Raw genomic sequence first — 54365 nt, forward strand, 5'->3', positions numbered from 1 at the left:
GATGGTGATGGTATCTCTGATGACGCCGAAGTGGCTAACGGCAGCGACCCAGCCAACGCATGCGACCCAATGCAAGCCCCAGGCTATACCGGTTATGATGCAAGCAATACCACATGGGCAGCCGCAGACTGCGATGGTGATGGCACGCCCAACGGCGATGAAGTCACCAATGGTAGCGATCCTTACCTTGTTGAAGACAGCGATGGTGATGGCATCCCAGACTACATTGAAAATGCAGCAACCAATATTGGTGATGGTAATAACGATGGTACGCCTGACTATTTACAAAGCAATGTCGCGTCAATGCACGATGCCACAGGCAGCTCGTATGTCACTGTTGAAATCACTGGCGAATGTTCACAGCTAAATACCGTGAAAGTGGTCACTGATACCGACATTGGACAAACGGACGGAAATAAAACCTATCCCTATGGGTCGGTTGCGATTACCTTAAACTGTCTAACCCCAGGCGAAAGTGCTGGCATGCGAGTATACTGGCATGGATTACAGGATCCATCGGACTATGTCTTTAGAAAATTTGCTCCTACGGCACCTGGCCTAATGGATCATCAATACCTAGACTATCCGCATACAGCGACTGTTGAGATGATTGATGGAAACAATGTCGCCCGATATGACTACACACTCACTGACGGTGCATTTGGTGACCACACAATTGTTGATTCAGTTATCATTGACCCCGCAGGCCCTAGCATAGAGGCAAATAATGTTGGTAATGCACCTTTTAACATACCCAGCACTAACATTTGGGCATTGCTAGTCCTTGGCTTAGCCTTCATGTGGCAAGTCAGTAGACATCCTCAACTTAAAAAAATAAAAATAAAATAGTATAATTGAGTGGGACTTTACGGGTTATCGACGACAGTTTAATGTCGCGGTAACCCGCTTTTTTTAAGTCATTCCTTAGGCACTGGCGAAGCACAAATCAAAACCATCAATTGCTAGATAACAACCTACCCTTATCTATTCGATAAATCATTTACTATTACCGTCCGATTTTGTTATAATTTCACAAAGCAAGGCTACGTAATTCAATACCCCGCTGCTTTTAGTTTGTTATTTAACCATCAACATGCTGTGGGAGCTCCAACCATGAAAATCATCGAAGACGCATTAACATTTGACGATATTTTATTAGTCCCCAAATATTCTGAAGTTTTACCCAAAGACGTTAATTTAAAAACTCAGCTCACTGAGCGTATTGCGCTCAACATCCCTGTACTATCAGCCGCTATGGATACGGTCACTGAAGCACGCCTTGCCATCACGTTGGCTCAGCTAGGTGGCCTAGGAATTATCCATAAAAACATGTCCCCCAAAGCGCAAGCTGCAGAAGTTGCCAAAGTCAAAAAATTTGAATCAGGTATTGTTAAAAATCCAATGACAGTCACTCCAGACACATCAATCGCCGAGCTCAACTATAAATCAAAAGACATGGGATATTCAGGGTTTCCCGTGATGGATAACGGCGAACTCGTCGGTATCGTCACACGCCGCGATGTGCGATTTGAAAAAAACCTCAATCTAACCGTCAACGATGTCATGACACCCAAAGACAAACTCGTCACCGTCAATCAATCAGCCGACAAAGCCACGGTACAAGCACTACTGCACAAACACAAACTAGAAAAAATCCTCGTTATCGATAATGACGGTAAATTACAAGGCCTTATTACGGTCAAGGATATCCGCAGTGCGCGCGACTATCCACTTGCTTGCAAAGATGATAATGAAAGCCTACGGGTTGGTGCGGCCATCGGTCCAGGTGAGGATGGGCTATTACGCCTAGAACAGCTCGCTGCCGCCAATGTCGATATCATTACCGTTGATACGGCGCATGGACATTCAAAAGGCGTTATTGATATGGTCAAAACGGTTAAACAGCGTTACCCGCATATCGCGGTCATTGCTGGCAATATCGCCACAGCCGATGCCGCCCTAGCACTCGCCAAAGCAGGCGCTGATGCCGTCAAAGTCGGGATTGGTCCTGGCTCTATTTGCACCACTCGCGTTGTTGCGGGCGTGGGCGTACCACAAATCACCGCCATCAGTAACATTGCCAGCGCGCTGAAAAACACGCCCGTTAAAATCATTGCCGATGGCGGCATTCGTTTTTCAGGCGATATTGCCAAAGCCATCGCCGCAGGTGCGGATGTCGTGATGGTTGGTGGCTTGCTCGCAGGCACCGAAGAATCCCCAGGCGAAGTCGAGTTATACCAAGGGCGCTCTTACAAAGCTTATCGTGGCATGGGCTCTATCGGTGCGATGTCAGGCAGAAACGGTTCTAGTGACCGCTACTTCCAATCGGACAAACCCGCCGACAAATTGGTTCCTGAGGGCATTGAAGGCCGTGTTCCTTACAAGGGTCACCTGTCTCCTGTCATTGAGCAATTAGTTGGCGGGCTTTGCGCTAGCATGGGCTACTGTGGCTGCGCGACCATAGCCGATATGCAGCAACAGGCACAATTCGTCCGCATCACCAATGCAGGGGTGACTGAGTCGCATGTTCACGATGTACAAATCACCAAAGAGGCACCCAATTATCGTGTGGGATAAGCCGCGTTGCAGGTCGAATTGCAAAAACGAATTGCAAAAACGAATTGCAAAAACGAATTGCAAAGCGAGTTCAAATCACATTGCAAGGCGAACTCAAATGGCAACGACCAATTGAACCCTCGATTGCTTAACCAATGTAAACGTCAATTAAAAAACTTTTAAACGAGAAAAAACCTTTAAACGAGAGGCCGCTAAAGCGATGCACCCAACAGACATGCTCCCAACAGACATACACCATCACAAAATACTCATTTTAGATTTTGGTTCGCAATATACCCAATTAATCGCCAGACGAATCCGTGAGATTGGTATCTATAGTGAGATTATGCCTTATGATGTCGATGAAAGCGCCATCAAGGACTTTAAGCCCAACGGCATCATTTTATCAGGCGGCCCTGAAAGCACAACACACCAAGATGCCCCTAAATCACCTGAGGTTATTTACACCCTCAATGTACCCATTCTTGGGATTTGTTATGGCATGCAGACGCTTGCCATGCACTATGAGGGCAAAGTTGCCACCAGCGACCACCAAGAATTTGGGCATGCACGCCTAAGTTTGCTAAACCAAGCCAATCCCTTGTTTGAGGGCGTTGGGCACTCCGCATATTTGGATGTGTGGATGAGTCACGGCGATAAAGTCACCCAGTTACCCGCGGATTTTTCCATCCTTGCCGAAACACCCACCTGCCCGATTGCGGTCATTGCTCACCAGTCACTACCCATTTGGGGGATACAATTTCACCCCGAAGTCACACACACCGAGCAAGGTGAACAAATTTTACGCAATTTTGCTGTTGGCATTTGTGGCTGCGAAACCCATTGGACCACGGATAACATTGCCGAAGAAATTATCCACGATTTACGCCAACAAATTGGTGCCGACAAAGTCGTTTTAGGCCTGTCTGGCGGCGTGGATTCGTCCGTTGTCGGGACGCTATTGCACAAAGCCATTGGCGACCAACTCACAGCGGTGTTCGTTGACACAGGGCTACTCAGACTGCACGAAGGCGATCAAGTCATGGCGCTATTTGCCGAGCATTTCGGTATGAATGTTATTCGTATTGATGCCGAGACTCGATTTTTAGACGCCCTAGGCGAAGAATCCGACCCCGAAGCGAAGCGCAAAATCATTGGTCGTTTATTCGTTGAGATTTTTGAAGAAGAAGCCAACAAAATCAGCGGCGTTAAGTACCTCGCTCAAGGCACGATTTATCCCGATGTCATTGAATCCGCAGGCAGTAAAACGGGCAAAGCCCATGTCATCAAATCCCACCACAATGTTGGCGGCCTGCCTGAACACATGAAATTATCCCTCGTTGAACCCATTCGTGAATTATTCAAAGACGAAGTACGACGATTGGGCACAACACTTGGCATCCCGCATCACCTGCTCTATCGCCACCCCTTCCCAGGGCCTGGCTTAGGGGTGCGCATTTTGGGCGCCATAAAAAAAGAATACGCCGACACACTACGCCAAGCCGACGCTATTTTTCTCGAAGAACTAAACCGTAGTGGCTGGTACGACAAAACCAGCCAAGCATTTGCCGTGTTTTTACCCGTAAAATCCGTTGGCGTAACGGGTGATGGACGACGTTATGAGCATGTTATCGCACTACGCGCCGTGCAAACCATCGATTTTATGACTGCACATTGGGCGCACCTTCCCTACGAACTGCTCAGCACCATATCCAATCGAATCATCAACGAAGTACGCGGCGTCTCGCGGGTTGTTTATGATGTGTCGGGCAAACCCCCTGCCACGATTGAATGGGAGTAAGCAATCAGAGAAGTTAGACAACCATTATTTCATCGTATATTATTATCAATATGCATGCGTTTACTCAAATCTAAACAATAAAAGGTAATCATCATGAAAAGGTGTATTTGGGCAACTAAAAATAAACTTGAAGAAGCATACCATGATACAGAATGGGGGGTTCCAATTTATGATGATAGATTACTATTTGAATTTCTCATACTTGAGGGCGCCCAAGCTGGACTCAGCTGGTCAACTGTTTTAATGAAAAGGGAACATTATAGAAAAGTCTTTAACAATTTTGTTGCAGATGACATCATAAAATACGACCAACAAAAAATAGATGAGTTACTCAATGACACTGGAATTATAAGAAATAAGCTAAAAATCAACTCCGTTATCACTAACGCGAACGCATTTCTCGACATCCAAAAAGAATACGGGAGTTTCTCAGCCTTTATCTGGGGTTTTGTGGATGGCAAGCCAATTCAAAATGAATGGAAGCACGTTGAAGATGTTCCAACTAAAACTGAAGTATCAGATTTGATGTGCAAAACACTAAAGCAAAAAGGATTTAAGTTTGTTGGAAGCACTATTTGCTATGCTTTTATGCAGGCAGTCGGGATGGTAAATGATCATACAACAAATTGCTTTAGGCATAATGAAATTAAAGGTTTAGACAAATAAAAATTAAGCTCTACCTAATCTACCAAAAAACAAAATATCTTGATAAACCAATCTGTTCGTAGATAAGTCGAATGTTGCAATGAACGTAAGAAAGTCGAGATTAATTATTATTTGAAAAAACTACCGCGAAAGTGACTACAAATGACAACAACAGCAACGATCATCGGGGCAGGAATTAGCGGGTTGACAACTGCATTAACCCTCAAAAAAAACGGATTAAATGTAAATATTTACGAAGGATCATCTGAAATTAAACCTGTTGGCGCTGGGATAATTTTGGCAAATAATGCGATGCAGGTTTTTCAAAAAATGGGCATTCAAGATAAAATTGAAAAAACAGGGAATAAAATTTCCACTGTAAAAATCACAGATGCACAACTTAATCGCATTTCTGATATTGACTTGACTGAGTTCGAAAAACAATATGGCGTTTACAACGTTGCAATTCATAGAGGAAAATTGCAAAAGATATTAGCTAACGAAGTCGGTTATGAGAACATCAAGTTATCAAAACGTCTCTCTAAAATTGACAAAAACAGGATGTTTACGTTAACTTTTGAAGATAAAACGACTTTAGAAAGTAGCGTGGTTATCGGCGCGGATGGGTTAAATTCAACCGTCAGAAATCAACTGTTTGCAGCAAGCACCTTACGAAACGCAAAACAAACATGCTGGCGAGGCGTTTGTGATATTGAATTACCAGAGAAATATCACAATGAACTAAACGAAGCTTGGGGAAAAGGCAAACGATTTGGTTTTGTGAAAATTAGCGACAAAAAAGTCTATTGGTATGCATTAACTAATTTAAAAAAAGCTAGAGAAAATAGCGAAGATTTAACCGATATTTTTAGCGAATTTCACAACGATATTCTGCACATTATTTCCAAAACAGCAATCAATCAAATCATGGTTACTGATATTATAGATTTAAAACCAATGGATAAATGGCAAAGCGACAACATTTGTTTGGTTGGTGATGCCGCGCATGCCACAACACCAAACCTAGGACAAGGTGCCTGTCAAGCAATCGAAGATGCGTATATTATAGGACAATTACTTGACAGTGGGATGGCACTAAAAGATACCTTTATCGAATATGAAAAGATAAGACGAAAAAAAGCACACATGATTGTCAACACCAGCTGGTCCGTTGGTAAAATAGCACAAATAGAGAATCAATTTGGCATTTTGGCTCGTAATTTCATTATGAAAAATATACCAAAACCTATCAACAAAACAAAAATGTATGCTATCTTTAAACTGTAGTAATTCGGACTAAGTAATGCCTAACGAATCAACCGCAGATATAATAAAAACAGTGACAAACAAAGAGTCAAACTTAGTCATCAGACCATTTACGGCATCCGATACTGATGTCGTTATTTTAATTTGGGGCCAATGCGGATTAATTAAACCCTGGAACAACCCTCATTTGGATATTGTACGTAAATTATCCTTTCAACCAGACTGGTTCCTTGTTGGAGAACTATATGGAGAGGTCATTGCCACGGCAATGTTTGGCTGTGATGAACATAGAGGATGGTTAAATTACTTTGCTGTGACCCCCAAATTCCAAAAACTCGGTTACGGCAGCCAGCTCATGGCTTTTGGAGAAATGAAACTCATTGAAAAAGGGTGTCCAAAATTAAACTTACAAATCAGAGCAGATAATTCAACAGCAGCAATTTTTTACAAAACCGTAGGCTACACCCAAGATACCGTCATCAGTCTAGGAAAGCGATTGATTAAAGACGAGGCGCTCGACAAACCGATTGATAAAACGATTAATAAACCGATTAATAACGCACAGCAGAAAAACTAAACATGCTCACAGACCAAGTAAAAAATATGATTAACCGCAGTGTATTGTGTTGGTTAGCGACTAGCCATGACAATCAGCCGAATGTCTCACCCAAAGAAATCTTCACCTATCACGATGATCGATTGATTATTGCCAATATTGCTTCCCCACAAAGTGTCAACAACATCCAGCAAAACAACGCCGTTTGTGTCAGCTTTATCGACATACTTTCGCAAAAAGGCTACAAAGTCACAGGAACAGCACAGATTATCATGCCCAATGATAACGCGTTTACCCCCTTACACAGTGTATTTTCGCCTATGGTGCAGGATAAATTCACTATTTTATCGATGATTGATATCACGCCGACAGCGATTTATCCCATTCTCGCGCCTAGCTATACGTACTACCCTGACACCAGCGAGATAGCGATGATTGAACAGGCGAAAGCAGCCTATTTTAAGCACGACAACTAATCCAACAACTAACCCAACGCCTAACCCAGCCCGATGATAACCCATGCAACCGATTAAAAAGCTCCACTGGCAATGCCGCCGTGGTATGAAAGAATTAGATATTTTATTTGAGTACTACCTCTACAATCACTACGAAACAGCCACTGATGCCGAACAGACCGCATTTGAAACGCTAATCAATTGCCAAGATCCGATTATTCTTGATTATTTGTTTGGGCGCAGCCAACCAAATACCGCAACCATTTCCCCCACTGAAACACAACCCGATGAAACACAACCCGCTGAAGTCAAAAAAATCATCCAACTGATGCAAGCATTTCATCAGGATTTAATAAAAAAACAACTTCCTAAGGACAGCCGCGATTGATTGCCGAAGTCTTACTCCCTATTCCAGTCAATCAATCGTTTGACTATCGCCTGCCTGAAAGTCAAACAGCAGTCGTTGGCCAACGTGTTTTGGTCGCCTTAGGCACGGGTAAAGCAAACAACACCCCGCGCCAGATTACGGGCATTATTGTGGCCATTAAAGAAACCAGCCCCTATCCTGATGCCTCGTTAAAACCCATACTCGCCCTACTCGATTCGTTTGCCATTGTCGATCGGGCTTGGTTAGACTTTATTCAATTTACTGCGCGTTACTACGCTGCACCACTGGCTAAACTACTGATTAACGCATTGCCCAAACATATCCGCAGCGATAGCCCATTAACCTTACCCAAACTGCGTTATTATCAGCTTACCGAATCTGGTATTAGCGCCCATAAAACCGAGATACTTCCTACACGCGCAACCAAACAACGCGCCCTGCTGCGTTTTTTGCACGACCAAGATAAAATCCCCATCAATGAAGCGCTCGTGCGTGAACAGGGCTTTACCGCACACGACATAACGACCGCAGTAGACAAAGGCTATGCCACATACACGCTAACAAGCCCGTATCACAGCGAGGAAAATGTTTGTTCCCCAGACTATCAACTAACTGGCGAGCAACAGGCGCTGCTTGACGCCATCACGACTGCGCCTGACAACAAAACTCACCTTATTTATGGTGTCACTGGCTCGGGCAAAACTGAAATCTATTTACAACTCATTGAAAAAGCCATCAATACAGGTCAACAAGTCTTATTGCTAATCCCTGAAATTTCTCTGACACCACAGATGCTCGCACGGTTTCACGAACGCTTTGGCAATCGCGTGGCGGCGCTGCATTCGGGTTTGGGGGACAAGGTACGCGCTGATATTTGGTTGGCAGCCATGAATGGCGATTTGCCGATATTGATTGGCACGCGTTCGGCGATTTTCACGCCATTTCAACGACTGGGGCTCATTATCGTTGATGAAGAACACGATTTATCGTACAAACAACAAGAAGGCATTCCCTATCATGCACGAGATTTAGCGCGTTACCGCGCACACCAACACAATATTCCAATCGTGCTTGGCAGCGCGACCCCGAGCCTAGAGAGCCTCTACCAAGTCAAAAAAGGGCACTACCAACTACACCAACTGGTCACCAGAGCGACACAAGCCACCCAACCCACCATCCATCTGATTGACCGCCGTGGCGATAAGCAAGCCAGTCATGCTGGTAGCAGTGCGAATCTACCAATCGCAGAAATATTACTGCAAAAAATCCGCCAAACGCTACAACGCCAAGAACAGGCCTTGGTTTTTTTAAATCGCCGTGGTTTTTCGCCTGTTATGATGTGCCGCCATTGTGACTGGAAAAGCGAATGCCCAACGTGTGATGCCTACCAAACAGCGCATACACGCGCACGTCAACTGCATTGTCACCTATGCGGCTACATTTGCCCATTGCCCACTCAATGCCCACAATGCGGACAACGCGATTTGATTTTTGTCGGTCACGGCACGGAAAAACTAGAAACCCAATTACAGGCACAGTTTCCGCATCACCATGTCCTGCGCTTGGATCGAGACAAACAAACCACAACAAACCAATTACACGCCGCACTAGAACAAATCCACAACGGCGACGCGCACCTCATTGTCGGCACACAGCTTATTGTCAAAGGGCATCATTTCCCCAATGTTACGACGGTTTGTGTTGTCGATAGCGATCAAGCCTTATTTAGCAGTGATTTTCGCGCCGAGGAACGCTTGTTACAGCAGCTTACGCAAGTCGCAGGTCGCGCTGGTCGTGAATCGCAACAAAGCCATGTCTATATTCAGACCACTTTGCCCACGCATCCTGTATTCGCCGCACTGCAACAGCAAGACTACCTCACCTACGCCAATAACCTACTGGCAGAACGCGAAAAATACGAATTACCACCCCATCACGCCATAACCATTGTCAAAGCCAGCGCCCTTGACGCAGCGCCCTTGATGCAGTTTTTAAGGGATGTCAAAGCACTCATTGATGACAACAGCCAAGCGCTGACAACACTAGGCCCAGCCCCTAGCCCCATTGAGCGGCTAAAAAACCGCTTCCAAGCACAGTTATTTATCAGCGCACCCAGCAGGATGGCGCTTCAGCGTGAGTTACCGTTAATCGAAAAAGCCATCACGCATCTCGATAAAAGCCGCCGTTTTCGCGCCGTCATTGACGTCGATGCCATGGAAAATTAAGCAACCAGCCAGTACAACACACGGCTTATTACGCTCACCAACCTTATCATGCGAATACGCCTCGTTATCCAGTGTCGAGTGATTGGCTTGAATCAATCGAGTTTGACCCCGATTGCTACCCAATAGCAATTTGGATGCAATTGGGATAAGTAACGTCACTGATAAGATACAAAGGCTTGAAACAATAAGGCTGGTTAATAAGATTGCTCGGCTTAATGAAACATTATTCTTAAATAAATGAATAGTCATTTTATTATTTTGCCCCTAGTCGCACTGCAGCTTCAAAAATAGCTTTAAAATACTGTACTGCGCTGTGTTTATCTGTATATCCCGATAAAAAATATCATAGGCATCTTCGGAATTTTGCGACGCAAAAAAAAAGACCTTCCGTTTTTCAATAGGGTGGTAAAAATAATGTATGATACGATTTATTTCGACACTTTTTTGCTGGTGATTGTCATAAGCAGAAAAGGTCTCCCATTGATTATAACCGTGACCACGACATTGTATATAGCCGCTATTTAACCAAATGTTTTTCAGCTCAACTACCTTTTTATCAATAGGATAGCCTGCAGGGAGCTGATAAACATACTGCACTGCCGATAGTTCATTTATAATGCGTAATTTTGAGGCTTCAGAAGGAATAAGATCCTTGTCTATAGCAGGGCGATTACCAATTCCGACTAACAAAAAATTTAGGCCGACAAAAACAGTCATCAGTATGAGTATCTTCATTATTTATTCACTTTCTTTACAACCAAATCAAAGTGGTCTGCCCCCTTTGATTGCAAAAAAAAACCCCTGTTGCATAGTAACAGGGGTTTTCAATTAGATAAATGGATTATCTTTATTGCTTAATGCCTTCGATAGTCAAATACAACGCAACGTCTTGCGATGCAGGTCCTAAGTCCTTTGGAATGCCAAAATCTTTCATGGCAAACGCCGTTGTACCTTCAAACCCGACTCGCTCTTTACCCCAAGGATCTGCGCCCATGCCGATTTTTTGCGTATCAATGGTGATAGATTTTGTCACGCCGCGTAGCGTCAAATCACCAACTAACGTACCGCTACCATCCGCATTTTCGCTGTAACTCGTACTGACAAACGTGGCTTTAGGAAATTCGCTAACGTGCAAAAAATCTTCGCTGCGTAAGTGTTTATCTCGCTCGGCGTGGCTAGAGTCCACCGATGGCGTATCAATATCTACGTTAATATTAAAATCATTGGGGCTGGCTGGGTCATACTGGAAAGTTCCTGTAAATTGCTCAAACTCACCCAGCAGATAGCTAAATCCCAAGTGATTGACTTTGAATTGAATAAACGCATGTTTACCTTCACTGTCAATCACATAGTCAGCTGCCATTGCTTGATTACTTAACCCCATCGCGGCAACGAGTGTCAGTAGCGATGCGGTTTTTTTAAGTCGTGTATTCATTGTTTTCATATGATAGTTCTCCCTGTTTTGCTATTGATTTTTACTGTTGATTTTACTGTCGTTATTGTTTTTTAAATTCATACATGCACTAACGTGTTGCGTTCATGGCTATTTAATCACGGCTATTTAATCACGGCGACTTAATAGCATACGACGTAGCGTATTATCTTTGTCAATAAAATGGTGTTTTAATGCCGCCATTGCATGAACTGCGGCCAAGAATATCAATGTATAAGCCCCCCATTTATGCCAAAATCCCGCTAGGTCGGCCTGATTTTCGATACCAATAATCGTTGCTGGCACATCAAACCATCCAAAGACTGAAATCGGTGCACCAGCACTAGTCGAAATTAAATACCCTAAAAACGCAATAAGTGCCATCAATACATACATCGCCACTTGAACCGTTGTTGCTGTCAAGTGCTCCCAGCGCTTTAACGTAGGTACTGGCTTAGGTCTTTTATTTATCAACCGCCAGACAATCTGTGAGCTAATCGCAACGCCAAATAAAATACCGAAGCTTTTGTGATAATTCGGTATTAAATGATAAAGCGGGTCGTAATAATCTAATCCAACCATGTAAAACCCACTGCCAAACAATCCAATCACTGCAACGGCAGTGAGCCAATGTAATAGTTTGGTCAACGCACCAAATTGGTCGTGGGTATCTCGTATCATTGGCTTTATCTATCGCGTGAAGCGTAAAGTGTTAAGTCTGAAGTTAATTATTGCATTACTGAATAGGACGTTAAATATTGTATTAACTATCGCATTAATATCGTATTACGTATCGTCTTATCTACAATCTCTCTGGCACGTCAAAAACGTGCTGTAATCATTATAACCAAACCAGACCACATAGCAATCATTTTAACTAATGCTTGCTATATCATTTGGTTAATTATATTTAATGCAAAAGCAACCGCTGTCAATTCGCTATGCTCGGACGACTTTGCTATTGCTGGCTGACTAGATTAACAGATTAACTGGCTGCGACTTTGTCCACTGCGTTGTCTGTTTGCCCTTGTTCATTGGCAGCACGCACGGTAACTGCACAAAATTTAAATTCAGGGATTTTGGCGGCAGGGTCAATCACGTTGTTAGTTAACATATTGGCGGCGGCTTCGTAATAACCAAAAGACATAAAAATTTCACCGTTTCTCAAGCTATTATCAAGCCGAAGGTTCGCCGTAATCATCCCACGTCTGGATGCAATTTCAACGCGTTGACCTGCGGTCAAACCAAGCCGTTCGATGTCATGCTCATTCATTTGTATCGGCGGTAAGGGCTCGATATGATCCAACACTTCAGAGCGGCGTGTCATGGTGCCAGTATGCCAATGCTCTAATTGACGCCCTGTCATTAAGACAAAAGGATAATCCGCATCAGGCAATTCTTTGGCTCGTGCAAACACGGCGGGCACTAATTTACCTAACCCATTGGCTGTTGGGAACTTATCTCGGAATATAACGGGCTCTGATGGTTGGTCCTCGGCGCGTTTAGGGTACGTAACCGAGCCAATACTTTCTAAACTATCCCAAGTAATTCCCGCATGGCTAGGCATCACCGTTCGCATTTCAGCGAACACACTTTCTGCGTCATCATACGATTTTTCTAAGCCAATACGCTGTGCGATTTCGTTGATAATCCATAAATCTTGGCGCGTTCCTTGTGGCGCATTGACTGCCTTTCGCCCCAGTTGGACGCGACGATCGGTATTGGTAAAGGTCCCAGTTTTTTCAGCAAATGCTGACGCAGGCAGAATCACATCTGCAAAATACGCCGTCTCAGTAAAGAAAATATCCTGCACCACCAAATGTTGCAGTTTTGCCAAAATTTTGCGTGCATGGGTTAAATCGGGATCAGACATTGCGGGGTTTTCACCCATGATGTACATCGCGGTAATACCATCATTTTCAATTGAGTCAAAGATATCTGCCATCATTAAACCTGTCTCAGGGTTTAAATCCGTCTGCCAAGCAGCCTCGAATTTTTGGCGAGATTCAGCGCTGTCAATGCGCTGATAATCAGGATAGTACATCGGCAAAACGCCCATGTCAGAGGTGCCTTGTACATTGTTTTGTCCGCGCAACGGATGCAAGCCAGCGCCTGGACGGCCGACTTGCCCAGTGATTAACGCCAACGCAATAATACAACGTGCATTATCCGTACCATGCGTGTGCTGGGTAATCCCCATGCCCCAGAAAATCATCGCATTTTCAGCGCTCGCATAAACACGAGCAATTTCGCGAATTGTCTCAGCATCTACACCGCAAATCGGGGCCATTTTTTCAGGTGCGTAATCAACAATATTGGCTTTGATTGCGTCGAAATTTTCAGTACGCGTGCGGATAAATTCGTCATCGGTCAGTCCTTCTTCGATAATCGTATAAATCATCGCATTCATCAATGCCACATCGGTATCTGGGGCAAATTGAACGGCATAATCTGCATGCCGCATTAGATCGATTTGGCGCGGGTCAATGACGATGAGTTTGGTTCCATTTGCCTGTGCTTGCCGCATAAAAGTCGCAGCAACAGGGTGGTTGCCTGTCGTATTTGAGCCAATAATAATGGCGACATCAGTACGTGCAATGTCATCGACTTGATTAGATACCGCTCCCGAGCCAATGCCTTCGAGCAAAGCAACAACAGATGCTGCGTGACAAAGGCGTGAGCAATGATCGACGTGATTGGTTTTAAGCCCTGCTCGCAGGAGTTTCTGAAACAAGTAGGCCTCTTCATTCGAGCATTTGGCCGAACCAAACCCCGCAATCCCATCGCCACCTTTTTCCGCGTAAGCTTGCTTTAATCCATTCGCTGCCGCATCTAACGCCGTTTCCCAGCTGACTGGCTCAAAATGAGCCAGCGGATTGGCTGGGTCAAAGTCGACCATAGTGGGGTCTTTGGCAGACCCTTTTTTGCGCATCATTGGCTGTGTCAATCGGTGTTCATGATCGATATAATCGAATCCAAAACGCCCTTTTACGCACAAACGCGAATAATTGGATGGTCCGTCACGACCAGTGACTTTGACAATTTTATTGTCTTTGACATGATAATTGACCAAACACCCCACACCACAATAAGGACACGCCGATTCAACGACGTTGTCTGTGGCAATGGTATCTGCGACAACCGATAGTGCCCCCGTTGGGCAAGCCTGCACGCATTCGCCACAAGAAACGCACGAACTGGCTTCTACTTTATCATTAATATCAAACGTGATATGTGCATCATTGCCGCGTTTAGCAAGGCCGAGCACATTGTGCCCTTGCTCTTCTCGGCAAGCACGGACACAACGCGTGCAACGAATACACGCCTCTAAATTAAATTTAATCGCAGGGTGGCTATTGTCCCCTACTGTTGGTGTCTTAGGCGTAAATCGCGGCGTGGTAACCCCCATTTTTTCAGCCCAGTAATCCAGCTCATTTTCATGCGTAAATACCGCGTCGGTCACATCGGTTTTGAGTAATTCCAAGACCATTTTTTGTGACTTTAGCGCACGTTCAGAGTTGGTTTTGACCTTCATATCGGGTGTCACATTACGACAACAAGATGGTGCTAATACGCGCTCCCCTTCTATCTCAACCATACACGCACGACAGTTCCCATCGGGGCGCATGTCTTCTTGGTAGCACAAATGTGGAATGTCAACACCGTTGGCTTTGGCGGCTTGGATAATCGTTTGCCCCGCCTGAGCCGTCACACGTTGACCATTTAACTCAAAATTGACGGTTTCACGAAATAGTCCGCCACTGGCATCTAGTTCGAGTTTGAGGCTAGTGGGTAATTTCTGTGCTCTGTAAACGGGCAGCTTGTCATTGACTTGTATTTTCATTGGATTACCTATTATCAATTCATTCTATTTGAGTCATTTCACACATGAAGCGGCTATATTGTAAGGGCTATATTGTAAAGGTGATACGCTAAGGGCTATATTCTATATATGCTCAGTTAAATTTCATGTGGAAAATGCTTGATAACCGATAGCATAGGGTTTGGTGCCGCTTGGCCCAAACCACAGATTGAAGCATCTCGCATCACATCGGCCAAATCAAACAACTTGGGTTGATCCCACTGTTTTTCTCGCATCAAATCACACGCTTTATCGGTTCCCACGCTGCATGGCGTACATTGACCACAAGACTCGTGTTTGAAAAATTCCATCGCATTGAGCGCAAGCGCTTTCGCACTGTCTTGATTAGAAAAAACGATAATTGCCGCCGACCCAATAAAGCAATCATAAGGCTGTAGCGTATCAAAATCTAACGGTATGTCATTCATTGTCGCAGGTAAAATACCACCTGAAGCACCGCCTGGGAAGTAACCATAAAATTCATGCCCTGCTTGCATCCCGCCACAGTACTCATCAATTAACGTCTGAATGGTAATGCCTGCCGGCGCCAAATGAACCCCTGGCTTATTGACGCGACCTGACACCGAAAAACTACGCAATCCTACCCGGCCATTCGCGCCATGCGAAGTAAACCAAGCGCTGCCTTTTTTCAGCAACTCTGGCACCCAATACAGCGTTTCAAAATTATTCACCAAGGTCGGACGATTAAAAATACCCACGCTCGCCACAAAAGGCGGGCGTAATCTCGGCATACCACGCTTGCCTTCGATTGATTCAATCATTGCTGACTCTTCGCCACAAATATACGCCCCTGCCCCTCGCCGCAAGTGAATCGCAGGAAGATGAGCCGCTAATTGTGTCAGCTTAGCCAACTCACGCTGCAACAATTCTCGTTGCGAAGGGTATTCATCGCGCAGATAAATATAACAGGTCTCACAGCCCACGACCGCGGCCGCGATTAGCATCCCTTCTAGAAATTGATGCGGATTTTGCGCAAGATAAACCCCATCTTTAATGGTTCCAGGCTCACCTTCGTCTAAATTCACCGCAAGGAATCGTGGCCCTTTTTCTTTGCTCACGATATCCCACTTAACACCCGTCGGGAATCCAGCGCCGCCTAGACCGCGAAGCGAGGCATCTTTTAATGTTGAAATAATGTCCGATTTATCCAGCTCTCCTGCCAAAACTTGCTTATACAGCGCATAACCACCTTGCTGGCAATAGGCATCAAACGTGAGCGCATCCGCGATAACCGCAGGTTGAGTCGCTTTGTTTTTAACCGCATCAACAACGGTACTCGTGTGCGCCTTGAATAACCGATTTTGACCAACGACTGCAACAGGGGCTTCGTGGCATGCCCCAACGCAGGGCACACGCTGGATGCGCACATCACCTTGGCTATACTGATCAGTTAAATCATGGATTAACGCCTCAGCGCCTGCCATTTGGCAACTCATCGATTCACAAACACGAACGGTAATCGCTGGTGGCGCGTCCTCGCCCGTTTTGACAATATCAAAGTGATGATAAAAACTCGCCACTTCGTAAACCTCAACGGGTGTTAGTCGCATCAGTGTGCCGAGCGCAACCATATTCTCATCAGATAGGTGGCCGTAGTGGTCTTGGATAGTATGTAAATGCTCAATCAGCATATCGCGTGACAAATCCGCATCCCCTAGTAGCGCTTGTAAAGCCGTCAAATGGGTTTTGCTAACTTGGTGACCTTTTTTTTGTTTTTTAAAAATAGCAGCTTTCATCGTGTTTTTATATCGCTTGGGTCAAAATTATTGTGAAACAATGACGAATAAAAATCAACTTTTCACTCGTCTGATTATAGGCATTATAACACGGCCTCATTATATTTTTGTCCATGAGCGACGATTTTGTCTGTAATTTCACGCCACACGCAAAAATAGAATTTGTGTATTTTCTCTACCGCGTAATTTTTGCGTAATTTCCGCGTAATTTGCCGTTTAATTTATCATTTATTTATCGTCACCTCAGCTCAACATAGCCAACCGCAGCCAATCATGCTATCCTTAATCACATCATACCACCCGATTAATTACTGAATTATTCACCGACCAAATTGGAGCGCAAATGGCCGATTTTATTACACAAACCATGAACATCATTTGGAGCTGGCCGCTACTGATTTTGTGCCTAGGCGCAGGGGTATTTTTTAGCTGGACAACCCGATTTGTACAAATTCGACACTTTGCCAATATGTGGCGCCAATTGTTTGGCGGCAAAAACTCAACGGCAGGGATTTCTTCGTTTCAGGCGTTTTCTGTGTCGTTATCAGGCCGTGTCGGCGTTGGCAATATTGCAGGCGTTGCAACTGCTATCGGGTTTGGTGGACCCAGCGCCGTTTTTTGGATGTGGGTAGTCGCTTTTTTCGGCGCAAGCACTGCCTATATCGAATCAACCTTAGGGCAAATTTACAAAACCCAACTACACGGACAATTTCGCGGTGGGCCCGCGTTTTATTTTGAAAAATGCCTTGGGTTACGCTGGTTTGCACTGCTATTTGCCGTCTCATCAGTCATCGCGTGTGGGTTATTTTTACCTGAAACACAAGCCAACGCAGTTGGCAACGCGGTGATTGAAATGATTGGCGAACGCGGTCATTTAATCGCTACGCCATTTGGCGAAATCAGCGAATACAAACTCTATACCTTATTGTTTATTTTAACTGTACTGGGTATCATCATTTTTGGCGGTGTAAAGCGCATTGCGACCGTCACCCAATACCTAGTTCCGTTTATGGCGCTCGCTTATGTCACCATGGCTGCGGTTATTTTGATGGCACATTTTCGCGATATTCCCGCTATTTTTTCGCTTATTTTCAGCGATATATTTAATCCGCAAGCTGGGCTGGGTGCCGCCCTTGGTTGGGGTGTTAAACGTGGCGTTTATTCCAATGAAGCAGGACAAGGCTCAGGCCCTCACGCCGCCGCCGCCGCCGAGGTCGACCACCCTGCACAACAAGGTCTCGTCCAAGCCTTTTCAGTTTATATCGATACCTTGTTAATTTGCACGGCAACCGCATTGATGATTTTAATTACCCAAAAATACAATATCCAAGGCGCCCTACCCGATGGTCAATTCCTGACCCAATACATTGACGCAAGTGCCAAAATCAACTCTGCCGATTTTACACAAATGGCGGTCACAACCACATTTGGACAGTTTGGTAATAGCTTTGTCGCCGCCGCCGTGTTGTTGTTTGCTTTTACGACCATCTTAGCCTATTACTATATCGCTGAAACCAACGTGGCTTACCTGAATCAATTTTGGCAATTGCCTTATGCGCTAACCGCAATCAAGTGTCTTATCATGCTTGCCGTCAGTATCGGTTTTTTGTTTGGTGAGGCAGCCGTCTGGGGGCTAGGCGATATTGGCGTTGGTATTATGGCCTGGCAAAACATTATCGGAATTTTACTCATCAGCTACCTAGGCAGCCCAGCAATCAAGGCTTTAAAAGACTACGAAAAACAACGCAAAGATAAGCTTACGCCGCTACAGTTTAACCCCAAAGCACTAGGCATCCAGCACGCCACTTTTTGGCAAACCCGCTACAACGAGCAGCAACAATCAAAAGACAGTTGAGGAACACAATGAAATATTTTGCAGTGATTGGCAATCCGATTGCACACTCGCGCTCACCTGAGATTCACGACGCGTTTGCAAAGGCACTGGGGCTAACCATAAACTACCAACGTTTACTCAGCGAGCCCGCGCAATTTACCCAAACCGTCAATGCTTTTTTTCATCGCACGGATGTGGGCGTTGAACACGCAAGGACTGAATGCGCAGAAGCCAGAAACCCAATTGCGGGGCATGGTATGAATGTCACCGTACCTTTCAAGGAAGCCGCGCTACAATATGCTGACGAATTATCCGAAGCGGCACAAATCGCAGGCGCAGTCAATACGCTCACCAACCAGTCGGGTAAAATCAAAGGCGATAATACCGATGGCATAGGGCTAGTCACTGACATACTGACTAACCACCAATGGCCTATAGCAGACAAACGTGTTCTTATGGTTGGTGCAGGGGGCGCTGCACGGGGCTGCTTGCTCCCCATTTTAAAACAGCAACCGCAGCAACTCACCATCACTAACCGCAGCGTAGACAAAGCCCAATCACTGGCCGAGGGCTTTCAAAAATACGGCAATATCGATTATGCTGATTATACTGACTATGCTACCACCGATACCCTTAACCGCCCTTATGACATCGTGATTAACGCAACCGCTGCGTCGCTACACGGTCAAATGATTGCCCTGCCCGCCGAAATCTTTAGCGCCGATACGCTCGCGTATGACATGATGTATGCCAAAAAACCCACGCCATTTATGACCTTTGCCCAACAACACAGGGCAACCGCTGTCGATGGTCTGGGGATGCTAGTCGAACAAGCCGCGCAAGCCTTTTACCTATGGCACGGCGAACACCCCGAGACGGCGACAGTCATCCAACGCATTCGACAATCACTGTGACTATTTATGTGACTATTTAACGAGTAGAGTTTCATCCGATAATCACGAGTAGATAATCACTAACAGCCACGGCAATTAAACCAGCAAAAACGAAATTCATTGAGTTTTTAAAATAAGCGCTTGCATATAATTTCAAAATCAGTAAAATTCACTCACCACAACGCGGAGAAATGGCAGAGTGGTCGAATGCACCGGTTTTGAAAACCGGCGACTGTAACAGGTCCGGGGGTTCGAATCCCTCTTTCTCCGCCACCTATTTATTTAAGTGCATCCAAAACCGTTCAAAACATCTTGTTTTTGTGCGGTTTTTTTTGTAATATTAACCCAAAGCTATCCAAAGCCGTTTAAGTCAATTCGGTGGCTTTTAAGGGGTAAATCTAGGGGGTATGCGACGATTTTCTTTTTGTACCCCTATGTATCGCGTACACCTTGCACCGCAATAAATAGGACAAAATATGCCACTGAGCGATTTACAAATCAAAAAAGCCAAGCCTGCTGAAAAAAAATATAAGCTCAATGATGGGCACGGCCTTTTTTTGCTGGTCAAACCCAATGGCAGTAAATTTTTTTATTTTCGTTTTTCTCAACATCGAAAGCAGCGAGAAAAATATCTGGGCGAATATCCAGCCGTCACACTCGCCGCTGCACGTATTGCCGTAGCGCTGGCGCGGGAAAACATCGATCGCGGGCTGTCACCATTTCCAGACAAAAAAGCGAAAACAAAAATCACCTTTTCTGATGTCACGGCACAATTTCTAAAACAAAAAGCCAAGCACGTCACACCCAAAACCCTCGATACGGCAAGGTCGCGTTTTGAAAATCATGTTTTCCCGTTTATTGGCAACAGAGCAATCACTGAGATTTCTACAGCTGAGGTCAAAGCCATTTTAGTGCGACTTGACGATGACGGTAAGTCGTCCTTAGCGATTCGGACGCGTAGTTTAATCAGCGCGGTGTTTCGCTATGGCATTTTGGACGGGGTTTGTGATTATGATGTTGCTGCCCCGCTAACAGGATTTATCAAGCGAAAAAAAGTCAAACACATGCCCGCACTCACCACCCCGCGCGAGGTCTCTGCGTTACTCGGCGCGATTTGGGGGTATCACGGCGCGTTTCGCACACGCGTCGCGCTGAAATTAATGGCGTATTGCTTTGTGCGCACACAAGAAATGCGCTTTGCCGAGTGGTCAGAGTTTGACTTTGACCGCGGGCTGTGGGTAATCCCCGCTGAAAAAATGAAAATGGCGCGCCCGCACATCGTACCACTGGCGCATCAGTCGATTGAGTTATTGAAAAGCATCAACGAGTACACGGGGGATCGAAAATATGTTTTTTCTAACCCCCGCCGCGATAAAGACGTCACCATGTCAGAAAACACGATTAATAATGCGCTAAAAATCCTCGGGTTTGAGGGGGTGATGGTCGGGCATGGTTTTCGCGCGATGGCTAGCACGATGTTGCATGAGCAAGGCTATTCGCCACTACATATCGAGATGCAACTCGCGCACGCCGAGAAAAACAGCGTCAAAGCCGCGTACAATCACGCGGAATATCTCGCCCCCCGCGCGACGATGATGCAAAACTGGGCCGATTATTTGGATGATTTACGTCTCAATCCCCCGCGCTAGAATTTTCAAGCATCGGGATTTGGAAATTTGAGTAATGATTTTAAAAAACAGGGCTTTTATCAATCGAAAACAGACGATTAACATAAATTAAAAAAGTAATTTTGGGGTAATTTTCGGGTTAGAAATCGGTAATATTTTGAAGCGCATCCGTGCAAAGTAAAAACCGCCCCGAAAGGCGGTCATTAATAAATCAACTTAGTGAATTAAACTAAGCAAGCTAATTCTATCAAGCGTTTTTTTGATTGTCAATACCCCAATTGTTCGTTTATTGGGATGTTACCCACCATACCTAAAGTCGGTAAAATGAAGAACAGCCATAGGTTCTTTTTGTCTTGACTTAAACCACTCGCAAAAGTCCTCAAAACTTAAACCGTCATTTTTTGCCAGTACTTCCCAATCAATAGGTTTTCCCTCTATTGAAGCAAATACAAAGTTGTCAGGTTGTTCAAGTTTTTCCACGCCCACTTTCTCAAGTCGGCATATCTCAACCTGTTTTGAACGGTAAGGCATTGCAGACCAATATCTAATTGATAGTATTGCTTTGCCCTCGTTAATTTCTTTTGCTCGTTTACGCCATAGGTCATAATTTGATCGAATAGTGTGTATTTTCTCACTATCATTAGTAAATAGTCGAGATATATTTTCTACAAAGCCAGTTGATTTACCAGACTTTTCGTGTGTTTTTGGAAACTGCTTTGAAACAGTCAAGACAAAAGTTTTCATTTTCAATTAAAGTTTTTTGTTATGTTATCGGTCAGGCTAAAAAGGCAAATCATCATCAACCAAACCATCATCAACATTTGCATACTTTTTTTCAATATCAATTGCCATTTCTGAAAGAATTTTTGGCTCGTCAATACCAGTGCTTAACCGAACCCCAAATTCATCAGAGTAAAACACATTTACCATTATGCTTTTCAGGCTTCTATCCTTGTTATAAAGGTTTTCTACAAAAATTCTATTATCAGCTTTTTGGTAGCCTTCACAAGAAATTTGAAAGTTGGATAAATAGCCTTTTGAGCCATTAAAAGAAATAAAAAATTTATTACCAGTTTCCCTGTATCCGTGAACACAAAGGATTTCTATCAAAGATTTACTTGTTATCTGTGGAAGTTTAAACCTTAATATAACTTTTTCTCTTCTTTTGCCGTCTTTAGGAATTTCAATTGGTTTAAAAGAGCACTCATCTTCCGTGGTTTCTTCCTTTTCTTCTTCAACCACTTTGAGAAATACTTTTTCAAACTTTACTTTCTTCTCCGCAAAAACCTTTTCAAGCTTTTCTAATTCGGGAGAGAAAGGCGTAAATAGCTTTGCACCTGCCAATGACCAAGCTGTTTTAATTCTTTTGTTCTTATACTCATGAAAGAACCTGTCTCTGATTTTGATTGCAAATACATTCATAATGTTTACTCCTCTTTGTATTCATTTTATGTTCAAATTTTAGCCAAACGGGTCGCTGGGTGAAAAGTTATCGCTTGCGGGCGCTGGCTGCGGCGCTGGTTGCCCTGCAGGTTGCACGGCTGGTGCTGACGATTGCTGCGGAGCTGGTGCTGACGATGGTTGCGATTGATGGTTGTGGCCATCGGGCCTGCTGCCCAGCATCTGCATTTGGTCGGCGCGGATTTTTGTGCTGTATTTCTCTATGCCTTGCTTATCGGTGTATTTATCGGTGCGGATTGCGCCCTCGATATACACCTGCGAGCCTTTGCGTAGGTACTGCCCCATGATTTCAGCGAGCTTGTCAAACGCCTCGACGCGGTGCCACTCGGTGCGCTCTTGGGGTTGCCCTGTGTTTTTGTCCGTCCAGCCCTCGCTGGTCGCCACTGATAGCGTGGCCACTGCCGTGCCGTTAGGCAGGTACCGCATTTCGGGGTCGCTGCCTAGGTTGCCGACGATGATTGCTTTGTTGACGCCTCTGTTACTCATATTGTTTTCCCTTTGTTATTGTGAATGTTGTTTTGAATGTTATCAGTGCTTTTGTTGTTGTTCGATGTCGCCAGTCCATCGCGTTGTAGTCCATCGCGTTGCAGTCCATCACGTTGTAGCCGCGCAATGCACGACTTGACCACAGCTAAGTCCTCGGGGTGCAAGTCGGGCATGGGTTTATTGAGGCCGTAGGCCAAAATTAACCACGCGTCGACTACGTCCTCGTCCCACACCGCGTGCGCCGACACGGGTGTTAGTATCCCCGCGGGGAAAAACCCGTCATTGATGCGCTGGTAGAGTGTGCTTTTTTTGAACGGTAGCTTTTTTAGTAAATCGGTTTTGTTGATGACTCGCATGTTAGCCCCTCCCGTTGAGTTGTTTGATTTTTTGCTCGCGCTCGTAATCGTCGCGACAATCCGCGTCGCAAAAGTAGTCGACGACAGACTCACCGCAATAGTTGCACCGCCCCTTGATTAAGTGTGGGTGTGGCCGCGCTTTGGCGGTCTCTATCGCGTGCGCGAGCTGGATTTCAGCGGCTTCGTTGGCCTTGTCGATGATGTCTGTCATATTTAACCTATCTATATATATGTGTGTCGTTAGTGTAGTGGCAGGTGTTGTTGGGCGCTGTCGGTCTCGACCGTTACCCCTTGTAGCTCGGCCTTAATCATTTCCGTTAGTTTGGCCACTTCGTGGCCTGTGGCGAGATTTCTAAGGCGCATTAATTCTTTGAGTGCGCTTAGTTTGTCTTTTTTAATCGCAAACCCTTGCGTCTCAAACTCATACAGCGCGGCCGCCCATTCGTTGTGCAGTAAAATCAATCGCTGCGCCGCTTCAATATTGCCATTGGCACTGATTCGGTCAGGATTAATTTGTGCAATGTAAAAATGGACTTTTTCAAGCAATATACAAGGAATTAAGGGGGTGATATCCCCACCTAAACCACTTGGTAAGCTAGCTTTCATTGCTTTGTATTGAAAAAATTCGGACTTATAACCGTTTGAAATCGTTTTTTTTGCGCTTCGCCAGTCTAAACCCACAAGGTCTGCTATTGGTTTAATTGGTATATATTTGCTCTGTCCATCAAATAATACGGGCAGTATTAACCCATGAAACTCAAAAAGCCCCACAATATTGACTGTTGTCTTGGTGTTTTCTGTCATGATTTTCCTCTCTCGTTGTTGTTAATTTTTTCGGCTGGTGTCAAAGCACCAGCATTTGACTGATTTTTTTGTCACATCACTGTAGACACCTTTATTTTTGGCAATCAGTGGACGTGATTTCGCCCCTTCTAGCAAAGGCTTAAGCTCTAACATGGGTGGGATGTGCCAGCCGCGATGTCGACAGGCCGTCTCGTATTGGTTTAAGTTGATTGCCATGATTTCAGGTTCAGCCTTGTGATCAATCATGTGCACGGGGTCAGAGCCTGCAAGGCTTTTGAGTTCATCAACTTTTTCAAAGAAATCCGCGACCAACGGGTGATCCTTGTTCATCGCTTTCTGACGTGTCTTTGCCATCTCGATAATGGCTGTTTCGATAACGCTTACTTGACTGTCGGTCAAATGGATTAAGTCTTTGATGGCATGAAGCAGTGCGATGAGCTGCGCGTGATTTTTCGCGATACGATAGAGTTTAATTTCGGGCATTGACCATAGCATTTTGTCGTAGGTAGGAAATACCGCCCGATAGGTGCTGAGTATTTGTTTTTCAGCTTTTAAGCACTTGACAATGAAGTACGATAGCTGTTCGCAGGTCATCTGCTCCAAATACTGGGCGCTCGCCTGTGATTGGAGGTCATGATTGTCTAGCGTGAAAAACAGGTGACAAATGCGTTGCAAAATAGGCACACTCGCATTGACTGGGTTATTTTGACCAATCACGATAGCCCCTTTAAAGGGCGGCTCGTAGGTATCGTTGCCGTTATTTTTCACGCCGCGCGTTGAATAGGCGTTGCCATTGTACAAATCCTTTAACTCGTCAAAGTCAAAGCCTTTTTGTTTGGCCGATTCACGTGACTGTCGGTCTGACTCCACCAGCACGACGGGCAAATTGGATACTTGATTAAAATTTCTGGCGCGCCCTGCAAACGATGACTTGGATGGGTCGTTTCCCTCGTGATCAGGTCGCCCGAACAGCCGCCACAAGAATTCAATCAACGTTGATTTCCCCGCACCCGCCTCGCCGACAATTTCTAAAAACGGATAGCTTTTGTTGGTTGCGCGGATTTGCTCGGCAAACAGCGAGCCCACCCAAAAAACCAGCGCCACAATTCCTTTCGAGCCGTAGGCCTGCAAGACATGCGGCACCCAATTATCAATGTATTTTTCTTTGTCGGTTGTGATGTTTAATTTGTGTTTAGATGACGTTTTGATCGCCAAGCTGTCGACATTGAAATAATCTTCGGCGTTGAGCTCGTACATTTTTCCGCCCTTAAAGGCTAATTTGTCAAAGACATAGGTTTCATTTGCTTTGTCATAGCCGAGAAAGTCGATGGTGTTGACGGTTTTGATGTTTTTTGTTTGGAATCTGAGAATGCTATCAAGTTGGCTTGATGTGCCCGTGAACAGGGCGCCTGGTGCCACCGATAGCAACCGCTTTTTGAACTCGCTAGCGCTAGAGACGGCGGCGCCAGAAAACGGGGCTTTGACCACCGCACCGCTAGGCAGTGTCACGCGAAAATAATAGGCGCTTTGGTCTGTTACCTCGCTGCGCAAGAAATAGAGCGCCTGCGGGTCGCACGTCGCGATTTCGCTGATGGTGTGGTTGCCATCCTCGCTATCATCAAACTTAAACCAAAACAATTGGTTTTCAAAAGTAAAGGAAAATTGTTTCCATCCTTTTTGGGCTTGCATGAGCAGGCCTTTATCTTTGGCATTGTCGCACATCAACAATGCCCCGCGATAAAAGGCTTCATCAATGGCGGTATGATTGAGTTTTTCGTTTACCAGCAGATCATTCCAGTCGCACCCGCGCGGCGGGAGGGCCGCGACAGACTCAAATCCGAGTTGGCGCGATTCTTGAACGTGGTTTTTTGCGTATAGTCCTGCATTGTCGTTGTCAAGTGCCCAGACGAGGCGTGGCCGTTTTTCCCGTGTCAGCCACTCGGTGAGGGTGCGGTCGGGGAAGTGCCCAGCACTTATACTCGACACTGCGGTGACCCCTATGTGCCAAAGTGCGATGGCGTCAAAAATGCCTTCGGTAATCCAAATCTCGTCCGCCTCGTCTAGGGACTGCCCGCCTGTCCAGCAGAGCCCTTGATAAGAGCCGACAGCTCTGCATTTTTTACCAAAGCGCTCGGGCTGGTCGATGAAGCGCTCCCACCACGCGGTGTCGGTGATGTCAAAGCGCACCGTTGCCGTGCCGATGTTTTTCTGATGATCAAAGTAGCTGTCTTGTCGATACAGCCCAATCAGCCGTCCGATATCAAAGCTGCGCCCCTCCGACAAATACGCATCGGCGGTGGCGTTGGGGTTGTCTTCACAGATGGGGTGGTTTTTTGACCAGTCGGCGAAAATTTCGGGGAATAAGTCTTTGACGTGCGCGATGTAGGCGCATTGATTGAGACGGTTACATTTAACGACGCGCGGGGTGACGGCGTGGGTGAATAATTCTTTTTTGCCGCAGCTCGGGCACTTGCCCTGCTGTAGCCATTCGCCGCGGTGTTTAAACTCGTATTCGGCGGTGAGGCGCGCAATCAATGTGTCGTTCAAGTTAGTCATCGCTGCCCTCAAAAAGATCTAGGTTGTTGCCATTTTTTGCAGGGACAACCGTGCCAACGACTGATGTCAACGTTTTGAAATGGTGATTGCAGTCGGCATCCATGCAGACATAATATCGTTCGATGATACTGGCGGCTGGCTTTCGCGCGCCCGTGACCCGTGTTTTACCTTGACAAAGTGGGCAAGGCTGCGCTGGCTCGCGTCGTCGATTTTTCATTGTTGCCCCCGTGTTGTTGACTGTGTTGTTGACTGTGTTGTTGACTGTGTTGTTGACTGTGTTGCTGGCTGTGTTGATGGCTGTGTTTTTGTGGCATTGATCCACCGCGTCATGACGAGCTCGCGGGTGAGTTGGCAGTCTGTCAGTGCGCGGTGTCGCGCGCGACCGCGCCAGTCGATGCCTGTGCTGTCGGCCGCATCAGCCAGTGAAATCCAGTCAAAATCATCGGGGCTACGCCACCCACCCACCTCGCGGACATAGGCGGTTTTGGCACAAAACGGTCGCAGTGTTTTCATCCATGTGATCGCGCAGCGTTGGCGCTTCGCCGTCTCCAGCAGCATAGTCAAATCAAAATTGACGTTCCAGCCCAGCACGGTGCGACCCCACAGCACCGACTGGAGCTCGGGCGCCACATCGGCAAAGCTGGGCTGTCCCGCGAGCTCGTCATCGCTAATGCCGTGGATGGCGCGCGCCCCGTCACTCACGGGGGTGTGCTGGGGTGCAATGAGGCGGTCAAAGAGTGGTTCGCCACTTGCAAAATCAATCACCGCGATTTCGACAGGCTCGTCGCGCAGACGTAGCCCCGTGGTTTCTGTGTCGATGATGACTGAGCGCGCAAGCGCATGGCGCCATGTTTGGCATTTCAAATTGTCGGCGATGGCAAAGCTCATGTTTTTGCCCTCGCCTGCTCAACCGCCAAAACAAGGCAAATCACCCCGTGAGTACCGCGGCGTGTGGGCGACCACGTGTCGGTGACCGCGGTGACGACCTCGCGCCGACTATCAATTGCGCGGAAAATCACGTTGTCCCCAACGCCAATGCCGTGCTCGGCGCTCACTAATAACTGGCGCTGGCGCCCTGCGACAACATTGGTGAATGCGTCGTCAGTGATGTCGATGGTCGGGGTGCTTGCGCTGAAATTGTTCTGATTCATGGCTGGACCTGCTGTTGGTTTTTTTGTTGCTGTTGTTGCTGTTGCTGGCTGCCTTGCTGGCTGGCTTGCTGAAAATCATCAGCCAAATCAATCAGCAACTGCTTGGTGTTTGGATGTTTTTTCTCAGAAAGCGCGCGAATTTCACGCACGACGACCGTGCACGACATCACCCCCGTGGGATCGGTCAGAAAAACGCGCTCACCCACGCAAACGTCGTGCGCGTCACCGAGCCCGACGAAAATCTCGCGCTGACCGCGATGGTGGACGGAAAAAACCGTGTTTTTGAGCAAAATGAGGCTTTTCATGGGGTGTTTTTTTGCGGTTGAACGTCAATGCCGCAGGCGCCTTGTCCTGCGAGGGCGCATTCGCACTGGCTGCCGACCACGCAAAATGTCTGCATCGCAGACAGGTATTGCCGTTCGACGGGCACGTAGCCGACAGATTGGATGGCGGCATCGAGTTTGTCCAGTGGGATGCCCGCTTGCCCCGCCAAAAAACGACTGACGTTGGAGCCGTCCCAGCCGAGTGCGGCCATGATGGCGTGGCGGGTGTTGGCGTCGGTCAGACGACGGCGCAGGGTGGTGGCGAGGTCGATGCGTTTCATGGGTTGCTCCTTGTCTGTTTGCGGTGGTTGCGGCGATTTTCGGTGGTTTGCCGTCGTGTGCAACCAAGCGCAATTATTTTTGCGTGGTTTTGTGCGTGTCGTCAGCGAGAATGGTCTCAACCGCCGAGACGATGATGTCGTGCGCGGCTTTGGACGCGGTCACGCGGTGTTTATTGGCGATTTTGCGCAGGGTTTTGATGTCGCTCTTGGTCATTCTGACCATTAGCTGCTCGGTGCGCTTTTCAGGCGCAACTTGAATGAATTGTTTTTTCATGATACTCTCGCAGTTAGCTTGTTGATACGTTCAAAGTAATGTGAATAATATAGAGGATATTGTGAATTGATGCAAGAAAAAAATGCAGAATTCTGTGAAATTTTAAAGGCAGAGAGAATTCGCCTTGGGCTTGGTCAGCTTAAATTTTCTGAATTATCAGGGGTTTCGGTTAACTCTCAGTCAAATTACGAAACAGGCAAAGCGATACCTAATGCCGAGTACTTATCAAGACTCGCAGACATAGGTGTTGATGTGCTTTTCTTACTGACAGGCAAGCGCAACGATTTGCACCTGTCCAACGAAGAGGCCTTATTGCTGTCGCTGTTTCGCGACGCGCCCGTGGGCGTGCAGCGCCACATCCTCGCGGGGCTATTGCAAGGCGGTGTACAATCGGGCGAGACCTCGCCCGCTAAAACACAGGGCAGCACATCGACTGTCGGCAACAACAGCCCTAATTCGGGCAATTATTCAGGTAATGCGGCAAGCGGAGACATTAATATCAATGCCGAGCGCCCGCGCGTCAGTAAGTCGAATAAATCAAGCAAATCGGTTAAGCAAACCGTGACAGGCGATGGCAATGTCACGATTGGTGGCAATGTAAAAAACAAGTAGGTTGCAATGGCAAAAGGAAAAACAAAACAACGGATAAAGGGCAATAACAACATCACAATCGCGGGGGATGTCAACGCGCCCATTCATTTGCAATTAAATGGGCAACCCACGCTATCATCCAACGACATGATTAGCCCAATCCTTGGTGCGCCCTATGAGGTCAAGACCGCAGCCTTGACGTTTGCAAAAAAGCACTTTTCAATCGATCATCTAAAATCATTGAATGAATCTCAATTAATCATCGTCTATGATTATTTTTTGGTCGCGCGCGACAATCACACCCTACAGCAGCAGCGAAATATGTTTACGCGCACCATCAGTGCGATTAAGTCGTTTTTAGCACGCAAAAAGGCGAGTAACCCACCGTTTTAACTAAATAAAAAATGAAAAATAATGACATTAATATTCTAGCGAGCATTATCCATAAAATTGATAAAAAGGCGCACTCAACTAATGAAGTAGACCCAACACTCCGTGAAAATCTTCACGAACAAACAGAGGCCCTAACTAAATTGTTCAAATTGCTTGATGATTCATTTCGCAAAGGAAAAAAACACTCTTTTTGTAAATCATTTAATGAGGAAAATACTGTATCGTATTGGGTAAAAGAAAAAATATTTAATAATCCGACACAGACTATTTCGAAAACGGATGAGTGCAACAAAAGAAATGTCGATGTAAAATCTGTTTATTTAGACCTAAGCAAAAGAATAACATCCGCATTACATTATCATCTTTATAAGCAACAAGCATCAACAGGTGGAAATGTTCCTATTATATTTTACACCAAGGGTGACAACCTATTTTTAATTATTGCACTGGTAAAATCCACAGAGAAGATAGATATTGATGAAAACGGTCATGTTATTGATGTCACTACAATTGATGATGAAACTATAAAATTTGCTGCTAGAATAAATTTGGATGAAATGCGTTCACACTCTAACACAAAGAACGCTTCACCAAACGATCAAGCGGAAACTGAAACCCCGAATGCTTATATACACTGGCTGCAACATAATAAAGACATCGTCCAAACTTATGCCCAAGACTTCATCCCAATTGCTGAAAAACTCAACAGCAGCAAGAATACAAAAGCATTAATAAGTGTTTTAAATAGCTTCATCGAACATCATTACTCTGGTACTTTGGAGGAACAGGGAGAACAACTAAAAGATCGTGTATATAAAAAATTACTTGAATTCACGGAAGCTGAAAATTCAATTCATCTTATTCAAGATGTTGACCCCATTATTGATAGTTTTAAACCACAAGGAGCTGAAATTCCAAGATTTCAGGCGTATAGAGAGGATACAGCTATCCCTATAGACGACTCTTTTGGTCCCGACAAAACATCATTAAGGGGCGCGATCAAATTTAATATTACTTTAGGCGAAAAAAAAGACATTAAAGTAACAGCATTGCGTAAATATCTCGGAAGAGATGTTAAAATACTACAAACTGGTGATAGTTACATTTTATCCATAGCATTATCAGGCGAAGAAAGAACAAAACTAATAAAAGAACACCCTGGAATTTCACCTAATGGCAGCGACACCGACAAATCAGGTTCTTGAACGATTTAGAGAACTATTTCGAGACCAATGTATAAGCAATTTCACATTGGATAACAATGATATTAGTGGCCAAATTACACCGAGAACCCAGAGACACATCCAATTACTAGAAGAAATAGCCCAAGACGCGACCAATGCTAATAGAGAATACGAATTTACATTTGATGACCAAGCGCTGTTAGACAGTTTAGATTTTAATATAGGTTCCGCTTATTCTTTCTCTCAATTTTGCCCCGAAGTAAATAGTGGAAATTACCATAGTAGTTACGCGGATTTTTTTAACCGTGAAATAGGCCGCGCAACATCAATAAACGACCATTGTATTTTTGAACATATTTATAACAGTCATCAACGTATTCACGTAAGTGATGAAAAATTTAATTCAATCATTTTGTTAGCGTATACTTTCAATAAGGCCTTTTACAATGCATCCCCTCACACACTACTAGTTGGACAAAATTTAATCCAATTTATATTATATTCTGACAACCACCCCAGTGACCTTGTTGGCTCAATAAAAAACCTTAAAAATGAAACGATTATAAATGAATTTTTAACTTGGTTTGATACTGAAGACAAAGGTTATCATAAAGAAAAAAAAGCCATTGTTGCCGATGAAATAAATACACTGAGCGGCAATAGCGATATGATATATCTGTCAAATATTATCGCTGATTTCGAGTCTTTTAATACAGCGATTAAGGGAAAGTTCAAATTATATCTTGAAAATTTCAAGTATGAAGATTTTATAAAGCGGCTGGAGGATAATTCTGAGAAATTTATAGAACAAGCAAATAACTCGCTTAAGAATGTCCAAAGCCAAGTCCTTGCCTTTCCAATCATAACGGCATTTATAGCGATGATACGATTCAATTTTTACTCCAGTAACGAAAAAGTAATGCCCGCTGTATCTGCTGTATTTTTGTTAGCCATCTTTATTTATGGCTTGGTTCTTTGGGCAAATATTAAACCCCAGCTGGACACCCTAAAACACCTTAAAAGCAAAGTAACATCTTTTGAAGAGGATGGGCGCATACCGAATGCTTTAGCGAAGCAATGGCATACTGACAAAGAGTTTATTTTACGTGCCACAAATTGGCAGATTTTACTTGGCTATTCATATATTTTATTGATATTTATTATTTTTGCAGCCGCAACCATTCTATTATACTTCTATAAGTAATTCATTAGCAATGACTATTAAAACAAAAAAAATCGACACAAGTAAGCTACTCGACAATGAAGAGATCATATTAATTGCGCTCAATGACGCGATTGATGACGGTGATGCAAAATATCTCATGGCGTTATTGGATGATATTGCCAAAGTCCGTGGCATGACAAATCTCGCTAAGGAAACGGGGTTAAATAGAGAGAGTTTATACAAAACGTTTTCGGGGGCGCGCGACCCTAAATTCAGCACGCTGGCAAAAATTCTACCTGCATTAGGGTACAAGCTACATATTGAGCGTGCTTAATCACCCGCACTATCGCCAATCAGCTGGTCGTCTTTGACTTCGCAGTCGATTGATGTGGTTAGCCCCTGCTCGTCTAGCGTATGCGTGGCCTTGGTGATCAGCCAATCGACCGCATCAATCGCGGGTTTAAATCCCGATACCGCAATCGGCAACTCGGGGAAAAGGTGCGGCTGGCCATACGCAAAGCGTATCGACAAGGCGGCCACGCCGCGGTTAAGTCGTTTGAGCTCGGCAGCGGCTGCCACCTCGGCATCGTCGGCAGTTTTGTAGGCTTTTTTGAGCGTGGTGGTGCGGGTGTCATCGCCTGCGAGCACCCAGCGCTTTTTCGCCGCTTGTAAATCAAAGTAATAGGCTTTGACCCCTGTGAATTTATCGCGGTCACTCATGCGGTAGCTGTGCTGGTCGCCGCTGGTGCGGGTGATAGCGACGGTAGGTAGGGCAATGCCTGTGCTAGACAGCCCCTCGGCGGCGGCAATAAAAAGTAACGCACCGTTTTTGATTGTGGCAATCGCATCGTGCTCAATGGCTAATCGCGTGAGTAGGTTGGCATCGCTTTCATTGGACTGAATTTTGTGCGTGAGTTGAATGCCTGTGAGGCTTGCCGAGACGCGAGGCGTAAGTTCGTACTCGCTGGCAATTTTGCCAATCAATGCGCTGAGGGTTTGCTTTTCATAGCTGATATTTTTCTTTTCCAGCAGTGCTTCGCGAAAATCCGCGGATTTGGCGTTAATCGTGAGGATATCGGGCGCACCGCTATGCTCGACGGCATCGACGATAAACTGCCCCTTGTCTATGAGCGGCACGCCGCGCCAGCCCAGCGCAACAGACACCACCGCCCCATGCTCGGGCACGGGCATTACCCCGTCGTGATCGCTGAGCACAATGCTAACCGTGTCGGCCTCAAAGCCGCGATTGTCGTTAATGGTCAGCGAGACAATGCGGGTCGCGAGGTCATCGGTCACGTCGCGGTCGTTAATTGACAGCCGCCACGCGGGGTGTCTATGCCCTGCGGTCAACTCAAAGTGGGGTATATCAACCATCGTTAACGCCTCTATATAATATTACAAAAACCCTAGCGCATCGGTGAGTGCGCCGAGCAAATCCAAGTCGTCATCGCCGACGCGCTTGAGCTTAATCGTAAAATCGATTTTGCGCGGTTGACCGTTGTCAAAAAACTCCGAGGCGGTATCGTCAATACCCTCGCAGACAAATAGCCCGTAGATTTTCCCCGTGCGCTCGACCAGCGGCCATGCTTGCCCCATATCCGCCATCGCACGCGCCAGCTCAATCGCGGTGCGCCCCCCTGTGATTTCGGGGTACAGCACGCCTGGCAGCGTAATGGTTTCGTCGCCTTGGCCCAAGTACTGCGCCCCTGCGCGCATTCCGACGCGCGAGTTAGTCGGGTGGCGCCACGCGCTGGTGCGTGATAGCTCTTGGTACGGCAAGGTGGATAACCCAAACACAAACATCCCCCATGACATCATCATAATACAGCACCTCTATGAGTCAATTCTTTGAATAATTTGTATTGCGTAACGTGACGCGATACGGTATAATAATCACCATGATAAAAGATTTTAAGCATAAAGGCCTGAAAAAATTGTTTACAAAAAATGATAGTAGTGGCGTACAACCTGCTCACGCTAAAAAATTGCGCTTTTTGTTGTTTCGATTGAATGCCGCAGAAACCATACAGGATATGGACTTTGCAGGCACTAACCTGCATTCCCTGCATGGTGATTTGAAAGGGCATTGGAGCGTTAAAGTGAGTGGCAACTGGCGGATGACATTTGCCTTTGAAAATGGCGATGCTTATATTGTTGACTATCAAGATTACCACTAACCACCAATTAAAGAGGAAAAATATTATGCGTATGCACAATCCACCCCACCCCGGTGAAGTATTAAAGGGGTTATACCTAGACGAATTGGGGCTAAGTATCACCGATGCCGCCACGGCCCTCGGTATGCCTCGCTCTGCGTTGTCTGAAATTGTCCACGGTAAACGGGGCATTAGCTCTAGGGTTGCAATTAAACTCGCCACCGCTTTCGGTGGCAGCGCGCAAAGCTGGCTAAACATGCAGTCACAGTATGACCTATGGCAAGCCGAGCAAACATACGGCGGCGAGGACGTTAAAAAATTGGTCGAGCAACGGCCCGATGCGTAGTTAGCACTATTTATATTCGTCATTTGCTTACCCCTCTAGTTATCCCCGATGAGTGCTTCGTTGGTCTTTGCCGCGACCGCATTCGCCACGGCACGTGGATTACTGGCTTCGTTAATCGTGATATTTTGCGTAATAGGCGCACTGACGGTTTTGTTATTGTTAATCGTTTGGGCGATTTTTTTAGGATTCATCATGGCTTTGACGTCATCCGACGCATACGTCTGGAATAGCTTAACCCCGCCTTTTATTAGCGACGCTTGCCCTGCTATCCCGCCTGCAATTCCCGCGGCGGGGTTGTTGTAGGCGAGCGGCTGTTGGGACTTGTCTTGCATGCCCGTGATGGTTTTAAACCCGTTGATGACTTTTTCAATGAGCTTTAGCACGCCGCCGAATTTGTCGTGTAAAAAATTAACTACGCTGGCGGCAACTTCTTTGAATCTTTCAAAGTGCGCACCAATATCAATGCCAACATAGTTACCGATTTTTTCAATTAACTCCCATAGCTTACGAATAGGCGTCGTGACAAAGTCGAGGGCAGCTTTGGCAAAGGATTTCGCCGCCTCCCACGCCCCTGCCCAGTCGCCATTAAGGATAGCCACCACAAACTCGATGGCGTAGCTGAGCCCGTCAATCAGCTGGCGTACGATGGGCATGTTTTGTATCGCCAACGCAAATGGGTTGGTGCTAAACCATTGCGTCACCTTATCCCAATTTTTATACAGCAAATACGCCGCGCCAGCGAGCGCCCCCACCGCCAATACCAGCCAGCCAATCGGGGATGCAAATATCGCAAGCCCGACGGCTTTTAGCCCGAATGCAAATTTACCCAACACGGCGAGGGCGCCTTTGCTTTTGATAATCGCCGCCAGCCCTTTCCCTATCCCAAAAAAACTAGCCAGTTTAATGCTGCCAAACGAAATCCCTAACAGCTTTGCTGATTGTGCCATCCCGCCAAACTTATCAGTAAGCTGCGTCAGCGTCCCCCAACCCTCCGATATTTTCCGAAAAAGTGTCGATACCCCTTTAACAAGGCTGACAATCTGTCCGCCAATTTTTTCAGCCAGCGCCTTTAGCTCGCCGTTTTTTGCCATGGCGTTAATTTTATCCAACAACCCAAGCAGTTTTTGCTTGAGCAAATCAAACGCGCCTGATCGCATAATCGACAATTGAAAACGTGCCCACTGGTCTTTTAGATTGGAGATAATCCCAACCCACGTTTTGGCAAGCTCGTCAGCTGCCCCCTCATACTTTTCATTCCATATCTCTGTGAGCGCCGCCTCAATCGCCGCGCGGTCATTTTTCATCACCGTTTTAAAGCGCTGGATGCCTGCTTTATCGGTATAGTTATAGGTGACTTCTTCGCCTTTGCTATTTGCTTTGATGCCAAATTCTTTAAGCCGCTCATTTTCGCCTGTGACCGCATCGGCAATCGCCTCAACAGCTTGGTTTAGCGGCTTACCCATTGCTGCAGCGGTGTCGCCCAATGTTTTGAGCAGCCCTGTCTGCGGGTCTAACCCGTAGGCGCGCAATTTGACAAACGCATCGGTAACCTCGGCAAGCTCGTAAGGCGTCTTAGCAGTAAAATCACTGACCCAATCCATGGACTTGGCCGCCTTGGCGCTCGTGCCCTCAACGGTTTTTAGGATGGCTTCGTAACGCTCAAACTCGGATGCCGTATTAATCAGCCCGCGCCCAAACATCGCCCCAACCCCCGTTGCTACACTGCCTGCGACGGCGCCTCTGCGGGCATATTTTAGCGTTGTCGCGCGGAGGTTTCCTCCCATATTTTTAAGCCTTGCCATCCGCTCAGCCGCCTTTCTTTGTTTGCCCATTGCGTGATTAGCGCTCGTGATATCCTTTGCCAGTTTTTTTTGATAATCGCCTAAGCGCTTCGTGTTAACCCCCGCATTTTTCATTTCGCCTTTCAAGCGAGACAGTCGGGATTTTTGCTTATTGTATTGACCGCTTAATGTCTTGACTTGTTTGGTTTGGCGCTTAAACTTTTGTTGTAATTGCTTGCTAGGATTTTCTGTTAATGCCATTGCGCGCGCTAGCGATTTAAGCTCGGCCGTCGCGCTATTTAAGGACTGTTTCGTGCCCAGTGTCGATTTTCTCAGGGCATTAAATTGCCCCAGCTTTTTTTGTGCCACTGACAACTCGTGGACGCGTTTTTGTGCGCTCGCGAATGCCGTCGATGTCTTGGCAACAGCGCTGTTGATTTTATTGAGCGGCGCGCTGGCACGGTCTAGCGTCTGGAGCAGGATTTGCAGTTTTAAAGAATTTGCCATATAATAACCTTATGATTTATCGGTTTATTCGCTTTGTTTTTCTCATGGTTTTTAGCCTGTCTTTTTTGGTGACGGGTACGTGGCCGCTCGCCGTGCTATTTGCCGTGTTTGCGCTATTGATTGAAATGGAGCCGTGCTGGAGGCTAACCCAGATTGCCCGCCTTGTGGTCATTATCACCGTTGGTGCTTTTTTTCTACACATCGGCGGGCTGATTGCGCTCGCAGGCGGCTTGATTTGCGCAGGGCTAATTGCTGACGCTATCATTAATATTGTCGCGCCTAGTAACCCCACGCTTAATCCCCATTAGATGCTTCGTGATAGGCGATGGCGCGATTATTCCAGTCCACAATCTCAGCAATCGCCATATCGCAGCATTCAAAAAAACCAAACCGATAAATTAGCGCAATATTTCCCATCGCATCCTCAATCGTCGCTAACCCTCTGAGCTGTCCAAAAAACCAACCAAACCCTCGCTAACGCGCTGTAAATCAGTCAAACTAAACTGATTAACTTCGCTGGCAATAATGCTTGGCGTGGCGATACGCGACAGCAGCACTGCCACCGCATCAATGTCTAATTGAAAAACATCTAGCAGCTTAAGCCCGCGCAAATCCCCTGCACGCGGTTCGCGCAGGGTTAGCTGGGTAATGTCATTGCCATCACGGGCAATGGGCTGACTAAGCGTGATGGTCTTGAGTCGCGCGGTGGTCGCGTGTTCGGGTTTGTTGCCCGCGTTGTTATCGGTGTTGTTGCTCATGGTAGTACCCTCTGTTTGTCGTTATGTCGTGATTCAAGCATTGGCGCATTACGCGCCGATGTTGCGTTTGTGGTCTTCTAGTCTGTCTTTGCCTTGCCATTTTTCGACCATGTTCATGATGTCAATCTCGCATAGCTCGCTACCGTTGTACAAAATACGGATATAGCTGACTTCAATCTTGATTTTGTGCTCGGTGTCCTCACCCGATTTGGCGGTCGGTAGCGACATTTCAGACAGCCGCCCTGTGATTTCAATTTCCATGGGCAGGGCTTCGCATTTGTCGTCGCCTGCGAAGCTACCCGTAAAGCGCGCGGTGATGCCGTCGTGCTGACACAGTCCAAAATGGCCAAAAAATTCAAACGACAGTCCGCCCATGGTGACTTCCATCGACAGCGCTTCTAGTCCGTGGTCGGTTTTAATCGGGGCGTACATGCCGCCACCGCGGTACTCCTCCATTTTGCGCATAAATTGCGGTAATGTAATCTCGTTGACCTGTCCGACGAAGTTATCGCCATCTAGGAAAAAGTTGAAATGTTTAAGCTTTTTAGGTAATTGCATGATGCGCTCCTATTAATAATTTAGTTAGACAAGATGACGGCGTATTCGGTCAAGTATTTGTCAGTGATTTTTTGTACCAGTGTTAAGTCTTCTAGCGGTGGCACGGGCGTGTAGTCATAGTGTATGACAAGCTTGCCGCCCTTTAGTTGGCTAGGCTCGTTAGCCTCGATTTCGTACCACGCGCGCCCACCGACCAAATGCCCCACCGCAGTGCGGCGGCGTAACTCGGCGTTGATCGTTGCGATAATGTCGCGAATCAACTGCACATTCATGGGCTTATCCATAAACGCGGACAAGGTGTCGGCGATAATCTCGCGGATGGCTTGGCCCGAGCGCACGGTGGTCTCAAACGCAAATAACGGATCAGACGCGCAGGTACGCAGTCCCCACAGCCTAAAGCCGCCGCGGCTGGCAAACGTGGTGATTTGCGCCTCGTTAAGCACCGCGGCATCGTTGCTGCTATCGGTCAATGACCAGCTTACATCGTGGCTGAGGGCGACCACGCCGTTGACAGGCAAGTTAGAAATCGGATGGTGCCAGCCCTGCTCGGCGTCGATTTTGGCGCGCATCCCCGCAGCAAGGGCGGCGGCGGGTTTTTCGACAATCGCGCCCGTCGCGGTATCGAGTCCCATTGGGTTGGGCCACAGCAATTCAATCTCGCGCTGGGCGAAGTTGTCGCGATAGAGCACCGCCTCGCTGAGTGTCGCACCGCTGGCGGTGGCGTAGGCAAAGCCGTTTAGCTTTTGCGCGGCGGATGCGAGCGCGTTGGCGACTGCCAAGTCGTCGTCTAAAAACCCTGCTGTGAGGATTTTGGGCGTGACGCCCAGCCGTGAGTCGGCGGTCTCTAGCAGCGTGATGCCTGCGACGGCGTTCGCGCGTGTCTCGGCATCGTCTGCGCCCTCGGCAACGCGCACAATCACCAGTCTCGGTAACACTTGGTTGTGGATTTCTTCGAGGTTGGCAAGCAGCGTGCCTGTCGCGCCGACGTTATTGATCGCCGAATAAATATTGGTAAATAAGACAGGCTCACCCAGCGGGAATAGCGTCGCATCCGCATCGGGTGCAGTGCCGACTAAGCCGATAATCTCGGTGGATTTGGGGGCGCTGGGGCGCGTGCCTGTGTTGTCTTCGATGGTTCTGATGCCATGTACGTATGAGGTGGCCATTGGTTACTCCTTATTTTTTTTGTTAGTGTCGGTTTGCTTGACTGGCTTGGTATCGGCGGTGGCAGCGCGATAGGCAGATACGGGTAATGCCGCCGTGTCAGCCTCGCCTGTCCAGCCCCGCGGACGGCGTACGCCATTAATCAATGCGGCGCGGGTGAGTGTGATGTGTTTTTTCATGGGTTGCTCCTTATTTTGGGTTAAGTTGGTCGTTGATTTTTCGTGGCAAGTTTATTGATCAAGTTTTTGTATTAAGATGCGCAAGTAGTTCATCGTGGGTTTTTACCCGTCCGTAGGCAAATTTCGTCCAGCCAAACAGCGCCACCGCGGCATAAAACACCACCAGCGCAATGGATGTTTGTATGCGTCCGCGCAGCGTTTTGCATCGCCGTGTATCTCTATACATCGCCCGCGCAAACTGCCAGTCGCAATGCCAGCGCCTGCGCTCATTACCGCCTGCGGCGTAGCCGAAATCGTGGTGGCGGCACGACGCTTCAAAAAACCAGCCGAATAGCGCAGTGATTAGCCAGTCGGGCATCCAGCTCGCCCCGCAGCCGTTGCCAAACGCGGCTTGCTGGTCGGGAGTTAAGTCTGCCCACGACGGGTAGTCTGTTGGGTCGGTGTTGTTTTTTTTGTTTTGACTAAGCATCGGTATCACTGACCCCGCGAATCTCATCGGCACGACCCGTCTGCAACAGCCCCATCGACTCTAGCTGATTAAGCCCGCCGACTAGCGCGGGGTGGTCTAAGTCGATATCGGCAGCCAGCTCGATTTCCTTGGCGAAGACTTTCAGCATCACCGTCGCTTCGATAGGCAATTGCGGCATATTTGGCATGTCGCCGACGTTATCGGGCGCAATGAGTAGCATTTTTTCGGGCATGGTGAGTCGCGCAAAAAACGCGTGTTTGCTAATCGTCACCGACCGCGGGGGTGGTGCGGCGGTAAATACGCCGTCCGCGTAGATGTCACCGACGGCGACAGGGCGGGCGCTGCCCTGCGCGTCAGTGGCTGGGTCGACAATGGGGTCGACAATGGTGTCGGTGATTAAGACAAAGCGTGCCAGCGCCACATCGTGGCACACGGGCAGTCGCGCGGGGTCAGTGATCAAAGCGGCGCTCACAAAAATGCTCTCGACGACGCGGCGCTCACTGTCAAGAATCGCGTAACGGTACATCGCGGGCTTAGCCATATTACGCGCCTCCATTGAGCGTGTAGGCGATTTGCGCGTACACATACGCTGATGTTTCGCCTTTGATGCTGTCCAGCTCAAAAGACGTGTTAAACGCGATACCCCCACCCGCGAGATTAAGCCCGCCGACCCCTTGCTCGAGTCGCAAGTCGCCGTTGGTGACCGCGTAAATCGTGTTGCCATCAATCCGCAGCGCAAAACCCGCCTTTACCGCGGTGGTAACTATCGACAACAGGCGTATCACGCCACTGCCGCTAACAGAAAGCTTGGTGGCGCCATTAATATACGATAGCCAAAATATTTTCTCAACCGCGCCCCCGCTGGGGGGTGTGGCGCTGGCTGCGAGCGCAGCGGTTTGCGCGCCCAGCGTCGTGACATCAGCTGCCACGTCAGCGAGCGCGGTGCTGGACGCACGGGTGGCGACATTGGCGTTAATCGCGGACGCGACCGAGGTTAGCCCTGCGCTGGTCGCCATCGCATCGATGCGTGGGTCGGTGGTCTTGAGCGTCGCATCCACTGCGGTGCGCGTTGTCTGCGCCTCACGGTTGACGGCATCTAACGTTAAAATATCAGGCATGTTGACCTCCGTTATTGGTTGCTTTATTGGTTAATTTGTTTGTCAGGTTATTCATTGGCTCACTCATTGGCTCACTCATTGGCTCACTCATTGGGTAACACCTCAGACGTTTGTCCTAGGTATTGCCCCGTGAGGGCATCCCAAGTAATGGTGTGGCGCGTCGTGATACCTAAATACGTGATGTCATAACTCACCACACGACCAGCGGCGTCGCGGGCAAATTGCGTGACACGGTTTTGCCCCGCAATCGTTGCCGTCTCGGTCAGCACCACGCTGTGCGTGGCGTCATACGTCAACCCAATACTCGTCGGTAAATACGCGTCGCGGCGGTAAGCATCCAGCGCCTCGACCGTCGGGGTGATAGCGGAAAGGCTGGACTCAATCGCGGTGATCGTCGCCGCGTCCGCACCCCCCGCGGCCCATAGTGCCGCATCTAGCGCAATAATCGTCTGACGAATGCGCTCGACATCGTGCGACAGCGCGTTATCGGCTGAGGGCAGCGGGAATTGGTAGTGTTCGGTTTCTGTAATCATTTTATTTTCTCTGTTTAAGCTTCGATAACCAGCACCCGCGGGTTCTCGACAAACGGGCGCGCGCCTGCGTGGCCGACCAGCTCAATCTCGACGGCGATGTTGGCGGCATCAATCAGGGTGTCAGACTCAAAAATCAGCTCAACGCGCCCATCGTCTAGCAGCGTGTAATCGGGTAATTGGGTGAGCGTTTGCCACGTGCTGGTGTCGGGGCTCGCATCGGTCGAAGCCGCGCGCACGATGACGTTCGCGCCCTGCGGGGTAAACGCATCGACGAGTACGCGCACACGGCTATTAAGCCCTGCGGGGATGGCGCGGGTAATGTAGCGGCCACTGGTCTCTAGCCGCCCCGTCAATACCTGCACCGTTGCCCCCAGCACGGGTGAAAAGGTGGCACTACCGATAAGCACCGCGCGTAGCGTGATGTCACCGCTAATCGCGGCGGGTAGCGCACGGTGTTGCCCGTCGGCAAAGGTCAGCACCTGCCCGTCGGGCAAGGTCGCCTCGACCGTCACGGTGGTGTCAGCCGCGGTGATTTGTGTGTTAGTTAGCACGTAAAGATCGGTGACCGCGGTGACGCTGAGCGTGCCGATATCGATCGTTTTGGCGGTGGCGACATAATCGGCGGCGTGCAGCGCAAACAATAAGTCACTGTCGTTGTGCGGCGTCCACGTCGAGGCGTTCGATGATGATAACAATACGCCGACCGTGTACGGCTGCGCGGTTATCCAGCGCTGGCGCTCGTCATCAAAGCCGCCTAGTGTGGCGACCTTGAGCGACGGGGTGGGCTCGTCGCTTAAAATCACCAGCGCATACTCAACGCCGCCGTCAAGCAGCACGGGCAAGTCGAAAGCAAATCGGGTCGCCCGCCCTGCCCCATCATTCGCTGATAAGTCGGCCGCCAGTGTCGCGGCATCGACTAGCGCCTCGGCTAAAATGGCTTGGGTCGGTAGCCCTGTTGCTGTCTCGCGGATTTGCATCCGCACCGCGCGGTCACCCACCGCGCAAAACGACACGTCCACGGCGGTGAGCTGGGTGGCGCTCGGTAGGCTAAAGGTCTGTGCCAGTGGGTCAACGGCGCGAAAACGCGTGACCACGCGGGTGAGGTTATCGTTAGCAATCGTGCCGTCGGCAGTAAAGACCGCCTCGCCGATTTGCCCCGAGCGCGTCGCGACCGTGACGAGCTTTTGCCCCGCAGGTACGCCCTCGGGGATGGTAAAGCGCACGTTAGCGCGACCCTTATCGTCTGCCAGCGCATCGCCGCTGGTCGCGACCGTGATGCCGTCAAACTGCACCGCGTCGATGATTTCACCATCTCCCATCCCCGCAATCGCGGCGTTGACGGCAATCGGTCGGCAAAACTCGGCGGCTGTCTCGGTGATGCCGTCTGAGCGAAATGTCGTGCGACTACGCGGGCCTGCCCCGATCGTCTCGGTGCCGACGACCGACTCGGTATTGACTGTCCAGCGGTCAACCGCAGGCGATAGCGTCACGGTCGGCGGGATGGGGTCAAACGCCATATACGGGTTGATTAGCATACAATCTGACGCGAGGGGCTGGGACAGTATTTCGCGGTGGGTATAGTTTAGCGTGACAGGCGCGCCTAGGTCGAAAAAATGCGCGGCGGCGGTGATGGGTAATTGTAGCCGCGCGTCTTCTATGAGTGCGGTCTGCGGTCGCCCTGCGTCGCGCAAGGTGTCAGACAACAGCGGGTCGGCGAACACGCCGTGTTTGCGCCCGTTTTCTTGATTAGACGCCGATAATTCGAGCTTATTCTGCGCGACTTGCTCGGTGAGAAAATCCAGTCGCTCGGCGTGGCGGTTGAGCGTTGACATCGACACCACGCGCACGCCGTCTTGGTAGATGATTCGTGGGGTATCGGCTGTCCAGCGCTGCTCGATGGTCGCCAGTAGTAATAAGTTGCTGGGGACTTTGGGGGGCAGCGGCGCGGTGAGTGATGCAATGCCGCGTAGCATCACAGGCTCACCACCTGCGTCTAAGCACAGGCGGTCGTGGCGCGGGATAAAGTGGTCGTAACTGGTTAAAATCGGCGTACCTGCGACCGCATCGGCGAGCGTGTAGCCAAATTCGTCGACCGCGCTCGCCTCAGCCAGCGCGATGTAGTGATACGTCACGCTATACGTCGAGCCTGCGGCTGGCTCGGCGCCTGACAGTGACCAATCGACTTTGCCGCTGGTTAGCTGATAATCGACGCCCTGCTGGTAAGTGACACCCCCTTGGGTGACGCTGACTAGCGCGACCACGCTGGCATCGGGTAGCAAGTCTTGGCTGTTGGTGATATTGGCGTGTGTGACGGTGACGGATTTTTCGCGCGTCACGCGCACGGCGGTGATGCTTGCAATCGGGGTGCGGTTAAGGTTCACGCGCTGTTGTCCGCCGATGGCCAGTGCCGTCTCAGCATCAACACTGCCCAACTCGGGGGCGGTGTCAAATTGCGCGGGACGCGCCGCGCCGTATTCATACGCATAGCCACCAATTTGCGCGGCGCCTGCATCGATAATGTAGCGCTCTTTGCCCGCTGGTGCAGCGGTCGCGTGGACTTTTAGTCCGCGCACAATGTATTGACTACCCGTGCTGTCGCGGTCGTATTTTGCAATCGCCGACTGCACACCGCTAATATGTGGTGGTGGGGCTTTGGCGGTTAAATAGCCGTCGCGTGCGGTATAGACCGCGTAGAATTGCGGGGGGTGGCTGGGCGCGCTATTAGGTGAGCTGTTGGGCGCGTTATTGGGAGCGGCGTCGGTCGTGTTGTCGGGTGGGGTATCGGATAGCCCCCACGCCGTGGTGACTGCCAACCGCCACGCGCCTGCCTCGTTTTGCCCGCGCGTGCCAAGGGCGGGGTTGCGAAGCGTTGGGTCGTCGGCCTCGGTCACATAATAATAACTAAGCCATACGCCAATCACGACGTCGCCGCTGGTCGCAACAAGCAGCTCACGCGACGGCACGGCGTAGATATCGCCGTCTAAGTACACATCGGCGCTATCCACCGTCAGCGCCCCCGTATCGGCATCTAGGCTGGCGCTGCCGCCGCGCACAATGTCGCCTGCTTTAAATATCACGTCATTGATACGGCGGTGCGCAGCGTGGGTGAGGTGCTTGCTGTTTAGCGTCCACGATAGCCCTTGGCGGTACAGCTCGCGCTGGCGCTGGGGGCTACGCAGTCCCTCAATGACGGTAAAGTCCTGTGTGGTGAGACCAATCGCGGTCTCGACCAGCGTAATCAAGCGTGGATCAACCCCGCGCAGGTTGCGCCGACTGCGGCTACCTAGTTGATAATTGGAGGCCATTGTTGAGGTTATTGCCATAAGTTCACCCACCGCGTGTTTATAGATGCAGGCGCAGCGGCGAGAGGAGAAGTGGGCACCACCGCGCCTGCGGGTAAAAAAATCGTCGCGAGCGACGCATCGGTCATCATCAACGCCTCGATGCCACGGGTACTGCCCGTCGCGCGGTAAAGCACACTATCTAGCGCCTCGTCCTCGTGCGCCAATGTTGTCGTTGTTGGCTGTGTTGTTGTTGCCGTTGTCGCCGTTGCCGTTGCCGCTGTCGCTGTCATGATACCCCCTTTTTTAAATTAACGTCACGCGCACGCGGGGGTTACCCTGCACCGCGCTCACGGCGGTGCGGTATTGGGCGCGCCACGTGCTGAGCTGTTCGTCGATTTTATCGGCGGCCGTCTCGCGCGCACCGAATGCGGTGGTGTCCACATCGCGGTACGTGTCAACAAGGTGTGCCTTGGCATACGAATAGACCGCGACGCGAAACCAGTGCACGGCGGCCGTTACGTTATCAATGCTGGTGGCTTCAATGCTGGTGGCGTCGATGCTGCCGTCAATGCTGGATGCGTCGATGCTAGTATGACTGTCGGCAAGCGTCGTCACGCCCCGTGCGGTTTGGGTACGCGCCCAGCTGTCCAGCTCGGCGGTCACGGTAAACAGCGCGGTCATCAGCGCGTCACGCACGCGAGCCGTGGGGTACGTGCTGTCAATGCGGGTAATCGCGCGAAACTGCGCCATGGACACCGCGGGCCACCAGCCAGCCCCTAGGGTTGACGTCAGCGATACCGCGTCATCGACCGTGGGGTCAAGGTTGTCTGTGGTGTCTGTCGCGATAAAGCCTGTCATGTTGGTTGTTTTTGTCTTCGTGGTCGTCTGTGTTAAGTGGCGGTGGGGGCATGTGATGGGTTATCGGATTGTTTACTTCGCAAACCCCATGCCCGCCGCCATGGCGGTAGGCCAAGTCGGTGGTTTTTAGCGACGCGGCAAAAAAAAGACCTTATCGCACCGTGTTCGTTATTCATGTGTTCATGTGTGTCTATTTGTCGGGCTGTCGGCTATCGTCTGCCGCCTTTTTAAGCGCCTTTTTAAGCGCTTTGATTTTGGTCTTGACGCCAATCTTGGGGTTTAGCGCGATGGCGCGCTCGTAATAATCTAGCGCCCCCGACAAGTCATCATCGGACTCGGACAGCCCGCCGCCTGCTTTCATTAGCTTGGCGCTAATCTCATCGTGCATATCAATGCCCGCAATCGCCGTCATGACGCGATCAAATAGCGCCCGCGTCACGGTGCGTGCATCGGGCGCGACCTCGCGGTAACACTCATCAATCGCCGCCTCGGCCAGTTGCTCGGCTAAGAAATCGGCAGGGCGCCTGCGAAAACGCTCGGGCAAAGTCATGTCGGCGGCGGAAATCGCGGAAAATAAGCGCAACGCGGTGTCGTAGTCGCCGATATCAATCGACCAGACAAAGACGTGCGCCACGATGTCGTCTTGGCGGTGTCCGCCATTATTCTCGCCACTATTCTCGCTGCCCCCGTCGCTAGCCATGTCACTTGATAAAATCGCGTCCACGGCCGCGTCGCTCCAATCGCGATACGTCGGTAACAACTCGCGTTTCAGCGCGGTCTTGGCCTCGGTGCCGCGTACATTCGATAGGCGTGCGTTATCCTCGGCAAGCGCCATCAGTAACGTGTCGTAAGCATCCACCGCCGTGTGCCACGAAGTACCACCCGCGCGCGCGGCGCGGTCGGCTTCAGCGTGTTGGGCGGCTAGTATGCGCTCACGATGGCGCCTAAATAAACTCGACATTAGATAAAGCTCACATTCTCGGCAATCCCGCCAAGTCCGTAGTCTTCGATAGCATAAGCGTCGTTAGACGAGGTGTAGGTTTCGAGTCGGTCACGGCGTGGATTATCGGCAAAGTGGCGGCGCTTGCCCCCGTTTTGCGTGTAAATGGATAAGTTCGCCAGCGTCGTTAGCATCATCGTGCCATCAGGAAAGTGCGGCACGTCAATCACTGGCAAGCCATCAATCACGCCTGTTTGGCGAATTTTCGCGAGCGCCAGCGATTCGCTGGGGCTGTGCGCTTGGTTGACCAGTCGCATGGTGTCATCGGCTTGTAAATCGCGCCCCATAATCACGCATAGCCCTGCGGCATTACGGTGCCACACATCCAGTGCGTTGTTGCGAATGTCTAGCGCGAGGGCGTGTAAGTTTTTGTAATCGCCTGTCTCGCCAATCGTAATCGAACCCGCCGCAGCGCCATCTGACATGACTTTATCGGGGGCGTCGTTGCGGTATTTTTGAATCCAGCCTGTGTTGACGTCCTGTAGCAAGGGGTTGGCGACGCGGTCGGTGTTGTTCGCCGCATTCGTGCCGTGAAACCCGATCATAATACGGTCAAGCCCGATGCGCGTGACAATGCTCGCCGTGAGCTTGTCCTCGAAATCGGGGAATTTTGCCCACTGATCAAGTAGCGCATAGCGCACGTGGGTGTCGAAGTTCGTTTGTCGGCAGTAATAGCGCGCCGCGTTTAGTGAGTGCACGTCGCGCGTCTCACGCTCCGCCGACTCGGTGTCGGTACGGCTCGCAATCGTGCTGCCGACCCCAAGACCGATGGTCTCGCCCTCCATCTCGTCGACGCCGAAAATGTTAATCGAGCGCAAAAAGCCGTCGGACTCTTGGATGCGTTTCTCTAACGTTTGCTCGACGCTGGGCGCGGCGATAAATTTGTGCCCGCCCCGCACCGTGTCGATGCTGATGCTGTTGAGGCTGGCTTGGGTCGTAAAGTATTGTTCTAGCTTGTCTCGGGTCTCGTTTTTCATGAATAATATCCTAAATGGCTGAGTCTGTGGGTGTTCGTTGGGTTGTCTGTGGGTGTTCGTAGTGTTCGTTAGCCTTTGTTAGCAGTCGGGTTAGCAATCGGGTTAGCAATCGGCGCGAATAATGTCATCCCCGCCCACGCCTGCGTGCGGTGCGACGTAGTGCATGTCGGTGGATTCGACGGCGGATTTAAACGCGGTGAGTTGGTCGATGGTCGCTTGTGCCGCGGCAAAATCGCGGGTCAGCGTGTCCAGCTGCGCCGATAGCGCGCTGAGTTGGTCGATGGTCGTCTGCGGGGCGAGGTCGTCGCGCTGGTCATCACTGTCAACCGCGGTCGTGAGTGTCTCGCGATCAGCGGGCACGATGTCATCGAGCTGATTATCCGTATCCTCTAGCGCGGCGAGGCGACGCTCGTGCGACAGCACCGTGTCATTCAATAGCTCACTCAGCGTGTCCAGCGCGGCGATGACCGTGGTGTGAAAATCATTGTCGTCATTCATTGGCACAGTGGTATCGGGGGTGGTATCGGGGGTAGTGTCGGGGGCATCGGTGGCAACCGATGCACACAGTGCCGTCTCGATGACCTCCGAGTACACCCTGCCCGCGTTGTTCATGTTGTTGTCGGTGTTGCCGCTATTGCCGTTGTCTTTGCTGTCGACGGCGTGGGCCGTGGCATCACGGGCAGCGCGGGCGCTAAACTTGAGCGGCTCGGTGCCAAGGCTAGCGGGGGAATCGGTAAACGCGAGCCCCGTCAGATAGGCTTTACCCGTTTTGGCAAAGTCGGGGGTGACCTCAATCGAGGTGTAGATTTTTTGATTGTTTTTATTCATTGCGATCAAGTGCTCGTTCGCGATGATGTCGGCGTACAGACACAGCGTGTCGGTGCCGTTGATGGTATCGGTCTGCGTAAACACCGCCTCGACATCGCCGACGGCGGGAAACGGCCCTGCCTCGGTGACGTTACGCAAGTGCTCTATCCAGCACCGCGCCCCATAAGTCGATTGATCATAGGTGTCGGCGATATCGGTCAGCCACTCGGGCTTAATCTCGCGGCCATCGCTGACGGTGTAACCTGCGGCGGCGATGCGTAGCGTTTTTTTCTTCATATTTTTTGGCTCCTATCGGCGGGGCGGTCAAAAGTGCGCCCCGCGCGGGTGTCTCGGTGTCGGTGTCGGTGTGTTTTAGTGTTTCGTCATCGCCTTGTCGTGCCTTTAAGGTAGCTTTTTTGTCGCAAAACTCAATTATTGCGTGTCAAGATAAGCGCTTAACTTGACACCTCGCCGTGTGAAGTCAATCGTTGATGCCTAAAATACGAAGCATGAGCCAGCGTAAAAACCACCCAGCACCCAAAATAACCGAAGACGACCGACGGCTAAAAGCCAAAGTGTTGTACTTTAGCGGGCATCGCATCCCGCAAATTGCCGAAGCCATCAATACGCCAGAGTCCACCGTGCGCTACTGGCACAGCACCGATAAATGGGATAAGTTTGGGCAGGCCGAGCGCGTCAACGATGCCCTCGGGGCGCGGCTGTGTCTGCTGATCGCCAAAGACCCCAAGGAGGGTCGCGATTTTAAAGAAATCGACCTACTCACCCGCCAACTCGCGCGCGTCGAGCGCGTGCGCGCCACCCCGACCGCACCGCGAAAAGGCGAAAAACGTGGCGGCGACCGCACCAACAAAAATTACCTATCGCCCGCGGCGATTGAACAAATCCAAACCGCCTTTATGGATAACCTGTTTGATTACCAGCAACTGTGGTACGACAACCGCCACCAGCGCAACCGCCAAATCCTCAAGTCACGGCAAATCGGCGCGACGTATTACTTTGCCCGCGAGGCACTGGTCGATGCGCTGACCAGTGGACACAATAAGATATTTTTGTCCGCATCCAAATCGCAAGCCTACGTGTTTCGCGAGTACATCAAAGCACTTGCCATGGAAGCCGCCGAGGTCGAGCTAACGGGTGACCCCATGACGATTCGCACCGACGACCACGAATGCACGTTTTATTTTTTAGGCACCAACAGTAAAACGGCGCAGAGCTACCACGGTGACATCTTTATGGACGAGTATTTTTGGATTAACAACTTTGACGAGTTTAAAAAGGTGGCCTCTGCCATGTCATCGCACAAACAATGGAAGCGCACCTATTTCAGCACGCCATCAGCGGTCGCCCACGAAGCGTATCCATTTTGGACAGGGGTCGCGTACAACCGCGGGCGCAAAAAAACCGAGCATATCCATATCGATACCCGCGCGAAAACACTGGCGAGCGGAAAATTGTGCGCCGATAACGTGTGGCGGCATCTGGTCACCGTCGAAGCCGCCGCCGATCTCGGGTGTCATCTGTTTGACCTCGGACAGCTTAAATCCGAATACGCGCCCGACGAATACGCTCAGTTATTTATGTGTGAGTTTGTTGATGATCACGACAGTGTGTTTAGCTTTGGCGAGTTAAACCGATGTTTAGTCGAGACGCGCCGCCTATGGCCCGATGTCAAGCCCTTTGCCAATCGCCCCGTGGGTGATGATGCCGTCGCCATCGGCATTGACCCCGCCAAGTCGCGCGATGGCTGCGCGGTGTCGGTGATTGCTTTACCCAAAGTCACGGGCGGGAAATTTCGCTTAGTCGAGCGCCTGACCCTGCGTGAGCCCTTAAGCGAAGCCCAAGCCGCCGCCATTGCCAAGCTCTGCGACAAATACGAAGTCGCGCACATGGAAATCGACGAAACGGGCATGGGGATAGCGCTGGCCGAGCGCCTGGCGAAAATCTACCCGCGCCTGCGCCGCGTGAGCTATAACCTAGAGACCAAAAATGCACTCGTCGTCAAGGCCATTGAAATCATCCGAAGCGGACGCCTAGAAGTCGACGAAGCCGCGCGCGAATGGGTGGGAGCGTTTCTCGCGATTAAAAAAACCCAGACCGCCTCGGGCAAATACCTAACGTACAAATCCGACCGCCGCGAAGATATCGGCCACGCCGACATCGCCTGGGCGACCATGCACGCCCTTGCCGTCGAGCGCATTGGATTTGACAACGGCGGGGCATCACCCGCGCGCGCGGTGGTGTTTTGATTAGGGCGTTTTAATTTTAAAAAAAACAGGATAACAAGATGAGATTAATTGATTATTTTAGAAAAAAAGAAACCGCGAAACCTAATGTTATGACCGCCGACAGGGGGGGCAGTGGCAGTGGGCTTGGCAGTAGCTTTGGCAGTAGCTTTAGCATCGACGATGCCGTGACGGCGATTGATAAAAAAGAAATATTCGAGCACTACTGGCGCGGCGATAATGATAAATACTATCTGCCCCCGCTGGACTGGGATGCCATCGCCAAATCGTATCACGCCAATCCGTTTCACACCTCAGCCATACAAGCCAAGCGCAACATCTTAATCAGTACTTTTGTCGAGCATCCAAAACTCACACGCACCGAGTTTGAAAAACTGGTCACCGATTATCTCATATTTGGCAACGACTACCTGCGCGCCGTGCAAAACCGCGCAGGCCACGTGATGCGCTACGAAGCGCTCAAAGCACGCTGGATGCGCGTCGGCAAAAAAAACGACTATTATTATCTGCGCAACCGCGAGGCGGAAAAGCTAAAAGGCGACATCACGCACCACAAAAACCACGACATCAACCAAGACATCTACGGCGTGCCCGAGTACATGGCAGGCATGAATAGCGCGTGGCTGGGCGAGGCAGCGACCCTATTTCGGCGCAAGTACTATAAAAACGGGTCGCACGCGGGCTACATATTACACATCACCGAAAACCTAAGCGACCAAGTCATCGCCAGCATCGAGAGCCAGCTAGCCGCGAGCAAAGGCGTGGGGAATTTTAAAAACCTCATGGTGCATAACCCCGAGGGCAAAAAAGACGGCATCGAATTAATCCCCATCGCCGAAGTCCAAGCGCGCGATGAGTTTTATAACATCAAAACACTCACCCGCGATGACATCCTCGCCACGCACCGCGTCCCGCCGCAGCTCATGTCGGTCATCCCGACCAACACGGCGGGCTTTGGCGACGTCGAAAAAGCATCAAAAGTATTTGTTATCAACGAACTTATTCCACTGCAACAGCGGCTTAAAACGATTAACGAGATGGTCGGCGAGACGATTATCGCGTTTGGCGATTATGAATTGATTGGTGAATCAGTCTGAAGCAGTGTAAAGCAGTGTGAAATCAGTGCAACAGGCGATGGCTAGAAAAAATCCAGCACTTAACGGTGCGGGGTTTGCCTGCGGCGTTTAGAGCGAAATCGCTACACACGGGTTTTTGCTGCAAAAAACGCGGTGAGAATGGTAAATAGCGAATTAACGCCTTGTGGCTTGGCATGTCAATTTCATGCTGTTGCGCGGCGGCGATTGCTTCGTTAAGATTGATTGCATAGTAGTCACCGTTTGTGCTGTGATCAAGGACGACCCCCAGCGCAGCTAGTGCGCTAATCGCCTGGTGAAATCGACTGTCTATCTCAGCTGCCTTTTGGCGAACGGCAGGCGCAACGCCGCCCCACTCAAAATCAACCAGTGGCGCGATGGATAAGCCCAATGCCTGCGATACCGATTCCAGTGATTGATAAATGGCAGTGCGCAATTGTTGGCAATCGGCTTTGCCCAACTCCTTGATCAATTTTAGGCGTAATTCGTGCAGGCGAATCCCCTCTGTCATCGACGGCAATCCATAACCGCCTGTTTTACGGATGGTCGGGAGGACTTCTGATGTTACCCATTTTCTGAATTTTATTGCTTCTTTCTTTCTGCTTTTTAATACCAATGCGTACATTCCTGATTCATTGACAATATTAGTCCTTCCTTGACGACCTAGCGAAACGCTAGACCGTTCTTCGGGCAACACATGCTTATTTAAGGCATCAGAAATGTTCGCATAGCCTAGTGAATCGCCTATGTCTTTAGCAATAAACCACGCGGTGTTTTCTATGCTAAGTGTGCGTATTAGGTGTTTATTAAAATCAAATGATTGGATGTTAGTCATTGCCTACTCCTGTTAGTTGTTGTGTCTTGGATTGGGTTTCGAGGCGCTTTAATCGGACGATGACCCGACGCAGTTGATTGTTAGCCGAATCAAGGACTAGCGCGGTGCGCGCAGGGTCAAGGTCGTCGGCGCAAGCAAATAACGCCGATAGCTCTTCGTATAGCTTTAGTGTGTTAATCAGTCCGTGATAGTCGGTTAATGTTTCTTGGAAATCGCTATTGAAATTTGTCTGTGTCATTGTGTTCACCTGTATAGTTTTCAGAATGCCACACAAATGAGGGTGGCGGACTCACTGACAGCTACAGGAACTGTGGGTACGCCTTACGGTTAGCACTCCTCATCCGCCATGAAAAACTTGTGAAAATAACAAAGAATCAATTTGTTAGCAATAAAAAAACGCCAGTCTTTCGGGGGCGGTTGACCGCCTGTAGTTTGTTCAGACTTTCTATACTACACAGATTGTGCGGGAAAAGCAAGGGGTGCTAATTTAGCCCCCTACACCCTCGCGCAAGGCAGCGGACAAAGCGTACAGGAGCTGCTCATCAAAAACTACTAACCAGTCAGCAAATAAAAACGCAAGCGCCACCGCACGCGGGGGTGTTTGCTGTTTTTTTTTTCCGTCGAAAACCGCGCTCTTGCCTCCCCCGCGCCCGCGCAGAAAAAGGGTCATTTCCGCAAAGCAAAAAAAATAAAAGGAAGTAAATAGCTGCAATAGATGCGGACTGAATATATCTGTATAAAAAGAAAGCAATTTAATCCGAAAATAAGCAATTTTTAGGCGTTAACAGAAAATCTATTTCAGGTGGCATAGTCGGAAAAAGGTAATTTCGGTAAGACATATCGCAAAAACCATTATTTAACCAATAAAATCAGAATTTTAATGTAATACCAAAAAGGTAATTTTTAGGTAATATTAGGTAATATTTAGGTAATGGAAAAATTAGAGTATTGATTTATAAGAAATAAAAAAAACAAAAATATTACTCTTATAAAAGGTAATTTATTACCTTTTCATTACCTTTTTTTATTCCGTTTTTCTCTTCTAAATCAACGACTCTTACCTTTATTACCGAAATTACCTTTTTCCGACTATGCCACCAAAAATAAACAATTAACTGCTGATGAAAAGGGGTACATATTCGGGGGTATAAGTTTAAAAATCAATAATTATTATTTAAAATCATATTATTATGCTTTGAATTCAAATCCCTCTTTCTCCGCCATTTCAATATTTCATAGCACTTCAGAAAACCTCAAAACTCTTTACTAGCAAGGGATTAGTCTAAAATCTTTGTTCCATAAGCTATCATAATAAACTATAAAATCTCACCTTTATGGTAACATAGGAAGTAAC

Annotated in this window: 61 protein-coding genes and 1 tRNA gene; 24 read left to right on the forward strand and 38 right to left on the reverse strand. The window is 48.8% G+C overall.

All coding sequences use genetic code 11. From position 1 onward, the window contains the following. The 9 genes from GCU85_RS10055 to GCU85_RS09060 form a co-directional block, all read left to right on the forward strand. On the forward strand, window positions 1-849 hold an 849-nt coding region (locus GCU85_RS10055), incomplete at its 5' end, for a thrombospondin type 3 repeat-containing protein (RefSeq protein WP_218110645.1). 264 nt (window positions 850-1113) lie between these two features. Continuing rightward, entirely contained in the window at window positions 1114-2577 is a 1464-nt protein-coding gene (guaB, locus tag GCU85_RS09025) for an IMP dehydrogenase (RefSeq protein ID WP_152810856.1), read from the forward strand. A 199-nt stretch (window positions 2578-2776) separates the two neighbouring features. Further along, on the forward strand, window positions 2777-4357 hold the full coding sequence (gene guaA, locus GCU85_RS09030; RefSeq protein ID WP_268965725.1) for a glutamine-hydrolyzing GMP synthase: 1581 nt from the start codon (window positions 2777-2779) through the stop codon (window positions 4355-4357). Window positions 4358-4450: 93 nt separating this feature from the next. Continuing rightward, entirely contained in the window at window positions 4451-5023 is a 573-nt protein-coding gene (locus GCU85_RS09035) for a DNA-3-methyladenine glycosylase I (protein WP_152810857.1), read from the forward strand. Window positions 5024-5164: 141 nt separating this feature from the next. Next, window positions 5165-6289, forward strand: coding sequence for an FAD-dependent monooxygenase (locus tag GCU85_RS09040; RefSeq protein ID WP_152810858.1), 1125 nt, complete (start codon window positions 5165-5167; stop codon window positions 6287-6289). A 16-nt stretch (window positions 6290-6305) separates the two neighbouring features. After that, window positions 6306-6845, forward strand: a complete 540-nt coding sequence (locus tag GCU85_RS09045; protein ID WP_152810859.1) for a GNAT family acetyltransferase — start codon at window positions 6306-6308, stop codon at window positions 6843-6845. 2 nt (window positions 6846-6847) lie between these two features. Beyond that, entirely contained in the window at window positions 6848-7300 is a 453-nt protein-coding gene (locus GCU85_RS09050; protein ID WP_152810860.1) for a pyridoxamine 5'-phosphate oxidase family protein, read from the forward strand. A 43-nt stretch (window positions 7301-7343) separates the two neighbouring features. Further along, window positions 7344-7667, forward strand: a complete 324-nt coding sequence (locus tag GCU85_RS09055; protein ID WP_152810861.1) for an FAD assembly factor SdhE — start codon at window positions 7344-7346, stop codon at window positions 7665-7667. Continuing rightward, window positions 7664-9892: a primosomal protein N' gene (locus GCU85_RS09060; RefSeq protein ID WP_152810862.1), complete on the forward strand. Its 2229-nt coding sequence runs from the start codon at window positions 7664-7666 to the stop codon at window positions 9890-9892. The genes GCU85_RS09055 and GCU85_RS09060 overlap by 4 nt, the downstream gene beginning before the upstream one ends. A 264-nt stretch (window positions 9893-10156) precedes the next feature. On the opposite strand, the gene GCU85_RS09065 is transcribed toward GCU85_RS09060, so the two are convergent. The 5 genes from GCU85_RS09065 to GCU85_RS09085 all read right to left on the reverse strand — a co-directional run bounded on the left by GCU85_RS09065 (window position 10157) and on the right by GCU85_RS09085 (window position 16943). Beyond that, entirely contained in the window at window positions 10157-10609 is a 453-nt protein-coding gene (locus GCU85_RS09065) for a hypothetical protein (RefSeq protein WP_152810863.1), read from the reverse strand. 130 nt (window positions 10610-10739) lie between these two features. Further along, complete coding sequence (locus GCU85_RS09070; protein WP_152810910.1) at window positions 10740-11327, reverse strand: YceI family protein; 588 nt, start codon at window positions 11325-11327, stop codon at window positions 10740-10742. A gap of 126 nt (window positions 11328-11453) precedes the next feature. Then, window positions 11454-12005 (reverse strand): cytochrome b, encoded by a 552-nt coding sequence (locus GCU85_RS09075; RefSeq protein WP_152810864.1) that lies wholly within the window; start codon window positions 12003-12005, stop codon window positions 11454-11456. A gap of 304 nt (window positions 12006-12309) precedes the next feature. Continuing rightward, complete coding sequence (gene fdhF / locus GCU85_RS09080) at window positions 12310-15168, reverse strand: formate dehydrogenase subunit alpha (RefSeq protein WP_152810865.1); 2859 nt, start codon at window positions 15166-15168, stop codon at window positions 12310-12312. A 116-nt stretch (window positions 15169-15284) separates the two neighbouring features. Next, a complete protein-coding gene (locus tag GCU85_RS09085) occupies window positions 15285-16943 on the reverse strand; it encodes an NAD(P)H-dependent oxidoreductase subunit E (protein ID WP_152810866.1) in 1659 nt (552 codons plus the stop codon). Between the two features lie 343 nt (window positions 16944-17286). Here GCU85_RS09085 and GCU85_RS09090 point away from each other — a divergent pair, with 343 nt between their 5' ends. From GCU85_RS09090 to GCU85_RS09105, 4 genes are all read left to right on the forward strand, one after another. Continuing rightward, window positions 17287-18798 carry an alanine/glycine:cation symporter family protein gene (locus GCU85_RS09090; RefSeq protein WP_152810867.1) on the forward strand — a complete coding sequence of 504 codons (1512 nt, stop codon included), beginning with the start codon at window positions 17287-17289 and terminating at the stop codon, window positions 18796-18798. 8 nt (window positions 18799-18806) lie between these two features. Then, on the forward strand, window positions 18807-19691 hold the full coding sequence (gene aroE / locus GCU85_RS09095; protein WP_152810868.1) for a shikimate dehydrogenase: 885 nt from the start codon (window positions 18807-18809) through the stop codon (window positions 19689-19691). Window positions 19692-19855: 164 nt separating this feature from the next. Beyond that, window positions 19856-19943, forward strand: a tRNA-Ser gene (locus GCU85_RS09100). A gap of 203 nt (window positions 19944-20146) precedes the next feature. Further along, window positions 20147-21319 (forward strand): tyrosine-type recombinase/integrase, encoded by a 1173-nt coding sequence (locus tag GCU85_RS09105; protein ID WP_152810869.1) that lies wholly within the window; start codon window positions 20147-20149, stop codon window positions 21317-21319. A 276-nt stretch (window positions 21320-21595) separates the two neighbouring features. On the opposite strand, the gene GCU85_RS09110 is transcribed toward GCU85_RS09105, so the two are convergent. The 13 genes from GCU85_RS09110 to GCU85_RS09170 are packed head-to-tail and all read right to left on the reverse strand — an operon-like array spanning window position 21596 to window position 28990. Beyond that, window positions 21596-22042 carry a hypothetical protein gene (locus GCU85_RS09110; protein WP_152810870.1) on the reverse strand — a complete coding sequence of 149 codons (447 nt, stop codon included), beginning with the start codon at window positions 22040-22042 and terminating at the stop codon, window positions 21596-21598. A 36-nt stretch (window positions 22043-22078) separates the two neighbouring features. Continuing rightward, the gene (locus tag GCU85_RS09115; protein ID WP_152810871.1) at window positions 22079-22720 is read right to left on the reverse strand and encodes a hypothetical protein; all 642 of its coding nucleotides are present in this window, start codon (window positions 22718-22720) and stop codon (window positions 22079-22081) included. 39 nt (window positions 22721-22759) lie between these two features. Further along, on the reverse strand, window positions 22760-23245 hold the full coding sequence (gene ssb / locus GCU85_RS09120) for a single-stranded DNA-binding protein (protein ID WP_152810872.1): 486 nt from the start codon (window positions 23243-23245) through the stop codon (window positions 22760-22762). After that, window positions 23242-23601: a helix-turn-helix transcriptional regulator gene (locus tag GCU85_RS09125; protein WP_152810873.1), complete on the reverse strand. Its 360-nt coding sequence runs from the start codon at window positions 23599-23601 to the stop codon at window positions 23242-23244. Before GCU85_RS09125 ends, ssb begins: the two co-directional genes overlap by 4 nt. A gap of 1 nt (window position 23602) precedes the next feature. After that, entirely contained in the window at window positions 23603-23812 is a 210-nt protein-coding gene (locus GCU85_RS09130) for a hypothetical protein (protein WP_152810874.1), read from the reverse strand. A 29-nt stretch (window positions 23813-23841) separates the two neighbouring features. Next, the gene (locus GCU85_RS09135) at window positions 23842-24405 is read right to left on the reverse strand and encodes a hypothetical protein (RefSeq protein WP_152810875.1); all 564 of its coding nucleotides are present in this window, start codon (window positions 24403-24405) and stop codon (window positions 23842-23844) included. 21 nt (window positions 24406-24426) lie between these two features. Further along, entirely contained in the window at window positions 24427-26961 is a 2535-nt protein-coding gene (locus tag GCU85_RS09140) for a toprim domain-containing protein (RefSeq protein WP_152810876.1), read from the reverse strand. Next, on the reverse strand, window positions 26954-27178 hold the full coding sequence (locus tag GCU85_RS09145) for an ogr/Delta-like zinc finger family protein (protein ID WP_152810877.1): 225 nt from the start codon (window positions 27176-27178) through the stop codon (window positions 26954-26956). The genes GCU85_RS09140 and GCU85_RS09145 overlap by 8 nt, the downstream gene beginning before the upstream one ends. Further along, window positions 27175-27849: a 3'-5' exonuclease gene (locus tag GCU85_RS09150; protein WP_152810878.1), complete on the reverse strand. Its 675-nt coding sequence runs from the start codon at window positions 27847-27849 to the stop codon at window positions 27175-27177. Before GCU85_RS09150 ends, GCU85_RS09145 begins: the two co-directional genes overlap by 4 nt. Next, window positions 27846-28112, reverse strand: coding sequence for a hypothetical protein (locus GCU85_RS09155; RefSeq protein ID WP_152810879.1), 267 nt, complete (start codon window positions 28110-28112; stop codon window positions 27846-27848). The genes GCU85_RS09150 and GCU85_RS09155 overlap by 4 nt, the downstream gene beginning before the upstream one ends. Beyond that, window positions 28109-28417 (reverse strand): hypothetical protein, encoded by a 309-nt coding sequence (locus GCU85_RS09160; protein WP_152810880.1) that lies wholly within the window; start codon window positions 28415-28417, stop codon window positions 28109-28111. The genes GCU85_RS09155 and GCU85_RS09160 overlap by 4 nt, the downstream gene beginning before the upstream one ends. Beyond that, window positions 28414-28836 (reverse strand): hypothetical protein, encoded by a 423-nt coding sequence (locus GCU85_RS09165; protein ID WP_218110647.1) that lies wholly within the window; start codon window positions 28834-28836, stop codon window positions 28414-28416. The genes GCU85_RS09160 and GCU85_RS09165 overlap by 4 nt, the downstream gene beginning before the upstream one ends. Further along, window positions 28790-28990: a hypothetical protein gene (locus tag GCU85_RS09170; RefSeq protein ID WP_152810882.1), complete on the reverse strand. Its 201-nt coding sequence runs from the start codon at window positions 28988-28990 to the stop codon at window positions 28790-28792. The genes GCU85_RS09165 and GCU85_RS09170 overlap by 47 nt, the downstream gene beginning before the upstream one ends. Before the next feature lie 69 nt (window positions 28991-29059). Here GCU85_RS09170 and GCU85_RS09175 point away from each other — a divergent pair, with 69 nt between their 5' ends. The 5 genes from GCU85_RS09175 to GCU85_RS09195 are packed head-to-tail and all read left to right on the forward strand — an operon-like array spanning window position 29060 to window position 32657. Continuing rightward, complete coding sequence (locus GCU85_RS09175) at window positions 29060-29602, forward strand: helix-turn-helix domain-containing protein (RefSeq protein ID WP_152810883.1); 543 nt, start codon at window positions 29060-29062, stop codon at window positions 29600-29602. 6 nt (window positions 29603-29608) lie between these two features. Then, window positions 29609-29974 (forward strand): hypothetical protein, encoded by a 366-nt coding sequence (locus GCU85_RS09180; RefSeq protein ID WP_152810884.1) that lies wholly within the window; start codon window positions 29609-29611, stop codon window positions 29972-29974. A gap of 11 nt (window positions 29975-29985) precedes the next feature. Next, window positions 29986-31179 (forward strand): nucleoid-associated protein, encoded by a 1194-nt coding sequence (locus GCU85_RS09185; RefSeq protein ID WP_152810885.1) that lies wholly within the window; start codon window positions 29986-29988, stop codon window positions 31177-31179. Next, complete coding sequence (locus GCU85_RS09190) at window positions 31148-32362, forward strand: hypothetical protein (RefSeq protein WP_152810886.1); 1215 nt, start codon at window positions 31148-31150, stop codon at window positions 32360-32362. The genes GCU85_RS09185 and GCU85_RS09190 overlap by 32 nt, the downstream gene beginning before the upstream one ends. A gap of 10 nt (window positions 32363-32372) precedes the next feature. Then, complete coding sequence (locus GCU85_RS09195; protein ID WP_152810887.1) at window positions 32373-32657, forward strand: addiction module antidote protein; 285 nt, start codon at window positions 32373-32375, stop codon at window positions 32655-32657. On the opposite strand, the gene GCU85_RS09200 is transcribed toward GCU85_RS09195, so the two are convergent. Together GCU85_RS09200 and GCU85_RS09205 are read right to left on the reverse strand one after the other, a co-directional pair. After that, window positions 32654-33697 carry a contractile injection system protein, VgrG/Pvc8 family gene (locus tag GCU85_RS09200; protein ID WP_152810888.1) on the reverse strand — a complete coding sequence of 348 codons (1044 nt, stop codon included), beginning with the start codon at window positions 33695-33697 and terminating at the stop codon, window positions 32654-32656. The two genes, GCU85_RS09195 and GCU85_RS09200, sit on opposite strands and share 4 nt — an antisense overlap. 21 nt (window positions 33698-33718) lie before the next feature. Next, window positions 33719-34144: a phage tail protein gene (locus tag GCU85_RS09205; RefSeq protein WP_152810889.1), complete on the reverse strand. Its 426-nt coding sequence runs from the start codon at window positions 34142-34144 to the stop codon at window positions 33719-33721. Window positions 34145-34221: 77 nt separating this feature from the next. Here GCU85_RS09205 and GCU85_RS09210 point away from each other — a divergent pair, with 77 nt between their 5' ends. Both GCU85_RS09210 and GCU85_RS09215 read left to right on the forward strand, forming a co-directional pair. Next, window positions 34222-34500, forward strand: coding sequence for a type II toxin-antitoxin system RelE/ParE family toxin (locus tag GCU85_RS09210; RefSeq protein ID WP_152810890.1), 279 nt, complete (start codon window positions 34222-34224; stop codon window positions 34498-34500). Window positions 34501-34525: 25 nt separating this feature from the next. Next, the gene (locus tag GCU85_RS09215; RefSeq protein WP_152810891.1) at window positions 34526-34825 is read left to right on the forward strand and encodes a HigA family addiction module antitoxin; all 300 of its coding nucleotides are present in this window, start codon (window positions 34526-34528) and stop codon (window positions 34823-34825) included. Between the two features lie 35 nt (window positions 34826-34860). Here the strand turns inward: GCU85_RS09215 and GCU85_RS09220 are convergent, their stop codons facing one another. Next, window positions 34861-37113, reverse strand: coding sequence for a tape measure protein (locus tag GCU85_RS09220; RefSeq protein ID WP_152810892.1), 2253 nt, complete (start codon window positions 37111-37113; stop codon window positions 34861-34863). A gap of 11 nt (window positions 37114-37124) precedes the next feature. Here GCU85_RS09220 and GCU85_RS09225 point away from each other — a divergent pair, with 11 nt between their 5' ends. Continuing rightward, window positions 37125-37421 carry a hypothetical protein gene (locus GCU85_RS09225; RefSeq protein WP_152810893.1) on the forward strand — a complete coding sequence of 99 codons (297 nt, stop codon included), beginning with the start codon at window positions 37125-37127 and terminating at the stop codon, window positions 37419-37421. Here the strand turns inward: GCU85_RS09225 and GCU85_RS10265 are convergent. The 12 genes from GCU85_RS10265 to GCU85_RS09275 all read right to left on the reverse strand — a co-directional run bounded on the left by GCU85_RS10265 (window position 37408) and on the right by GCU85_RS09275 (window position 45926). Continuing rightward, a complete protein-coding gene (locus GCU85_RS10265; RefSeq protein ID WP_268965726.1) occupies window positions 37408-37530 on the reverse strand; it encodes a hypothetical protein in 123 nt (40 codons plus the stop codon). The two genes, GCU85_RS09225 and GCU85_RS10265, sit on opposite strands and share 14 nt — an antisense overlap. 17 nt (window positions 37531-37547) lie before the next feature. Then, a complete protein-coding gene (locus GCU85_RS09230) occupies window positions 37548-37871 on the reverse strand; it encodes a phage tail assembly protein (RefSeq protein WP_152810894.1) in 324 nt (107 codons plus the stop codon). 48 nt (window positions 37872-37919) lie between these two features. Further along, window positions 37920-38429, reverse strand: a complete 510-nt coding sequence (locus tag GCU85_RS09235; RefSeq protein ID WP_152810895.1) for a phage major tail tube protein — start codon at window positions 38427-38429, stop codon at window positions 37920-37922. A gap of 20 nt (window positions 38430-38449) precedes the next feature. Then, window positions 38450-39595 (reverse strand): phage tail sheath subtilisin-like domain-containing protein, encoded by a 1146-nt coding sequence (locus tag GCU85_RS09240; RefSeq protein ID WP_152810896.1) that lies wholly within the window; start codon window positions 39593-39595, stop codon window positions 38450-38452. Between the two features lie 3 nt (window positions 39596-39598). Continuing rightward, window positions 39599-39772 (reverse strand): hypothetical protein, encoded by a 174-nt coding sequence (locus GCU85_RS10060; protein WP_218110648.1) that lies wholly within the window; start codon window positions 39770-39772, stop codon window positions 39599-39601. A 58-nt stretch (window positions 39773-39830) separates the two neighbouring features. Beyond that, the gene (locus GCU85_RS09245; RefSeq protein ID WP_152810897.1) at window positions 39831-40241 is read right to left on the reverse strand and encodes a hypothetical protein; all 411 of its coding nucleotides are present in this window, start codon (window positions 40239-40241) and stop codon (window positions 39831-39833) included. Beyond that, window positions 40234-40782: a hypothetical protein gene (locus GCU85_RS09250; protein WP_152810898.1), complete on the reverse strand. Its 549-nt coding sequence runs from the start codon at window positions 40780-40782 to the stop codon at window positions 40234-40236. The genes GCU85_RS09245 and GCU85_RS09250 overlap by 8 nt, the downstream gene beginning before the upstream one ends. 1 nt (window position 40783) lies before the next feature. After that, the gene (locus tag GCU85_RS09255; RefSeq protein WP_152810899.1) at window positions 40784-41359 is read right to left on the reverse strand and encodes a hypothetical protein; all 576 of its coding nucleotides are present in this window, start codon (window positions 41357-41359) and stop codon (window positions 40784-40786) included. An 83-nt stretch (window positions 41360-41442) separates the two neighbouring features. Next, complete coding sequence (locus tag GCU85_RS09260; RefSeq protein WP_152810900.1) at window positions 41443-41892, reverse strand: hypothetical protein; 450 nt, start codon at window positions 41890-41892, stop codon at window positions 41443-41445. 14 nt (window positions 41893-41906) lie between these two features. Further along, a complete protein-coding gene (locus GCU85_RS09265) occupies window positions 41907-45215 on the reverse strand; it encodes a DUF4815 domain-containing protein (RefSeq protein ID WP_152810901.1) in 3309 nt (1102 codons plus the stop codon). Beyond that, entirely contained in the window at window positions 45206-45466 is a 261-nt protein-coding gene (locus GCU85_RS09270; protein WP_152810902.1) for a hypothetical protein, read from the reverse strand. Before GCU85_RS09270 ends, GCU85_RS09265 begins: the two co-directional genes overlap by 10 nt. A 13-nt stretch (window positions 45467-45479) precedes the next feature. Further along, on the reverse strand, window positions 45480-45926 hold the full coding sequence (locus GCU85_RS09275) for a head completion/stabilization protein (protein WP_218110649.1): 447 nt from the start codon (window positions 45924-45926) through the stop codon (window positions 45480-45482). Here GCU85_RS09275 and GCU85_RS10065 point away from each other — a divergent pair. After that, window positions 45925-46164 (forward strand): hypothetical protein, encoded by a 240-nt coding sequence (locus tag GCU85_RS10065; RefSeq protein WP_218110650.1) that lies wholly within the window; start codon window positions 45925-45927, stop codon window positions 46162-46164. The genes GCU85_RS09275 and GCU85_RS10065 overlap by 2 nt on opposite strands. 60 nt (window positions 46165-46224) lie before the next feature. Here the strand turns inward: GCU85_RS10065 and gpM are convergent, their stop codons facing one another. The 3 genes from gpM to GCU85_RS09290 form a co-directional block, all read right to left on the reverse strand. Further along, window positions 46225-46995, reverse strand: coding sequence for a phage terminase small subunit (gene gpM / locus GCU85_RS09280; protein ID WP_152810904.1), 771 nt, complete (start codon window positions 46993-46995; stop codon window positions 46225-46227). Continuing rightward, window positions 46995-48011, reverse strand: a complete 1017-nt coding sequence (locus tag GCU85_RS09285; RefSeq protein WP_152810905.1) for a phage major capsid protein, P2 family — start codon at window positions 48009-48011, stop codon at window positions 46995-46997. The genes gpM and GCU85_RS09285 overlap by 1 nt, the downstream gene beginning before the upstream one ends. A 102-nt stretch (window positions 48012-48113) precedes the next feature. After that, a complete protein-coding gene (locus tag GCU85_RS09290) occupies window positions 48114-49115 on the reverse strand; it encodes a GPO family capsid scaffolding protein (protein ID WP_152810906.1) in 1002 nt (333 codons plus the stop codon). A gap of 194 nt (window positions 49116-49309) precedes the next feature. On the opposite strand from GCU85_RS09290, the gene GCU85_RS09295 reads away from it, so the two are divergent. Both GCU85_RS09295 and GCU85_RS09300 read left to right on the forward strand, forming a co-directional pair. Further along, on the forward strand, window positions 49310-51085 hold the full coding sequence (locus GCU85_RS09295; protein ID WP_218110651.1) for a terminase large subunit domain-containing protein: 1776 nt from the start codon (window positions 49310-49312) through the stop codon (window positions 51083-51085). A gap of 38 nt (window positions 51086-51123) precedes the next feature. Beyond that, window positions 51124-52179 carry a phage portal protein gene (locus GCU85_RS09300; protein ID WP_218110652.1) on the forward strand — a complete coding sequence of 352 codons (1056 nt, stop codon included), beginning with the start codon at window positions 51124-51126 and terminating at the stop codon, window positions 52177-52179. Between the two features lie 22 nt (window positions 52180-52201). Here the strand turns inward: GCU85_RS09300 and GCU85_RS09305 are convergent, their stop codons facing one another. Beyond that, window positions 52202-53011, reverse strand: a complete 810-nt coding sequence (locus GCU85_RS09305) for a BRO-N domain-containing protein (RefSeq protein WP_152810907.1) — start codon at window positions 53009-53011, stop codon at window positions 52202-52204. Beyond that, window positions 53004-53249, reverse strand: a complete 246-nt coding sequence (locus GCU85_RS09310; RefSeq protein WP_152810908.1) for a hypothetical protein — start codon at window positions 53247-53249, stop codon at window positions 53004-53006. Before GCU85_RS09310 ends, GCU85_RS09305 begins: the two co-directional genes overlap by 8 nt. Window positions 53250-54365: the final 1116 nt, after the last annotated feature.

Source organism: Ostreibacterium oceani (genome assembly GCF_009362845.1).
GTDB lineage: Bacteria > Pseudomonadota > Gammaproteobacteria > Cardiobacteriales > Ostreibacteriaceae > Ostreibacterium > Ostreibacterium oceani.

Bases quoted from the DNA above. Each gene is read 5' to 3' on its own strand.
- GCU85_RS09300 (WP_218110652.1), top strand. From the start codon at position 51,124: ATGAGATTAATTGATTATTTTAGAAAAAAAGAAACCGCGAAACCTAAT.
- GCU85_RS09090 (WP_152810867.1), top strand. From the start codon at position 17,287: ATGGCCGATTTTATTACACAAACCATGAACATCATTTGGAGCTGGCCG.
- GCU85_RS09145 (WP_152810877.1), bottom strand. From the start codon at position 27,178: ATGAAAAATCGACGACGCGAGCCAGCGCAGCCTTGCCCACTTTGTCAA.
- GCU85_RS09050 (WP_152810860.1), top strand. From the start codon at position 6,848: ATGCTCACAGACCAAGTAAAAAATATGATTAACCGCAGTGTATTGTGT.
- GCU85_RS10265 (WP_268965726.1), bottom strand. From the start codon at position 37,530: ATGGGAAATATTGCGCTAATTTATCGGTTTGGTTTTTTTGAATGCTGC.
- GCU85_RS09210 (WP_152810890.1), top strand. From the start codon at position 34,222: ATGATAAAAGATTTTAAGCATAAAGGCCTGAAAAAATTGTTTACAAAA.
- GCU85_RS09215 (WP_152810891.1), top strand. From the start codon at position 34,526: ATGCGTATGCACAATCCACCCCACCCCGGTGAAGTATTAAAGGGGTTA.
- guaB (WP_152810856.1), top strand. From the start codon at position 1,114: ATGAAAATCATCGAAGACGCATTAACATTTGACGATATTTTATTAGTC.
- GCU85_RS09275 (WP_218110649.1), bottom strand. From the start codon at position 45,926: ATGGCGCAGTTTCGCGCGATTACCCGCATTGACAGCACGTACCCCACG.
- GCU85_RS09305 (WP_152810907.1), bottom strand. From the start codon at position 53,011: ATGACTAACATCCAATCATTTGATTTTAATAAACACCTAATACGCACA.
- GCU85_RS09265 (WP_152810901.1), bottom strand. From the start codon at position 45,215: ATGGCAATAACCTCAACAATGGCCTCCAATTATCAACTAGGTAGCCGC.
- GCU85_RS09260 (WP_152810900.1), bottom strand. From the start codon at position 41,892: ATGATTACAGAAACCGAACACTACCAATTCCCGCTGCCCTCAGCCGAT.
- GCU85_RS09115 (WP_152810871.1), bottom strand. From the start codon at position 22,720: ATGAATGTATTTGCAATCAAAATCAGAGACAGGTTCTTTCATGAGTAT.
- GCU85_RS09185 (WP_152810885.1), top strand. From the start codon at position 29,986: ATGAAAAATAATGACATTAATATTCTAGCGAGCATTATCCATAAAATT.
- GCU85_RS09180 (WP_152810884.1), top strand. From the start codon at position 29,609: ATGGCAAAAGGAAAAACAAAACAACGGATAAAGGGCAATAACAACATC.
- GCU85_RS09310 (WP_152810908.1), bottom strand. From the start codon at position 53,249: ATGACACAGACAAATTTCAATAGCGATTTCCAAGAAACATTAACCGAC.
- gpM (WP_152810904.1), bottom strand. From the start codon at position 46,995: ATGTCGAGTTTATTTAGGCGCCATCGTGAGCGCATACTAGCCGCCCAA.
- GCU85_RS09135 (WP_152810875.1), bottom strand. From the start codon at position 24,405: ATGACAGAAAACACCAAGACAACAGTCAATATTGTGGGGCTTTTTGAG.
- GCU85_RS09205 (WP_152810889.1), bottom strand. From the start codon at position 34,144: ATGATGATGTCATGGGGGATGTTTGTGTTTGGGTTATCCACCTTGCCG.
- GCU85_RS09065 (WP_152810863.1), bottom strand. From the start codon at position 10,609: ATGACTGTTTTTGTCGGCCTAAATTTTTTGTTAGTCGGAATTGGTAAT.
- GCU85_RS09170 (WP_152810882.1), bottom strand. From the start codon at position 28,990: ATGAAAAAACAATTCATTCAAGTTGCGCCTGAAAAGCGCACCGAGCAG.
- GCU85_RS09035 (WP_152810857.1), top strand. From the start codon at position 4,451: ATGAAAAGGTGTATTTGGGCAACTAAAAATAAACTTGAAGAAGCATAC.
- GCU85_RS09200 (WP_152810888.1), bottom strand. From the start codon at position 33,697: ATGGTTGATATACCCCACTTTGAGTTGACCGCAGGGCATAGACACCCC.
- GCU85_RS09235 (WP_152810895.1), bottom strand. From the start codon at position 38,429: ATGCAATTACCTAAAAAGCTTAAACATTTCAACTTTTTCCTAGATGGC.
- GCU85_RS09110 (WP_152810870.1), bottom strand. From the start codon at position 22,042: ATGAAAACTTTTGTCTTGACTGTTTCAAAGCAGTTTCCAAAAACACAC.
- GCU85_RS09270 (WP_152810902.1), bottom strand. From the start codon at position 45,466: ATGACAGCGACAGCGGCAACGGCAACGGCGACAACGGCAACAACAACA.
- GCU85_RS09140 (WP_152810876.1), bottom strand. From the start codon at position 26,961: ATGACTAACTTGAACGACACATTGATTGCGCGCCTCACCGCCGAATAC.
- GCU85_RS09150 (WP_152810878.1), bottom strand. From the start codon at position 27,849: ATGAGCTTTGCCATCGCCGACAATTTGAAATGCCAAACATGGCGCCAT.
- GCU85_RS09125 (WP_152810873.1), bottom strand. From the start codon at position 23,601: ATGCGAGTCATCAACAAAACCGATTTACTAAAAAAGCTACCGTTCAAA.
- GCU85_RS09055 (WP_152810861.1), top strand. From the start codon at position 7,344: ATGCAACCGATTAAAAAGCTCCACTGGCAATGCCGCCGTGGTATGAAA.
- guaA (WP_268965725.1), top strand. From the start codon at position 2,777: ATGCACCCAACAGACATGCTCCCAACAGACATACACCATCACAAAATA.
- GCU85_RS09285 (WP_152810905.1), bottom strand. From the start codon at position 48,011: ATGAAAAACGAGACCCGAGACAAGCTAGAACAATACTTTACGACCCAA.
- GCU85_RS09040 (WP_152810858.1), top strand. From the start codon at position 5,165: ATGACAACAACAGCAACGATCATCGGGGCAGGAATTAGCGGGTTGACA.
- GCU85_RS09240 (WP_152810896.1), bottom strand. From the start codon at position 39,595: ATGGCCACCTCATACGTACATGGCATCAGAACCATCGAAGACAACACA.
- fdhF (WP_152810865.1), bottom strand. From the start codon at position 15,168: ATGAAAATACAAGTCAATGACAAGCTGCCCGTTTACAGAGCACAGAAA.
- GCU85_RS09225 (WP_152810893.1), top strand. From the start codon at position 37,125: ATGATTTATCGGTTTATTCGCTTTGTTTTTCTCATGGTTTTTAGCCTG.
- GCU85_RS09130 (WP_152810874.1), bottom strand. From the start codon at position 23,812: ATGACAGACATCATCGACAAGGCCAACGAAGCCGCTGAAATCCAGCTC.
- GCU85_RS10065 (WP_218110650.1), top strand. From the start codon at position 45,925: ATGGACACCGCGGGCCACCAGCCAGCCCCTAGGGTTGACGTCAGCGAT.
- GCU85_RS09250 (WP_152810898.1), bottom strand. From the start codon at position 40,782: ATGGCTAAGCCCGCGATGTACCGTTACGCGATTCTTGACAGTGAGCGC.
- GCU85_RS09155 (WP_152810879.1), bottom strand. From the start codon at position 28,112: ATGAATCAGAACAATTTCAGCGCAAGCACCCCGACCATCGACATCACT.
- GCU85_RS09195 (WP_152810887.1), top strand. From the start codon at position 32,373: ATGACTATTAAAACAAAAAAAATCGACACAAGTAAGCTACTCGACAAT.
- GCU85_RS09290 (WP_152810906.1), bottom strand. From the start codon at position 49,115: ATGAAGAAAAAAACGCTACGCATCGCCGCCGCAGGTTACACCGTCAGC.
- GCU85_RS09070 (WP_152810910.1), bottom strand. From the start codon at position 11,327: ATGAATACACGACTTAAAAAAACCGCATCGCTACTGACACTCGTTGCC.
- GCU85_RS09190 (WP_152810886.1), top strand. From the start codon at position 31,148: ATGGCAGCGACACCGACAAATCAGGTTCTTGAACGATTTAGAGAACTA.
- GCU85_RS09295 (WP_218110651.1), top strand. From the start codon at position 49,310: ATGCCTAAAATACGAAGCATGAGCCAGCGTAAAAACCACCCAGCACCC.
- GCU85_RS09075 (WP_152810864.1), bottom strand. From the start codon at position 12,005: ATGATACGAGATACCCACGACCAATTTGGTGCGTTGACCAAACTATTA.
- GCU85_RS09220 (WP_152810892.1), bottom strand. From the start codon at position 37,113: ATGGCAAATTCTTTAAAACTGCAAATCCTGCTCCAGACGCTAGACCGT.
- aroE (WP_152810868.1), top strand. From the start codon at position 18,807: ATGAAATATTTTGCAGTGATTGGCAATCCGATTGCACACTCGCGCTCA.
- GCU85_RS09160 (WP_152810880.1), bottom strand. From the start codon at position 28,417: ATGAAAAGCCTCATTTTGCTCAAAAACACGGTTTTTTCCGTCCACCAT.
- GCU85_RS09230 (WP_152810894.1), bottom strand. From the start codon at position 37,871: ATGAGCAACAACACCGATAACAACGCGGGCAACAAACCCGAACACGCG.
- GCU85_RS09085 (WP_152810866.1), bottom strand. From the start codon at position 16,943: ATGAAAGCTGCTATTTTTAAAAAACAAAAAAAAGGTCACCAAGTTAGC.
- GCU85_RS10060 (WP_218110648.1), bottom strand. From the start codon at position 39,772: ATGAAAAAACACATCACACTCACCCGCGCCGCATTGATTAATGGCGTA.
- GCU85_RS09245 (WP_152810897.1), bottom strand. From the start codon at position 40,241: ATGCTTAGTCAAAACAAAAAAAACAACACCGACCCAACAGACTACCCG.
- ssb (WP_152810872.1), bottom strand. From the start codon at position 23,245: ATGAGTAACAGAGGCGTCAACAAAGCAATCATCGTCGGCAACCTAGGC.
- GCU85_RS09175 (WP_152810883.1), top strand. From the start codon at position 29,060: ATGCAAGAAAAAAATGCAGAATTCTGTGAAATTTTAAAGGCAGAGAGA.
- GCU85_RS09105 (WP_152810869.1), top strand. From the start codon at position 20,147: ATGCCACTGAGCGATTTACAAATCAAAAAAGCCAAGCCTGCTGAAAAA.
- GCU85_RS09045 (WP_152810859.1), top strand. From the start codon at position 6,306: ATGCCTAACGAATCAACCGCAGATATAATAAAAACAGTGACAAACAAA.
- GCU85_RS09255 (WP_152810899.1), bottom strand. From the start codon at position 41,359: ATGCCTGATATTTTAACGTTAGATGCCGTCAACCGTGAGGCGCAGACA.